This is a genomic window from Actinoallomurus vinaceus (genome assembly GCF_039542055.1).
Classification (GTDB): domain Bacteria; phylum Actinomycetota; class Actinomycetes; order Streptosporangiales; family Streptosporangiaceae; genus Actinoallomurus; species Actinoallomurus vinaceus.
Map to the genome: position 1 here is coordinate 57,672 of NZ_BAABHK010000018.1, position 57,671 is coordinate 115,342.

Below are 57,671 nucleotides of genomic sequence, written 5' to 3' on the forward strand. Positions count from 1 at the left end.
CTGGGCGCTGCGCATTCCCTTCCGGAATGCCGCCATCAGCCCGTGGTTGTGGCCGATCTCCGCGTCGTCGTCCCGGGGCGCGGGAGCGCTCTGGAGTTCGGGCACCAGGTTGGTCTGAGCGCGACGTCTCGGCAGTTCCGGGCGCGGGTCACCGCTCGCCGGGGAGGCGGGTACGGGTCCCCGCTCCGTACGCCCGGGTCCGCCATCCGTCCGCCCGGCGGACGCGCCCGCGCTCTGTGCCCTCCACGGCTCGGGCGGAACGCTCTGGGCGGCGTCGTGGGCGCTCAGGGCCGGGGCCGGTACGGCGACGGGGGGCGTCGACGAGGAAGAGGTGCCCGGTGTGGCGGACGAGAGGGCCGGAGCCGACTCGGGCGGCATCCCAGGATGCGCGCCGCTCTCCGGCGTCTCCGGGCCGATCAACGCGTTGGGGATCACGACGACGGCCTGCGTGCCGCCGTAGATGTTCGTCTGCAGCCTGACGGCGACCTTGTGCCGGCGGGAGAGGGCGGACACCACGAGCAGTCCGATGCGGCCCTCCGCCACCAGCTCGTCGGTGTCGACCCGTTCCAGGTCGGCGAGGAGGTCGTTCAGCCGCCGCTGGGTCTCCCGCGGTATGCCGAGTCCGCGGTCCTCGATCTCGATGGCCAGGCCGGCGGTCACGACCTCCACGCGGAGGAACACCTGCGTCTCCGGCGGCGCGAACTTGGTGGCGTTCTCGACGAGCTCGGCGAGCAGGTGGATGACGTCCGCGACCGCACCACCGTCGAGGGTCCCCTCGACCGGCGGCACCACTTTGACGCGGCGGTAGTGCTCGACCTCGGCGATGGCCGAGCGCAGCACCTCGTACACGGTGACCGGCCTGCTCCACTGACGGCGCGGAGCGGCCCCGCCGATCACGGCGAGGCTCTCGGCCTGGCGGCGGAGGCGGGTGGTGAGGTGATCGATCCGGAACAGGCCCTTGAGAAGATCCGGATCCTCGACCCGGTTCTCCAGCTCGTCGATGCTCTGGATCGCCCGATGGGACAGGGTCTGCATCCGCCGGGAGAGGTTGACGAAGATCTCGACTCGCCGCTCCGGCCCGTCACCGGGTTTCGGGCCGGCCGTGTTGATGAGAGCGTTCCACGCCTCGCTCTGCGCGTTCCGCACCTCATGGACCAGATGCAGGATGGGGTCGCCGGTCGCGGCGGGCCGAGGGTCGACGGCGCGCGGCGGAGCGACCTCGCCGGCCGCGATCCGCTGCGTCAGGACATTCAGCTCCTCGCGGCCCCGGGAGATCAAGTACGCGAGCTCGCCGAGTCGTCGCTGCAGGTCCTCGGGGCCAGGGGGCGAGGGCGCGGGGACGACCATCCGGCGCAGCCGCCGAGTCGCCACGCCGGCGGCGAAGATCGCGCCGCACAGGACGGCCACGGCTCCCGCTGCGGTGACGACGAGTGTCAGACGGGCCTTCGGCGACGAGGATCCCGCCATGATCAATACCGTCACCGCGGCCAGCCCCAGGCACGCCACAAGGGCCGCGGGAAGGACGGAAATGCACAGATGGACGGCGTGAACGTCGGCTCGGCGGTGTCGTTCACGGCGGCCGGGTGGCCTGTGGCGCCCAATGTCCTGGCGTTCGGGGGCAGCAGAAGACAGGAGCGACTCAGACATCGGTGTCCTTGATGCAGGGGGACCGGTCGACGGAGGACACCATACTGAGTTATCTGTACACATATCGATGCAATGCGTGCACTTCAGTCGGCGCGACGTCGTACGGGGCAGACAAACGACAGATTCCTCGATGTGCCGCATAAACGGCACAGCCCTGTCTTCTAGGCCGAAAACGCCGCCGACCGCCGTTCACGGCCGTGCGGCGTGGGCCGGCGGACTCCCCCGCGTGTACGGGCCGACCTCCTCGGTGAGGATGCGGGGGGCACCCCTTACCGAAGCCTCCACATGCGCACCGTGCCATCGGCGCTTCCCGCCACCGCGACCGTGACGCCGTCGACGGTGCCGGTCGTCACCCAGATCACCGGACCCGTCGGCCCGGTGAGCGGGGGGATGATCTCTCGCCGGGTCGCCAGGTCCCACACGTGGACGGCGCGGCCCTCGCCGGTGAGCACCACGGCACGTCCGTTCAGGTCGGCCGTGGCCACCGTGGTGACCGCGCTGGGCCGGTGCGGGAACGCGGGGCCCTCCGCATGCCAGGTGACAAGGTCCGAAACCCGCACGGTCCGGTCGGCGTCGGCCGAGACGACGACGAGCCTGCCGTTCAGCGTGGCGGCGGCCACCGAGGTCAGCGCCGCGGTGTGGCCCATGAAGCCCATGCCGATCTCCGCGCCCGAGGCGATGTCCCAGGCGCGGACCATCTTGCCCGCGCAGCCCGCCACGACGACGGGCTTACCGTTCAGTGTGGCGGTGGTGACCGACGTGACCGGGCTCTTGTGGCCGAGGATCGGCGGCCCGATCTGGTGGCCGGTGGCCATGTCCCAGCGGCGCACGGACCAGTCCGCGCTTCCGGAGACGACCACGGAGCGACCGTTCACGGTCGCGGTGGCCAGGGATGTGATCGTGTCGGTGTCGCCGGTGAAGGGGGCGCCGACCGCACGGCCCGCGGCGATGTCCCACACCCTGATCGTGTGGTCGGCGCCGCCCGAGACGACGACCGGCCCGGCGTTCAGCGTGCCGACGGCGAGCGCGGTGACCTTGCCCTGGTGACCGGTGAGCGGCGCGCCGATCTGCCGGCCGGTCGACCGGTCGAACACACGCAGGTCTCCGTCCTGTCCGCCGGCGACGAGAACCGGCTTGCCGGACATGGTCGCCTCCGCGACGGCGGAAACGGATCCGGCCGCGCCGAGGGTCAGCGGCCGTCCCAGCGAGGCGCCGACGGCGGGAACGTCCATCGGGTGCCTGGAACTCGGCGCGGTCCGCGTGTGCTGAGCCATGTCCGCTGCCCGCTCGGACGGCCACAGAACGAAGAGGAGCGCGGCCGCGATCGCCAGTGCGGCGCCGGACGCCGCGATGCCCAGCGGGAGTGCCCGCCGCCGCGGTCGCCGGATCCACGCCTCCTCGCCCGGTACGGGTTTGCCGAGGTCGGGCAGGGCGGCGTGCGCGGGACGATCCGCCGCGGACACGGGGCGCTCTGTCGCGGTCGGGGCAGTCGCGGTGCGATCCGTCACGGTCGCGGCAGGCGCGGCGCGATCTGTCGCGGTCGCGGCGGACGCGGGGCGATCCGTCGCGGTCGCGGCGGCCTCGCCGGCGGGTCCGGTGCGGGCGGGTGCCGCCGCCACGGGCCGCTGGGACCGTACGGCCCCGGTCGGCGGTGCGACGCCGTCACGTGCCGGTCGATCGTCGGCCGCCCCGACACGCGCGGGGGTGTCCAGCCGCATCAACGCGGACACCAGTTCGGCGGCGCTCGGCCGCCGGTCGGGATCCTTGTCCAGGCAGGCGGAGAGCAGCGGCACGAGCTGGTCGGGAACGCCGGACAGAACCGGCTCGGCGTTGGTGATGCGCCAGAGCACCGCGGGCACGTGGTCGTCCCCGAACGGTGGTCGCCCGGTGGCGGCGAACACCATGGTCCCCGCCCAGGCGAACACGTCGGAGGCGGGCAGGGCGTCCTGGCCGGCGACCTGCTCCGGTGCCACGTAGGCGGGCGTGCCGACGACGCCGGAGCCCGTTACCGAGGCTCCGAGGGCGCGGGCAAGGCCGAAATCGATCATGCGGGGACCATCGCTGCCGAGCAGCACATTGTGCGGCTTGAAAGCACGGTGCACGACGTCCGCCCGGTGGATCGCGGCCAGCCCGGCCGCGGTCCCGAACGCGAGACGGATGATCGCGCCGACGTCCCGGGGACCGTGCCGGGCGACCACCGCGTGCAACGACTCCCCGGGTACGTACTCGCTCACGACGTAGGGGACGTCGAGGTCGAGTCCCACGTCGAGGACGCGCGCGATGCCGAACTCGGCCACCCGGCGGGCGATGCTCATCTCCTCGACGAACCGCCGCCGCGCCGCGTTGTCCCCGACCAGCCAGCGATGCAGGACCTTCACCGCGACGGTCTGCCCGGACGGGCTCGTGCCGCGGTAGACGGCTCCCTGGCCACCCCCGCCGAGGTAGTCCGTGAGCCGGTACGAGCCCACCCGTTTAGGCTCGTCCTCCCGGAGTTGGCGCGGATCCGGCATGACGCTCCCTGACACGGTCGCGCACCACTCGCCACGGTGCGACGCCTATTGGACATTTGACCGTACGCAAGGAAGGTCGGAAAGGGTTCAGTCGTTCGTTGGCCGGATCCAGCCGAAGGTGCGCTCCACGGCGCGGCGCCGGTTGCGGTGCGGGCCCGACCTGGGCTGGTCCATCGCCGTCACGGGACGGTAACGATGATCTTTCCGCGTGCGTGCCCCTGCTCGACGTGGCGCAGCGCTTCGGCGGTGTCGACCAGCGGGTAGGTCCGGCCGAGGACCGGGGTGAGGCTCCCGTCCTCGATGAGCCGGGTCACGGCGAGCAGGTCCTCCCGGCTCTGGCGGGTGGGAAGCGGCCGGAGCCGCTGCCGGACGAACCCGTTGACCACCGCCGCCTGGAGCATGGCGCCCACCGCCCCGACCACGCGTCCGGGTGAGCCTCCGGCGTTGAGCACGAGGATGCCTTTCGGGGTGAGCGCCCGCCGCACCCGGCTCAGCGGCCGGTTGCCCACGTTGTCGAGGATCACGTCGTGGCGCAGGCGCCCGTCGGCGAAGTCCTCGGCCCGGTAGTCAATGACGTGCGCGGCGCCGATCGCGCGCACCAGCTCGACGTTGGACGTGCCGCACACCCCCGTGACCTCCGCGCCGAGCGCCGCCGCGATCTGGACGGCGTAGGTGCCGACGCCGCCCGCGGCGCCGTTGACGAGCACCCGCTGCCCGTCCCGTACCTCTCCCACGTCCCGCACGCCGCGCAGGGCGGTGGTGGCCGCCATCGGGACGGCCGCCGCCTGCTCGAACGTCAGGTCCGCCGGTTTGGGCACGACCTTGTCGGCCTGGGTCCGCGCGTACTCGGCGAACGCGCCGGGGCAGAAGCCGAGCACCTCGTCGCCGGGCCGCAGCCCGCGCACGTTCCCGCCGACCGCCTCGACCTCTCCCGCCGCGTCGATCCCGGCCACCGGCGCCTTCGGCCTGGTCAGCCCCACTCCCCCCATGAGCCGCGCGATGAGGGGGTCGCCGCGCAGCAGGTGCCAGTCGTACGGGTTGAGGGCGGCGGCGTGCACTCTGACCAGCACGTCATCGGCCCCGATCTCAGGAGGGTCGACGTCCGCCAGGCGTAGGACGTCCGGCGGGCCGAACCGTTCCTGGACGATCGCCTTCATCGTGTCTCCTCACTCTTCAGATGATGGGTGGGCGGCGGCCACGCGGGCCGGCGGGCGGTCGCGCCCGGCACCGCTCACGACGGCGGGTGCCGGGGAGGTACGGAGAGGCCCCCGCCTGCGGATGACCCATTCGGCGACGGCGAGATTGATCAGCCAGCCGGCGGCCATGAGCGCCGCCTTGCTGGGCTTGCCGGGCGTCCCGACGATCAGGACCCACGGCAGATGGGTCAGCACCTGGGTACCCGCGCCCATCCCGATCGCGTAGCCACGGATCATCCAGGCGCGATGCCGTGCGACGCGCCACCGCCGGATCGCCGCGAAGCCCAGGACGATGGACACGACCATGGCCGAGCCGAAGATGAGCCGGAGGCCGGTAAGGGCATCGCCGGTGTCGTCGGGACGGGGGTAGAACAGGGTCATCCACAGGCCCGAAAGCGCCGCGGCGAGTCCGGACGGCACCAGGACCCGCCCGGCGACGCGGTGGAGGCCCGGCTTCCGGCGGCGAAGGCCCGGGACGAACTGGAGGACGCCCAGAACGCTGAACAGAGTGACGCTGACGATGTGCACCACGACGGGTACGGGCGACGCGAAGAACCGGGCGTTCTCCGGCGTGATCTTCGCGCCGCCCGCCAGCTGGGTCAGGCGGGCCATCCCCGCGATCACCGGGACGGCGGTGAGCAGGAGCAGCCCCGCGGGCACGAGCCGGTTCGCCCTGGCCGACGCGGGCCGCCCTGCCTTGGCGGAGGAGGTCACGGCGACGTCCCTTCTGCGGTCGGGTCGACCGGCGGCCCGGCGTCATCTCGCCGCGCCGTCGCCGGTCATGACCCGATCGTCGCCGCTGAGGCGGTCCGGTTCATCGGGAGAAGGGCCGGACCTGAACCGGCCGATCCTCCGATGGAAGGGCCGTGCTTTCGGCCGATGGCCGTCCGGCGGACCGTCGGCGTGTCAGCGTTCGGGTGCGCCGGCGGGGCCGAATCGGTTACTGACGCGCTTGGTCTCGTACGCCCAGATGGCGATGTCGACGCGGTTCCGGACACCGAGCTTGGTCATCAGGCTGGTGATGTGCGTCTTCACCGTGCTCAGGGTGATGTGCAGCTCGCCGGCGATCTCGCTGTTCGTCCGTCCCCGCGCGACGGCGATGAGGACCTGCTCCTCCCGGTCCGTCAGCGCGTCGGTGGGCTGCGCGGTCGGTGTCGGCGCGGTGCCGACGAAGGCCTGCAGGAGGCGAGCGGTGACGGTCGGGGCGATCAGCGCGTCGCCGTTGGCGGCGGCGTGGACGGCCTGGCTGAGCAGGTCTGGACCGGCGTCCTTGAGCAGGAATCCCCGGGCCCCGGCCCTGAGCGCGGCGTAGACGTACTCGTCGAGGTCGAAGGTGGTGATGACGACCACGGCGAGAGGGTCCTCGACGGCCGGGCCGGCGAGGACGCGGGTGGCCTCGATGCCGTCCATGCCGGGCATCCGGATGTCGAACAGGCACACGTCCGGGCGTTCTCGCCGCGCGAGTTCGACGGCTCGCCGCCCGTCGCCGGCCTCGCCGATCACGTCGATGCCCGGCTGGGCGTTGAGGATCATCCTGAGCCCGGTGCGTACGATCTCCTGGTCGTCGGCGACGATCACCCGGATGCTCACCGCGCCCACCCGGCGCGAGGCAGCACGGCGGTGACGGTCCAGCCTCGATCGGGATCCGGACCGGCCTCGCAGGTGCCGCCGAGCAGGCCGGCGCGTTCGCTCATGCCGATCAGCCCGTATCCCGGCGACCCGTTCGGCCGTACGAGGCCGGTGTCGCCGTCATCGCTCACGCGCAGGCGCACCGAGGTGTCGTCGGCGGCGACGCGGACCTCGATGCGCGTCGCGTGACGAGCGTGTCGCCGGGCGTTCGTCACCGACTCCTGCGCGAGGCGGTAGATCGCGGCCGCGACCGGCGGCGGAAGGTCGTCGACGTCGCCGAGGATCTCCACGTGCACGGACGGGCCGGTGCGGGTCCGGCCGGCGAGCTGTTCGAGGTCGGCGATGCGCGGGCCCGGCGCCAGGTCCGCCGGCTGGTCGCGGCGAAGGGCGCGGACGATGGTGCGCATCTCGGCGAGGGTGCGCGACGCCTCGGTCTCGATCACGCGGAGCGCGTCGGCCGGGGCGTCCGGGTCCGACGGCGAGGTCGCCAGGCCCGCCTGGGCGCGGATCGCGATCGCCGAGACGTGGTGTGCGACGGTGTCGTGCAGGTCGCGGGCCAGGCGTTCCCGTTCGAGCAGTTTGACCTGGTCGAGCTCGCGCATCCGCGCGCCGGCCCGATACCGGAACGCCCCGCCCACCGCCATGGCCGCGCACAGGATGGCGATCCCGGCGACCGTGTCAGAGGGGCTGAGGCCATCGGTGACCATTGAGACGGTGACCTTGCCGAGCATGATCACGGCCCCGATCGCGGCCTCGCGCCCGGACCCCCATCGGAACAGCGCGTACGGCAGGAGCACCATGTACACCTGCGTGTTGAGGCTCGGCGGCGCCCCGGTCGTGAGCAGCCCCGCGAGGCCGCAGGCGCCGAAGGCGATCGCCACCATCAGCAGCGGTCTGGTCCGGCGCCACAGCAACGTCGGCACCAGCCCGGCCGTGAGGATCACCGAGAGCGCCCGCCAGGGAACGTCCGGCCGCAGAATCCCTTCGAGCACCGCGGCCGGCACCAGCAGCCCGACGAGCGCCCAGTCCCGCCACACCCACACCGGCGGGTCGGGGGGACGGCGCTCCTCCCAGACCGAGCGAAGGACGGCCCGCACCGGACCATCGTACGAGGGATCGTGCCGCTCGTTATCTGCCGAAAGTACGAGACGTTTGTGCCTCGGCGACGGCGGAGGCCCGGCGCTGCGAGCGGGCGCGGGCCGTGAACCCGTGCGCGTGCCGGTCATTTGAGCTTCCACAGCCGGGCGGTGTGGTCGTCGCCGCCGGCGGCGAGAGTCGTGCCGTCCGGGCTGAACGCCACCGAATGGACCCACCCGGTATGGCCGGTGAGGGCGGCGGTGGTGTGCCCGGCCGCCACATCCCACAACCGGACGGTGTGGTCGGTGCCGCCCGTGGCGAGCGTCTTGCCGTCCGGCCGGAACGCCACCGAAGAGATCACGTTGCGTTGGGGTGTGAGGCTGAACCTGGTGTGCCCGGTGAAGGTGGCGGTATTGCGGCCGGTCGCCACGTCCCACAACCGGACGGTGTTGTCCTCGCCGCTGGACGCGAGGGTCTTGCCGTCGGGGCTGAACGTCACGGCATAGACCGCGTTGGTGTGGCCGGTGAGGGTGGCGGTGATGCGGCGGGCCGCCACATCCCACAACCGGATGGTGCGGTTGACGCTGGCGGCGGCGATGGTCTTACCGTCGGGGCTGAACGCGACGTCACTGAACACGAATTCTTCGTTGCCGGTGAGCGTGGCGGTGCTGCGGCCGCCGGCCACATCCCACAACTGGACGCAATCGCCGCCGGTGGCGAGGGTCTTGCCGTCCGGGCTGAACGCCACCGCACCGACGCCGGTGATGTTGGCGGTGCTGAGGGTGGCGGTGGTACGGCCGCCGGCCACATCCCACAGCCGGGCGGTGCCGTCGCCGCTGCCGGTGGCAAGGGTCTTACCGTCCCGGCCGAACACCACCGCGGAAACCCGGGCAGTGTGGCCGACGAGGGTGGCGGTGGTACGGCCGGTCGCCACATCCCACAACCGGACGGTCTTGTCGTCGCTGCCGGTGGCGAGGGTCCTGCCGTCCGGGCCGAACGCCACCGAGGAAACGCCGGCAGTGTGGCCGGCGAGGGTGATGTACGAGCGGAATTCCGGGTCTCCGTCGTCTCGCAGCAGAAATGCCGCGGGGACGCCGGCGAGAGCGGCCGCTCCGAGACCGCCGAGGAGAACGGTGCGGCGCCGGATCCGGCCCGGGGCGGGCGGGGCGGTCATCGTCGGCGCCGGTCGCGTCGCGTCCGGCCGGTGCGGTGTCCGGTCTGCCGCAGGCGTGTCCGGGGCGTCGATCGTCTCTGCCGCAGGGGGCCGGTTCTCCGGCTGTGGCTCGTCGGCGAACCGGCGCAGGCGTTCGGCGACGGACGCGGCGTCCTGTGGCCGGTCGTCGGGTCGTTTGGCCAGCAGGTCCAGCACCAGCGTGTCGAGGTGTTCGGGGATCTCCGCCCGCAGGGACCGTGGTGGTGCCGGGGATTCGTTGAGGTGCTGGTAGAGCACCGCGCCGACATGAGAATCGGTGTCGACCCAGGTGGCGCCGGTGAGCAGTTCGTACAGGACGCAGCCGAAGGCGTACAGGTCGGTGCGCTGGTCCACCTGCCCGCCTTGGATCTGCTCGGGTGCCATGTACAGCGGGGTCCCCGCCGAAGAGCCGGTGGCGGTGATCTTCGTGGCGTCGGCGAGGCGGGCGATCCCGAAGTCGCAGATCTTCACCCGGCCCTCCTCCAGCAGGAACAGGTTGGCCGGTTTGATGTCACGGTGCACCACGCCACGGCGGTGGGCGGCGGCGAGCGCATCGGTGACCTGCACGGCCAGTTCCCTCGCCTGCTCGATCGGCAGGCCCTTGGGATTGGCGTCAAGGAGGTGGCGCAGGTCGCGGCCGACCATCAGCTCCATCACCAGGAACAGCCAGCGCTCATCCCCATGCGGGTGTTCGTCGATGTCGAACACCGTGGTGATACCCGGATGATTCAACGTCGCGGCGACCTCGGCCTCCCGCCGAAATCGGGCCACCCCGGCCGGTTCCGCCCCGATCGTCAACGGAAGGATCTTGACAGCGACCGGACGGCGCAGCCGCAGATCGACCCCCCGCCACACCTCGCCCATCCCGCCCCGGCCCAGCGGCTCCTCCAACCGGTACCGGCCGGCCAGCTTCACCTTCCGCTGCACCATCGCCTCCAACCCCGCCCGCGACCAAGGGAGAGATCACGGAACCGCTACATCCCATCAGGCACGCGCGGCCAGGGTCCAGGGCCCGCTAACGGCTTTCAACCCGGCTCCTCTCGATACGAACGAGACCGTAGGGGCGGGCTCCCCACTTCCCAAGACAGCCGCAGCCTGTCGTCCCACGGATCTCCGTGCGTCACGAGACCCGGAACGCCCGCCGGTAGGCGCCCGGGGTCGTGCCCACCTGGGTGCGGAAGTGGCGGCGCAGGTTGACCGCCGAGGTGAGACCGACGCGAGCCGCCTCCACCGGCAGGTCTGTCTCCTCCAGCTGGGTGCGTGCCTCAGTCACCCGGCGGGTCAGCAGCCAGGCGCCCGGGCTCGTGCCGAGCTGGTCGGCGAAGCGCCGGGCCAGCGTGCGGGACGAGACGCTGAGGTGCGCGGCCAGGTCGCCCACCGACAGCGGTGTCCCGAGACGCGCGCCGGCCCACACGGCGTCCGCTACCGCGTCGGATCCGGACCTCGTCGTGCCAGGTCCCGGGGACTGGTTCGGCGCGGACCGCGGTTGCCCGCGTGCTGTTCGGCGGTGTGTCACTGTTCCTCGTGTCCATGGCTGGTGCCGGTGTGGGGCGTAGCGGCGTATTCGTCCAGCGATGTGGTGGTCCAGGCGGGGCCCAAGCAGGCTGTGTCTGCAGGCAGGTGGTGCATGGCGAGCACGAGTGCCGCGTGCGGGAGCCACTGGCGGATGGCGGTGAGCACGTGGGCGGCGGTGCTGGTGTCGAGGCCGGTGGTCGGTTCGTCGATGAGCAGCACGTCCGGTTGGGTGGCCAGGGCACGGACGATGTGCAGCCGGCGTTGCTCACCGCCGGATAGCTCGCGTCCGCCGACGCCGACTGTCGTGCTCGGAGCGAGTCCACTGCGGTTCAGCAGCATGGCGGTGAGCAGCCGGTCGATGTGGTCCTCGCTTGCCGTGGGGTCGGCGAGACGTATGTTGGTGGCGACCGTTCCGGTGAACAGGTAGTCATCCGCAAGCACGGCGGTGGCCACACCAGGCGCCGGCTGGGCACGCAGAGCTGCCGCGATCGCGTTGAGCAACGTGGTCTTGCCGCTGCCGGACGCGCCGGTCACGGCCAGGGTCTCGCCGGCCGCGACCGCGAACCCGACCTCGCGTCCCGCCCGCGTTGCGGTGTCAGGCAGCCGGTAGCGCGAGACGGTCAGCACGCGGCGGTCGTAGTTTGCTTTGAGGGTCGAGGTAGGGCTGGGTCGGTTGTCGCTGGTGTGCGTGTCAAGGCGCTTGCCGGCCTGATGGGCACGGGTTCGTGCTTCGGCTGCGGCCACAAGGCGCTCGGCATGGGCCAGCACACCGACGGCGAGCAGAACCAGCAGCATCAGGGTTGAGGCGGTGGCGCGTTGACGCGCGGCGATGAGGACGGTGAGCGGCAGGGCGACGGCGGTGACGGCACGGGTGGCGCCCAGCGTCCGTGCGGTCCTGGTCGCCCGCTGGAGCCGGTCGCTCTCGAAGACGGCGAGGCGCCGCAGGGTACGGTGCGCGAGTTGGTCGGCGGCGCCGAGTGAGGCCATCTCGGGCCATGCCTCCACTGCGGTGACCAGCTCCGCCCGCAGCGCCGTACGCGCACGGCTCTCGTCGTCGGGCCGGCGCAGTCCGGTCATGGCGAGTGCGGCGCACACCACCGCGGCGACCGCCACGATCGTGGCCGCGAGCGGATAACCCTCGATCGCGATCACAAGGCAGCCACCCGCCGTCATGGCGGCGGCCACCACGACTGGCACTGTGGCTTGAATTATGGCCATGCCGGTGGTGTCGGCGTCGGCCATGACGCGATCCAGGGACTGGCCAGACCAGGCCCCGTCGCTCTTGGGTTCGGCGGCGGCGCGATCGTAGAACCTGAGCCTGGCGGCGGCGATCCGGCGCAGTGCCGCCGAGTGCAGGACGACGCGGCTGGCATAGTTCGCGGTGATTCTGCTCAGGGCAAAGGCGCGCACCCCGCTGCTGGGGCCCAGGTACGAGAATGCGCTGTACGCCGCGGCGCCCGCCACGGCACAGCTCGCGATGAACCATCCCGACAGCCCGATCAGCGCCACCGAGCAGCCTTCTGCGACGACACCGAGGATCAGTCCCGCGGCGGACACCAGGGCGATGCGCTGACCGCCATCGGATCGATTCATGCCGGGGTCGCTTCCCGTACGGTGTGGGTGGTTCCGTCGAGAATGCCGAGGACGGTGTCGGCGCAGCGGGCAACGGCCGCGGAGTGCGTGGCCACGATGACCGTCCGGCCCTTCGTGGCGGTACGCAGCGCGGCGATGATCTGCGCTTCGGCGTCCGGATCGAGGTGGGCGGTCGGCTCGTCGATGACCCACAGCTCGGCGTCGCTGAGGAATGCCCGTGCGATCGCGATCCGGCGAGCCTCGCCTGTCGACAGGCCCAGCCCCCGCTCGCCCAGTGGTGTGTCGAGTCCGCCCGGCAGCCGTGCGACGACCTCGGCCAACCCCGCCGCGGCAACCGCGCGCTCAACATCCACGGGGCCGGCGGCCGGTCGCCCGAGGCGGATGTTGTCTCTGATCGTCCCGGGGAGCAGGACTGTCTGCTGGCCGATCCAGGCACAGCCACCGAGGTGTGGCTGCGACACGTCGGCGGGGCTGACCCAGCGGATCGTGCCGGTACTCGGACTTCGCATACCGGCGATCAGCGAGAGCAACGTGGTCTTGCCGATGCCTGACGGCCCGACAACCGCCGTCCAGCAGCCGGCGTCGAACGTTACCCGCGCCCTGTGGAGGACGGGCCGTTCCGCGTGTGGGAAGCGGAAGGCGACGTCGTCGAGGACCACTGTGACGGGGCCGGCGGGTGACGGCGTCGTACGGCCGGTCGTCTCCGGCATCGTGTCCGTGTCGGCGAGCAACGCCATGATCGTGGGTACGGCCGAGGTCGCCCGTTCCCGGTTGTGGTACGCGGCGGCCATCGCGCGAAGCGGCTGAAAGTACATGGGGCACAACAAGAGTGCGAGCAGCGCGCCGGCCAGCGTCGTGGGCGGTGCGGCCGGCAGGCGCACGTACCCGAGAAGCGACAACCCGATGTAGGTGGCGTTGACCGCGATGGAGAACGTGATGACGACGTCCATCACCGCGCCGGACAAGAACGCCCGCCGTACGACCGCCATCGTGGCGGCGTTCAGCTCTGCGGCCGCGTCGGCCAGTTCGCCGCGCCGGCGTGCCAGAGCCCCGATGCCGCGCAGCGTACGCATGCCGCGAAAGCTGTCCAGCACGACAGCGGCGAGCCGGGCGCTGGCGGCCACCCGCTCATCGGCACCTTCGGTGGCGAACCGGCCCGCCAGCCGCATGTTTAGCGGAACGAGCAGACTTGCCAACAGCAGGATCGCCGCGGCCGGCCACTGGACCGCGGCGGTGACCAGGAAGATGACCGCCATCGACGCGGGCGCCGACAGGCGCTCCGGAAGGGCCTGGGCGTGATAGTCGGCGACGTCGTCCGCCGACTCCACGATCGCCAAAGCCGCGGTCGCGGGGTCTGGCTCACCGCGGCGCCGCCCCGTTGGCAGCATCGCGGCCACCAGACGCCGCCGAATGGCTCTGCCGATGCGTTGGCGGCCCACGGCCTTGCAGCGGGCCGCTGCCAACGCCGCGCCTGCGGCAAGCAGACCGGCGGCCGGCAGGACGGCCAGTACGGGCCACGTGGGTTGCGCTCGGTGGTCGAGCACACGGCCCGCGATCCAGGCGAGCGTGGCCCATCCGACGACGGAGAACACCGTCTCCAGCGCCTGGCATGTGGCCGCAAGCCGCAGCGTCGTGCGTCCCGGGACGGCAGCGTGCTCGAGCCAGTCGCGGGCCTGCGCCGGCAGGCTCGTGGCCGCGTCCTGCTCAGTCATCGTCGTCGATACGTCGCTGATCGATGATCCAGGCAACGCCTCCGGTGACGGCAATCAGGATCATGCCGATCGCGCTGAGCAGCTTGGTGTGGTACCGCGGATAACCCGCGAACATTCCCTGGCAGACGAAGTAGCAGAACAGCCCGCCAGTGATCGCCACGACGACGAACAACACGCGGCTGACAAAGCGGCGGGGCCGCCGCACGGGTTCGGTGGTCATCGACGTGCTCCTAGGCCATTGCACCGTCGCCGCCGTCCGGGGTGCTGTGCGGCTTTCCCCGGAAGGCGTGGTGGGCGTACCAGTTGTAAAACAGGACCAGCGGCATGTTCAGTCCGATCCCGACGGCGAGGAACACCATCGTGGTGCCCGGCGCCACGGCCTGACCGAGCGTGAGCGTGGGAGGAACCAGTACCGGGTAGCGGGCCACGACCACAGCGATGAGCACCGCGACGGCGGCGGTCACAAGCCCGGCGAGGGGCAGGGCGTCGTTCCGGGCGGTGGGCCGCAGGGTCACCACGGCCGTCAGTACGCCGGCCACGGCGAACAGCAGCAACCCGGCGAACGCGATCGCGCGCGCGGGGCTGTGCAGGTTCAGTGGCGCTGCCGTGGCGTTGACGGCGGTGAGGCAGGCGCCGCCCAGCAGCGACGCCACGACCGCGCTCACGGTGCCGCGGCGTCCGGCCTTCATCCGTGGTTCGCCGGTTGCCTTCGCTTTGGTGTACGCGAAGCCGAGCGCCACGTAGCCGCAGGTGATGGTGGCCGCGACCAGCGCCGAGAACCAGCTGATGGCGCCGAACGGCGATCCGGAGAAGGCGCCGTCCGTGACCGTGAGCTTGTCGGTGAGGGTGGCCAGCGCGACACCTTGCGCCAGCGAGGCGACGAGCGACGCGATGCCGAACGCCCGCTCCCATCGCGGCGCGGGAGGTGCCTGGGACGCCATCTCGACGCTGATCCCGCGTACGATCAGCGCGAATAGCATCACGATCAGCGGCAGGTACGCGTGCGGCAGGATCGTGCCGAACGCCACTGGAAAGCCGGCCCAGAGGCTTACTCCCAGCAACACCAGCCAGGTCTCGTTTCCGTCCCAGGCCTGGGCGACGTGCTCGAGCATCTCGTGGCGACGCGAGCTGTCACGCTCCACCAGGGTGGCGACGCCGATGCCCAGGTCGTAGCCGTCGAGCACGACGTACATCACCAGGCACAGCAGGACGAGCAGGAACCAGATGGTGGACATCAGCTCACCTCCCCGCTCGCCGGCACGGGCGTGACCACGCTGGATGCCGGGACGGGACGCGGCGCCGGCTGCCGCCGGCGAACCTGGTCGGGGTGATCACGCTCGGGACCGACCCGCATCGCGTGCACGATGTAGCCGATGTAGGCGACCAGCATCAGCAGGTACAGCGCCGAGAAACCGAGTGCTGAGAACAGGACCTCGCCGGGTGCCAGGCGCGAGACCGCTGCCGAGGTCCGCAGATAGCCGAACACCACCCATGGCTGTCGGCCCGCCTCCGCGACGACCCACCCGCCGAGAATGGCGATGATGCCGGCCGGGGCGGACCACACCAGGAAGCGGTGGAACCGCCTGGAGGTCCAGAGTTTGCGCCGGAACCGCTGGACCGTCGCATAGAAGACGGTGCCGAACATCAGCAGAGCGGCGTAGAACATGGCCCTGAATCCCCAGAACACCGGTGTCATGTCCGGCTGGTCCTGCCTGGGGGTCAGCGTCAGCCCAGGTACCGCCGTGGTGCAGCTCAGGTCCTTGGCGATCGCGCTGCCCAGGCACGGAATCGACAGCTCCGCGCTGTTGCGCCGGGCCTGCTGGTCGGGAAGCGCGAACATCACGTAACCGGTGTTTCCGTTGGCCCAGTTGCCCTCCAGCGCCTCCAACTTCGGCAGCTGATGCGGAAGTTCGTGCCCTGCGACCTGGTCACCGAGGAAGATCTGCACCGGTAGCAGAATCGCCGCGATGCCCAGCGCGATGGATACCGAGCGACGTGCGAACGGCAGTGCTCTGCGCTTGACCAGATACCAGGCGCCGATGCCGGCGACGAAGAAGCTCGCGGAGATCAGTACCGCGGCCAGCATGTGCGGCCAGCGCCACAGGAATGACGGGTTGAAGATGACGTGGATCCAGTTGACCGGCTCGAACCGGCCGTCGCGGACCACGAACCCGGACGGCGTCTGCATCCACGAGTTGGCCGCGATGATCCAGGTGGACGACAGGATCGTGCCGATCGAGACCATCACCGTGGCGGCGAACATCGTGACCGGCCTGACCCGGCCGTCACCGTACAGCAGGATGCCGATGAACCCGGCTTCCACGAAGAACGCGGTGACGACCTCCATTCCGATGATCGGGCCGAGGATCGGCCCCGTCTTGGCGGCGAACACACCCCAGTTCAGCCCCATCTGGAAGGTGACCACGATGCCCGCGACCACTCCGATCGCGAACCCGACGGCGAAGATCCGCCGCCAGAACCGGAACATCTGCAGATAGACCAGATCTTTTGTCCGCCAATGCATCCCATACAGGACGCACAGCAGGATCGACAATCCCACCGTGATCGCCGGGAATGACATGTGAAACATCACGGTGACGGCGAACTGCCATCGGGAAAGAGTCAGCAGACTCAACGCTGCCTCCTGGTCATTGTTCGACGGCCTTCTGCGCGAAGGCGGTGAACATGGCGTCGTCGGCGTAGGCGCCGTTCCATACGGCGGTGAATCGCTCGATCTTGCCCCAGGGGTCGAGTTCGAGGGCGGTGATGCCGCGGGGAACCGGGCTGTTGGTGGCGGTCCATTCGTAGCCCCCGCCGACGTCGTTGCCGAGCACGTGCCGCACGCCCGTGCCGGCACCGACGTAGGGCAGCACGGAGGCGGCCTTGGCCAGGTATGCCTGGATGCTGGACTGGCTGGTGATCTGGATGTGCGCCGGCACGTCTTCATAGACGGCGTCGGTGGAGAACAGTCGCATCGCGGCCGGGATGTCGCCCTTCCGCAGGGCGTGCGAGAGGTCGTCGACGACACGGCGCATCCGCGGTGAGGCGGCTTCTCCGACGGTGGACTCCCGGAAGTTCGTCGGCCACTGGCCGGGGGCTTCCTGTTCCTTTTCCCAGCCGGCCACCCCGAACTGCCGGGCGTCCCAGTAGTCGACCCAGCGTTCGATCTTGCCCTGGCGGTTGAAGTTGACCGCGCCGAAGTTGCGGACCTGGCCGGGGCCGAACATTCCGGGTGTGTCGGTGAAGATCAGGATCGCGCTGGTCGTGTCGCCGAGTATCCGCGTGGGATAGGACTTGCTGTTCTCCGGCCAGGTGGGATACCAGCCGGCGAGGGCGTCGTGCATGGCCTGCCAGGCGTACCAGTGCCAGCCGAGGATCGCGTCGATGTAGGTGAACTGCTCGCGGGAGAAGTAGGACATCTGCCAGTCGAGGTTCTTGTCGCTCTTGGCCTGGAAGTACCCGCGGATATGCGCGGCTAGGGCATTCGTGGCGTGCGAGGTGTCGGGCAGGACATTGACCCCCGTGACGTACTGCCTGGCGCCGGTCTGGGCGGTTCGCGCCCATGCGCTTCCTGCCGGAAGCAGAGACGCCGCGGCGACCGCCGTACCGCCGGCCGCGGCTCCGCGCAGGAGTTGGCGCCGCGTCGTGCCGCCGCCGGTTCCGATGCTGTGACTCATGGTGGATCTCGATTCTGTGGTGGTTCAGGCATCGATCACGGGGGTGTCGACGCCGGCCCGGTTGAAGCGGGGCAGGGCGGCGGCACCGACGGCGAGGAGCGCGACGATTCCGATGTGGACGTACTCGGCGGCGGCGAACGCGTGTGACACGCTGTGCGGGGCCAGGACCAGGTAGAGCGTGCCGAGCGTGGCGACGCCAAGGGCCAGCCCGCTCTGCTGCAGAGTGATGAGCACGCCGCTGCCGATCCCGCCCAGATGGGTGGGGACGTCGGCGAGCACGCTGCGGAACAGCCCGGCGAACAGCATCGATTGCCCGGCACCGGCCAGGGCCAGCGGCACGGCCATGGCCCACAGGCTGACGTGCGGCCAGTCCGTCACCAGGACCGCGACCAGCCAGGCCAGGCCGGTCAGCTGCACCAGCGCGCCGGCGGACAGCGCGGCCCGGCCGAAGCGGCTCATCAGGCGCGGCGCGACCAGCGACCCGAGGAAGAACAGCAGGGCCATCGGCACGATGTCAAGGCCGCCGTGCAGGGCGTCGGAGTGGAGTCCGTCCTGGACGGTCAGGGCGAAGACGAACATGAATGCGCCGAACCCGATGCTGAAGGCCAGCACCATGATCAGGCCTCGGGACATCGACGGCAGCCGCAGGAGTGACGGCGGCAGCAGCGGCACCTCGCCGCGGGTCTCGGCGCGCTTCTCCACGGTGTAGGTGGCGGCGCCGAGAACGACCGCCAGGGCGATCAGCAGCCAGGTCCACCACGGCCAGCCCAACGAGTGCCCTTCGGTCAGGGGGACCAGCAGGGCGACGAGGGTGGCGGCGAACAGCACGGTGCCGGGCAGGTCGACGCCGACCGGGTGCGCCGAGCGGGTGCCCGGCACGATGCGGGCCGCGACCAACAGCACGACCAGCCCGATGGGCACGTTGACCAGGAAGATGGGGCGCCACCCGGTGCCGGCGATGTCGGCGCTGACCAGCAGGCCGCCCACGAGTTGGCCGACGACTGCGGCGATGCCGGAGGTCGCGCCGTACAGGGCCAGCGCACGGGCCTTGCGTTCGCCTTCCAGGGTGTGGTGGAAGGTGGCCAGCACCTGCGGGATGAGCAGCGCGGCGCAGGCGCCCTGCACGATCCGCGCGGCGATCAGCACTCCGATGGTCGGCGCGGCTCCGCAGGCGAGCGAGGCCAGCACGAAGCCGACGAGTGCCCCGAGGAACAGACGGTGGCGGCCGTAGCGGTCACCCAGCCGGCCGCCCAGGACCAGCAGGGACGCGTACGCCACGCCGTAGCCGGCGATCACCAGTTCCAGTGCGGAGGGCGAGGCGTGCAGCGAGGCGGCGATGCTGGGCAGGGCGACGTTGGTGATGAAGAAGTCCATGATCGGCAGGAACGCGCCGGCCAGCAGGAAGAACACGCCGATCGGGTGCAGGCCGCCCGCGTGGGCGATGGCGCGGGGTGAGGCCGGCCGGGAGCCGGCCCGGGGAATCGTGGACGTCACGGCAACTCCTCCATCAGATGATGATGAGGTCATAACTATATACACATAACTATTATGAGTGCATAACTACCTCGGCGAAGGACCTACTCTGGTGGGGTGGCAGTGACTCAACCTGATCGCGGGTGCGACGCAGCACCCTCGACCAGCGATCTCCGCTGGGCCGAATTGGCCGACCTGGTGCTGATCATCGCCCGGGAGATCCAGTTCCGCGGCTACGCTGACGAACGGGCCGTCCCGCTGTCGCAGTCCGAAGGCATGGTGATGCGCTACCTGCTCGGCGTTCCGGCCGCGCCGTCCAGCCGGATCGCCGCCGCCACCGGGCTGCAGCGCACCAACCTGTCCGCCGTGCTGCGCGGACTGGAGGGCAAGGGCCTGGTCGAACGCCACGCCAACCCCGACGACGGTCGCGGCGTGACCGTACAGGCGACCGAGCATGGGAAGAACAACTACGCCCTCGTCCGCCGGGAGTGGGGCACAGCCGTGTCCACGGCCGCCGACGGTGAGAGTGCCGACCTCGACGCCGCATTGGGCTTGCTCCGTGCCGTGGAAGCCGGTCTGGCCAGCGCACGACCACAGCCATCAGGTCCCCGACCGGCGATGTGATCACGGCCGACCGGCGCCCCATGCCGCCGACAGGATGGCGCGCCCGGCGACCGGCCGGTCAGGCCTTCGCGGTGTGGGCCAGGGGTTCGCCTCGTAGGTATCGGCCGACGTCTTCGGCGAGGATGGGGGCGGCGTTGGCGGCGGTCTGCCGGCTGGCGCCGGCCAGGTGTGGCGTCAGCACGACGCCCGGCGTGGACAGCAGCCGCGACATCCGGATCCGTTCCCTCCGGCCGGCGTCCGCAGCACGGCGACCCGGTCCGGGTAAAGCTCATGCGGTGACCTCAGCCCGGTCGAACAGCACCACATTGTCCTGGCGGTCCGTGTCGCTGATGGTAAAGGTGACCTCGTGGTCGCCGTCGGCGAGGTTCGCCGACGTCCAGCGCAGGCCGTTGACGGCGGCGGGCGCGCGGAAGTCGACCGTTCCGGCCGGCCTTCCGTCCACCGTCACGCGGGCGATGCCGCCGGCGAGGTCGGTGGGCGCGTACACCTTGATCCGGCTGCCGCGGAACCGCACCGTGTAGCCCTGGCCGACTCGGTATCCGAAGTAGTAGGAGTGATCCGGCGTGGTCACGCATCCGCCGCCGTCGCCGCAGCGGGTCCAGGATCTCCCCGTGTACTGGACGGTGCCGACGCCGGTCCCGATCGCGGTGTCCTGAATGGTGGTCGTCGTCGTGCCGGCGGGCGACGAGCGCGCCGTGGCGGCGCCTACCGGCCTCGTCGGGGACGGCGCGGAGCTCGCGCCCGGACCGCCTGCCGCCCACCATGCCCCGAGGCCGCCGATGAGCAACACCACGACGCCGATCACCACGATCGGCCGACGCGACGCCGATCGGCCGGGCGGCGGCGGCGCGCCGGGGTCCGTGGCATACGCCGACGGTGGTTCCCCGCCGGCGCTCGACGCCTCGGCCACCGATGGCTCGCGCGCCGGGCCGGGCTCCGCGTCGCGGGCATTCCCGGGTGCCTCGGTGGCGCGAACCCACATATGCCGGAGCCTGGCCAGTTCCTGTCGATCGGCTCCGCATTCCCGGGCAATTCGTTCGACCACGGCGTACTCGGGCGGCACCTGATGCCCGGAGCAGTAACGGTGAAGCGTCGAGGAACTGATGCCCAGCCGCGCGGCGAGGGCGTCGTAGCTACGGCCGGTCCGGTTCTTCAGCAGGCGCAGGTAGTCGGCGAACTCCTCCTGCTCCGTCGTGCCGGGCATCTCACACGTGATTCCTCTCGCCTCTGGCGGCGCATCCCATGGGGGATGGTATTTCAGCAGGTGGAAGATGACCACCGCGTCCCGTTATCCCATTCTTCCGCCGCTCATTGACCCACATGACGCCGGACCGCAACGCTTTTATCGATGCCGCCGGGCGCAGCGGGCTGCCGCTGGGACAGGCGCGAGGGAGGTCGATTCGCTACGTGACCAGGTACGATTCTTCCCGCCGCGGGCTCGTGTACGGTCCCGGAGAAATACGGCTTCGGGCTCTGGTGGCGGGCGTCTTCCTGATTCCGCTCATCGTGATCATCTACGCCGTGCTGATCCGTCCGCTGCAGCCGCACCGGAGCATCTCGCCTCTCACCACGGCCGGCGGCAGTCTCGAGGACCTTTGCAGCAGGAAGAGATATCACCCTGAGAGCGCACACTTCACCGGCCCGCCACCTCACCCGATCGCCCTGTACGCGCAGGAGGATCAGCGGATGCTGGGAATGAACGAGGTACGGCTCGGCGTCTTCGGCAAGGATGTGGCGCCCGGCGGAAGCGGGCCGAACGCACTCCGAGTCCAGTTGGTGGCCTGCGCCGAACGACATGATGAGGTCGCCACCAGCGCCGATTGCGACTACAACAGAGGCATCATGCGGCTGTACACCGCAACCTACAAGATTAAGATCTTTGAAGCGCGCACCAGGCACCAGGTGGGGTCGGCCAGGATAGTCCCCGCCAGCCCGATCTGCCCAAACTCCGCCTTCGTCAGCGGTGATTACTCCAGGGCGAAGGTCTATGCGACTCCGTCGGCCGACGAATACCGCGCGTCCCTGTCGAGATTCGTTTTCGGACGGTCGAACTGAATGCGGGCCGTGTGCGATGGCATCCGCACCTACCGAGAGCCCCGGCGATCGGCGGGAACCCACCGCATCGGTGAGAGGCCGACGCGGCCGGGTCCTCTCCCAAGCGCGCGCCGCTGCCGACTGGCGATCGCTCTTTCGCGGCGTGAGCCAGCGGCTCACCCCGTAGGTACCGGCCGACGTCCTCGGCGAGGATTCGGGTGGCGTTGGCGCCGGTCTGCCGACTGGCGCCGGCCAGGTGAGGCGTCAGCACGATGCCCGGCGTGGACAGCAGCCGCAGCCCGGCCGGGATCGGCTCCTCGGGGAAGAGGCCGAACGCGGCACGACCAGAATCACCGCTTCGCCGCTCGCGAACGCTTCTCTGAAACACGAGTTGCCAGAACGGGTATCGCTGGTTGCTCCCGGCGGGGCGTCTCACCTCCGCCACAATCGCAAGGGCCGCCCACAGACGATGTGAACGGCCCGAGGGGAGACCGCGATAATCAAGCGCGGCTTTCGATCGCTTCGAAGATATCGATGTCGGTCTGTTGCTGCCATTCCGGAAGCGCGCCCCAATCCGCGACGTAGGACGGTTTCGGTTCGGGGATGTGCTTGTGAATCTGGGCTATCCAGCACAGCGCGACAAAGCGGCCCTTCTGCTCTCGGGTGAGTTTGGCGGTTGCTCCGCCGGACACTGCGACGAAATCAGCCACTTGTCGGTAGACTGCGCTTGCGGCTTGGCGTTCCCACTCGGGGGTATCGTCCCATGGGGCGACGTATCCAGGCTTGGGGTCGCCCGGGTAGTGCTTGCGCACTCCGGCGATCCATGCTTCTCGGAAGATGCGGCCGTGTTCGCTCTGCTGAGTGTCCGACTGTGGCTGCATATCGTGTCCTTAGAGTTGAGCGATTCGATCGCTGAGTTGAGCCGCCCGATTGTCGGACGACAGTGGGGCGAGTTGGGTCCGCAATCCTTGGAGCTTGCGCCCGATGTACCCCGACGATCGGGTCTGTTCGGCCAGTTCGATGGCTTGCCCTCCGTAATTAAGGACCCGATCGAGGTCTCTGGTCTGTACGCCCAGGGCGGCAAGGTCGGCCAGGATGCTTCCGCGTCGGCGTGGCGATGTGGCCGTGTCGAGAGCCTTGGCCAGCGCTTCCGAAGCCAAGTCAGCCCGCCCCAGGGCGGCGTAACAGGTACCGCGTTCTTCAGCCAGCCGCGAGCCGTCAAAGCGGAGCCAACCGCCCGGCATAACAGGCTTGGTCAGCGCCTTCACTTGCTCGGCTTCGTCTAGGGCGCGTTGGCACGCGTCAAGGTCACCCAGCCCGGCGTACGCCTCCGCCTGCACCGCAGCGACCCAATGCCGGGTAGACAGTTGCCCGTCACCTCGTCGGGCGACCCGGGCGGCCCCCTCCAAGATTGGCGTCACGTCCTCAAATCGGCGTTCGTACAAGCCGAGGTAGGCGTGTCGGGCCAAGGCGCATGCCCACAGGTCGAACGCGTCGCCCTCTTTGCTGGCGTCGGCCGCGAGCTTGTAACAGTGCGCGGCGTCGGTATATCGGTTGGAGTCGAAGAAGATCTCTCCGGCGAGTTGGAGGAGATCGCCAGTTGCGACACAGAGTCGTTTGTGTGCGGCGGACGAGTGCGCACGGTGGAGACTTCCGGTCAGCAAGTCGAGCTGCTGCCGTACGACCGGGTACACGGTCCGCTTGGACTCCGACAGGGCATACACCTGCCACAGGTGAGAGTTCAGTTGCTCGTACTGGCTGATGTGTTCGGAGTCGTCGGCATGCTCATCGGTGACGGGGTTAGGCATCGCGACCAGCGTTCCCGCGATGCTCAGCAGACGAAGCAACTCCCGACGGTTCATGTCCTCCAGTTCATCAGAGCCGACATCGGGTGTGACCACCGTGGCGGCGATAACGCGGCCCTGGAGCACCCGTCTTTGAGCGGGCGACGCATGGACCTGCATCCCTGCCGCGTCGATGGTCAGTAGTTCGTCCAGTTCGTCCGGGCTGATCTGGAGGAGTTCACAGAGCTTAGATCGGTGGTAGGGCTGAGGGTCACATTGCCCGCGTTCCCATCGGGCAACGGTGGACCGGTCCGCCCCGAGCGCGGCGGCAAGCGACTCCTGAGTGAACCCGCGCATTCTCCGGCGCTTGGCCAGCCGGGGCCGTCGTGCTGCCGTCATCGAAGGTCCTCCGCGCGATGAAGCCGACTCGCCGTCGTCGGGTTTGCCAAGGTCAGCGTAAGACGTGAATCGGCGATGCAGCGCGAATGCACCAGAGATGCCCCACGACTGCACCAGCACCGCGCCACGGATGCTCTGGGGCGAAGGCGTCCGCCCGGCTTCCCTGGAAGAGAGCCGAGAGACCCAACCAGAAGCCCCCCGGATGCCCCGCCTCCACCACCGAACCCAATGCCTACCCGCGTCCGCGAAGTGCCGTTCGACCAGCCCACCGAACCGTCACAGAGCCCGACGCGGTTGTGAGCCCTACGGCATCAGTGCGCCCGACACGGGCGCGTTCGTCAGGAATTCCCGGAAGGACACCCCCGTCATGCACGCTGCCCGTGTCACCCCTGCGCCCAGCACGCCCCGACCGGCCGACCCGCGCCGTAGCCGTTTGGAACGCCTCGGCGAGGCCGTCGAGGCCAAGACGGACCTCCGTGCACAGGTGAGGCAGGCGACGCATTCCGGCCCGGCCGTCCTGCGCATCGTCAATCCCACCGCCCCGGACCTTAAGGAAGACCTCACGTGCGACCTCCTCGACGAGCGATGGTCGCTGGTTTGGTCGTGGGGCGACGTGCTCGGCCCTGCCGACGACATCGAGGACGCCGTGTCCGCGATCGAACGCGTCCTCACGGTGCGGTCGTGATCGGGCTCGCCGTCGAGGAAGTCATCCCGGACCCGCCGACTGGCTCGCCCGGCTTCGGCGCGACTTCCCGAACTGGGGCTTTCTGTACGACCCTCGCGCCTCGCTCTGGGTTGGGGTGCGCGGACGCGACCGAATCGAGGTGGCGCGGACACCCGACTCCCTGCGCCAACTTATGGAAGCCAAAGGAGCGCGCTCATGACCAGCGCAGTCCCGACCATGACCCGCCCCCGCGACCGGCTGCTGTTCGCGGCCGAGCACGCGACAGGCACGACGGCCGATCTCGGCGCCGTACGCCTGACCGACCCCGGCTCGCTGTCCGAGGCTCTACAGCAGAGGCTCGGCGTTCGCGCGGTCGTCACTGGAACCTTGGACCGCCGGCTTGTGTTCATCGAGAACGCCGGACACCCCGGGTGGACGGCGGCTGACCTGTCCGGGGCGCCCCACGAAACCCGGCAGTGGCCGACATGGGCGGAGGCCACCTTGACGCTGGATCGGCCAGCCTCGTGGATTTCAAGTGTGCACATCACCCCGGCCGGGCTGCAGCGGCTCACGCGCCCCCGGCTGCTGCTGGCCGCGCTGTACCACCCCGAGTACTTCCCCCTGCCCCGCTTCCCGCTGGGCATCTCCGATCTCGCCCGCGCGGCGCGGGCGACGTTGCTCGGGCGCGTCGAGTTGATGGACATGCAACTCGGCGTCGGCCTCGGCGACATCATCGAGCGGATCACGACCGACAGGCCCGACATCGTGGGGATCTCGGCGACCTTCGGACAACACGACCTGATGCTGTCCCTCCTCGACGAGATCACCTCGGACGAGGGCAATCGGCTGGTCGTGGTCGGGGGAAGCCTGACCGCACGGAACGAACGGCTGCTCCTGGACCGCCACCCTGACCTACTCGTGGCACGCGGAGCGGGCGAGACGACCATCGCCGACGTGCTCGCCCACTGGCACGGCGACCTCGACCGCGACCAGATTCGCGGCATCGGCTACCGAAGCGCGGCACGCGGCGAGGGAACACTGACCATCGGGCGCGCACGCCACACAGCCACGGTCGCCAACCGGACACGTCCCGACATCTGGCCCGAGTTAGATCTTCTCCCACGTACGTTCGAGTACCGGGGCGTCGCCCAGCTTGAGACCTCCCGAGGCTGCACGAACTTCTGCTCCTTCTGCCCACGCGGACATAAGGGCACGTGGGCGGGCGCCGCTCCCGATGCGCTCGGCTGGGTCCTCGACGCGTTCGCCGAGGTCTTCGACGAGCGCCCCGACATCTCCCGCACGCTGTACCTGGTCGATGAGGAATTCATCGGCCGCGACGAGGACGCCGTCCCGCGTGCCCTAGCCGTCGCCGACATGCTTCACACGCGCGGCTTCGGCTGGGAAACCTCGTGTCGTGTGGATCAGGTCGTACGGCTCGACCGTAACCGGGAGTGGCACGTCGAGCGCGGGCAAATGTGGCGAGGGTTGGTCGAGCACGGGCTACGTCGCTGCCTGTTCGGCGTCGAGTCCGGCGTGACCTCCATCCTCGACCGCTTCAACAAGGAGACCACCGGAGAACAAAACGCCCTCGCCGTGCGCACCCTGTCGGCCCTGGGCGTACCGACCCGCTTCACCTACATCACATTCGACCACCTGATGAACGCCGAGGAACTACGCGCAACCTATGCGTTCCAGGGCCGTACGGACTTAATCCTCCGCCCCCTGCCACACCTGAGCGTCGCCGAGATCATCGAGGGGGTTCACGACGAAGGATTCGTGGCCGAGCACGCCACCGGACAGCCGTTCCACGAGGCGATCAGCTACATGCTGGTCTCGATGGAATGCCTCATCGGTGCCGCCTACACACACGCCGCCGAGGCAGCCGGGTTGACCGGCGCCGTACGCCCGTCCATGGGACGCGTCGATGCCCGATTCGCCGACTGGCGAATCGGCGTCCTCTCACACCGGGCGCAACTGTGGGTCGATCGCAATTTCGCCCTCGACTACACCCTCAAGTCGCTAGAGAAACTGGCCGATGGCGACAGGCACCGCGCGATCCGGGACACGCGCGTGATCCTCAAGCGCGCAGGCTACGACCTGCTCGGCGGAATGCTCGCCCTTCTGGACCGCACCGACCCCGACACCGCCCACCGTGAGGAGTTGGACGAGGCATGCGCGGAACTCGCCGACACCCTCATCACCCGGCTACGCGCCCCCGTGGACGACGCCGTGACCGACCTCGCCCGCGACCTCCCACCGACCGAGGCCGGCGTCCTGCTGGCCGAACACGCCCACTGGGGCAACACCGACACATGGCGTCTGATCAACGCCGCCGACCCCTGCGGAACCTGACCGATAAGGCACCCATGAGCACTCCCCTGGAAACCCGCCACCTGCGCGGCCTCGGCCGCCCCGTCTCCGCCATCGGCGCAGGCTGCTGGACGATCGGAGGCCCGGCCACCAACCAAGGCGTACCAATCGGCTGGGACCGTGCAGACAGCGGTCGCGCCCTCGCTGGGCTGCTGCACGCCCACGAGTTGGGCGTGACCCTGTATGACACCGCCGACGTGTACGGCCTCGGCCACTCCGAGCGGCTTCTTGGCCGCCTGCTCTCTCGCGTCCCCCGGCATGAGGTCGTGATCTCAAGCAAGGTCGGTTACTTCGCCTCGGCCGCCCACCCCTACGCGGCCGAACAGATGGGGCGCCAGCTTGAACGCGCCCTCGCCAACCTCGGGACCGACTACCTCGACCTGTACTTCTTTCACTCCACCGACTTCGGCGAGGGCGACCAGTACCTTCCGGGCGCCGTCAAGCAGATGCGCGCGTTCGTCGAACACGGCCTCGTCCGCGCGGTCGGGATGCGCGCCCCCCACACGTTCGCGCTCGAATGGGCAACCGGCCCGAGCCATGACCGCCGCGCACACGAGGCCGCCCGGTTTCTGCGCTTGTATGAGGAGATCCGGCCTGACGTCCTGATCGTCCGATACAACCTGCTGTCGCCCCTGTACGGTCCCGACGAGACCGACGTGTTCGACTTCGCCGACTCGCAAGGCGTGGGCGTCATCATCAAGCAGGCACTCGGACAAGGCGTCCTGCTCGGCACCCACCACCCTGACCGCATCCGTGCGTTCGGCCACGGCGACCACCGTCGCCAAGACCCGATGTTCACCCCCAAGGCACTCCGCGAGGTGTACGACGGCCTCGCCTCCGTCCGGGAACGCTACGGCGCAACCGTGCCGGACCTGGCGCGCGTCGCACTGCGTTACGCCCTCGCCCGTGACCCGGAAGCCCCCGTCCTGGTCGGCTTCCGAGACGCCGAGCAGATCAACACCACGATCACGAGTCTCGGCGAACCGCTGACCGCCGACGAAATCACCGGGTTGCACCAATCGCTCGCACCACTCCGCGACGCGTTCGCGGCCCGGATGGCGAAACGCCACGCACCATGACCCGCCGTCCCTAGGCTGCCCGCTGGGACGGGCTCACCCACCATCGAGGAGAGAGCGACAGTGAAGTACATCGAGGTCGAGCAGAAGTTCGCGCTTACCGAGCCGGACAAGCTCAAGCAGGAGCTAGAGGAACGCGGCGGCAAGCGCGGCCCGGCGGTACGGCAGGTGGACACCTACTACAACACTCCACACCGCGATTTCCTCGCCCCCGCCGTGATCTCCGAGTGGCTGCGTCTCCGCGAGACCGACACCGGAGCCTCGGTCAACTACAAGCGGTGGCTTCCCGAGGACGCCGAAATCAAGACGCATTGCGACGAGTACGAGACGCCCGTCGAGGACGTCGAGGCACTGCGCCGGACGCTGCTCGCCCTCGACTTCACGAAGCTGGTCACCGTGGACAAGACTCGCGAGGAATGGACCGTCCCGGGTGAGGTCGTCGTCGCGTTCGACACCGTGGCCGAGGCCGGGCGCTTTGTCGAGTTCGAGTTCAAGGGCGAAGCCGAGAGCGCCGAGGAGGCCATCACACGTCTCCAAGAGTTCATCAACGGACTCGACGTGCGCCTCGGCGACCGGATCAACCGAGGCTACCCTCACATGCTCCTCGGTCGGGAACGCTGAGTCACAGCACCGCCCTGCCACCGCCACACAGCCCCGGCAACACACCACGTGCCCGGGGCATGCCCGGGGCCACCACAAACCCACCAGCCGGCGTTCCTGTGCAAATTCTGGATTCGACCAAGCACGATGCCGATTTCCTCGCCAGGCAAGTCGTTACGTCCATCCAGACGCTAAGGTCGCCCACGCATCGGTGACCATAGGGGGACGTATGCCAGAGCGGTACCGGTCGATCATCGACGTCCACGTCATCCTCGAACGCGGCAACGAGATCCTGCTCCTGGAACGCCAGGGCACCGGCTACTGCGACGGCATGCTCCACCTGCCCAGCGGCCACCTCGACGAAGGCGAGCCCGTCACCGAAGGCGCCGCCCGCGAAGCCTATGAAGAGGTCGGCGTCCGGATCGATCCCACAGACCTGCGACTGGCCACCGTCGTCCATCACCGGCAGCGAACCGACCTCGCCCGGGTCGGCATGTTCTTCGCGACCGCCCACTGGGACGGCGAGCCGTACAACGCCGAACCCCATAAATGCGGCAAGCTCCTGTGGTGCGACCCGACCGTACTGCCCTCCAACACGATCGACTACCCGGCAGCCGGCATCAACGCCTACCTGACCGGCACGCCTCTCGCACTCCACGATTGGTAGTCAGTCGGCCGCCGCCAGTCATCGAACCGAGTCGGCGGCCAGAAGCCTCGACCAGGTGATTGAGTCGAGCGCACTGGCGGCAAATGGCGATGTACACGACGGCGAGCGATGTAGTGCCGGGCATCACTTGGCTGCTTCGGCTGACGATCGAGTCCGGTCAACCCGCAGGCCGGCCAGCCGCATGTCCAGCCCCACGTTCAGCCAAGCGGTCATGCCAGTCCGTCCGCCATGCCTGACGTGTCCAGGAGCAGTGATCTTCCGATCCACCTGCCATCGCGCGTACCGCCCAGTGTGCATGCATATGGTGGATCGCGTTGCTGGTCAGCGCACGTACTGCAAGCTCGCAGTGAAAAGACAGCACGATGCGCGAGACACTGTCGTGATGCCAAGCCGACGGGGGGCACTCGCGAAGTGAACGACATCGAGGCTAGTGGGGATTTGTTCGTGTCGTGGCTGGCTGGCGAAGTCGAAGGACCGGCACCCGAAGTCGACGCTGTCCGCCATGGGGCAGTCATAGCTGAGGCGTTGCGCGCCCGACTCGAATGTTCGAGCGATGCCGTGGTCGCAATACTCCACAGACTGGCAGGAGACGAGGTTTCGGAATCGCTGCTGGAGTACGTGCTTGCCGAGTGTTGGGTCTCAATCCGGGACGCGCTTCCGGAACTGCCGAGTCTCCCCTGGTACGAGCCCGGAGGCTACGCTGACCGACTCGTCTATATGGTCCTGAGCCTTGCTCCGAACGCCGTGCGGAGTTTCAGTGCAGGGGAGCTGGACTACCTCGCCGCAGCCTGCATTTACGATCCGCGACTCATGCGGCATCTGCTGAGCTGGGCATCGTCATATCCATCGACCACCAAGGACGGTGAGCAGCTGGGCAGTACCTCGGTTTCGCGCTGGACACAACTGGCGCGGTGGTACCGCAATTTCTTCCCGGAGGAGGAGCAGTCGCTTGCGTGGTTTGATTGGTCCTCACAGGTGGGCGAAGACCTCGCCCGCCGCCTGATAGGCGATGTGGATCTGGACGACCTCATCGAGGTTCACTGGCCATGCAAAGTGTGGACGCGGTTTGGTCTCCTTGCCCCACTCGTTGAGTTGAACCCGGCCTTGGCCCGGACTGCAGCCAAGAACACCTTGGTAATCGAGGACTTCTTCAAGGAAGCCTCAGAAATCGAGATCGACCTTCCGGCCTCACTGCACGACAGAGAGCTGTGGAGGACTTCATTTGTCCAGGCCCTCAGCTCGCTGCCTATGTCCGATCTCGATCATGAAGCACTGAAAGTTGGCTGGGTTGCGGGATATGAGCTGCATCTGTCGGGACTGCCGCGGACCGCGCACGCCGTCGCTCAGGTTCTGCGCAAGGACCCGGATGCCGTCAAAGGCACCAGAACGTGCGAGACGGCGCTACTGTGGGCCGATCTCCAGCAGCTCGTCGAATACCAGCAAGAGGCCTGGAAGAATCGGGACGAAATCCGCGGGGTGCTCGCTCGGTTGTCCTCGCGCGTGAAGTCTTCTCCAGAAGCCTGGACGGTGTCAGCCCGTGAGATCCTCACGCACGCGAAAACTCTCGGCAGCCAGGTCGTCGACCTCCTCTGCCTCTGCGCGGCGCAACACGCTCCGCTGCGGGACACTCTTGAGAAGATTGCCCGCAGTGATCAGAATCGCGCAGTGCGCGATCGCACCCAGGGTTTGCTCGCTCGGACAGCGGGAGTAGCAACCCCGAGCGAGGATGTGCGCCGTTGGCTCGCGGACCTTGCTGCACAGGCGTTCGACGACACGCCGTTGTTTCCCAACCCGCTGACGTCGCTCGCCCAAACATGGCTTGGGTCGATAGATCTCGACGCGACGTTGCCCAACGCTATTCGGCAAGCCATGTCACGCTTCAGCGAATTCGCGAAGGACCAAGGCGCCGTGGCGGTTGAGGAGCACGTCACCGGTGTGTTGCTCACCGAGTTGGAAGCAGCATTCCGCGGTGTCTCGCTACGCCTGATTGCAGGTGGGCAGTCTCGTCTGGCGCGGACGATCTCGGTCAGTCATCGACCGACCCACAAGACGACCGAGGAGCCTCAGTGGGGTTGTGACATCGCGCTTCTACTGAACGCGGACATCCGGCCAGATATCCGTATCGAGCTGGCTGAGCTTGTTCAAATCAAGAAGTCTCAGGCGTTCGCGGCAGGAAAATCTGCGGCGCTACATGAGAAGTGGCGGATCGACGTGCCTCAGTTGGTGGCGCTCCTGAAGAGGTCACAGTCGGCTGGCTACTGGCTAGTTCTGTCGACCGGAGAGGTCGTGTGCTTGACCGCACGCTGGATCCATGCCTTGGTCAGTGGCCGGGACGCGTTGGGGCAGCACAGTCTCACCATCGGCTACAACGACATCCGTCATGCAGCGGTGCCGGTGGAGCAGTACCTGCCGGAGCTGTTCCTCGGCACGTGGATAGGTTCTGCGGACGAGTCCACAGTTACGTTTGCACGCGGCGAGAATGCAAATGCGAAACCACGCCACATCTTCGAAGTATCGGTGATCGCCAATCAAGGATGACCACGACCGACCTAACCATGTCCCCGGCGCGCCCAACAGGGACGGAGCCCTCACATCGTGGATCCGGGGAGGCCGTCCCCCCCGGGCCAGCAGCAGTGAACCTGAGGGGATTTGAACACCTGTTTCCCTCGATGCGAACAGATCGTCGAGGCGGGTGCACCTACGAGACGGTCCACCCGATCCCTCGAGACGAGTGACGCGCCCGGGGCCGACGGCTGGTCAGGCCTTCGCGGCGTGGGCCAGCGGCTCGCCCCGCAGGTACCGACCGACGTCGTCGGCGAGGATGCGGGCGGCGTTCGCGGCGGTCTAGCGGCTCGCGCCAGCCAGGTGCAGTGGCAGCACGACACCTGGCGGGCGCCGGTAGCGGCGTGTTGACCGGTCGCGGGAGGGTGCGGTCCCGTCTGCACACAAACTGGTCGCGGATCTTGCGTTTCCCCAGGGACCACTGATCGACACCGCGACTTTGTGTGCGGGCGGGGCCGACCGCTAGACCGAGCCCTCTCGGCTTCGACGTGGGTGCGCCGAATACTCGGTGAAAGCGGCCCGCCAGCTGCGCCATGTCGCGATTCGCGGCATATCGCCTTGCTTTGCGAGCATTTAGCCCACCCGCACGCGCCGCCGATCAAGGCAGCGCGCAGGTCCATGTTCCACGGTCTGGTCCTCGGTGCCGGACGCCTCGTCGACCTCGGCGACGCGGCCGAACGGCACCAGCGGCCAGTCCTCAGGCCTCCGCGGCGTACGCTAGCGGCTCGCCTCGCAGGTACCGGCCGACGTCTTCGGCGAGTATGCGTGCGGCGTTCGCGGCGGTCTGCCGGCTGGCGCCGGCCAGGTGTGGCGTCAGCACGATGCCCGGCGTGGACAGCAGCCGCGACCCGGCCGGGATCGGCTCCTCGGGGAAGACGTCGAACGCCGCGCCGAACAGATGCGCCTTGTCGATCGAGTCGCAGACGGCCTCGTAGTCGAGCAGGGCGCCGCGTGCGCAGTTGACGATGATCGCGCCGGGGCGCATGGCGGCGATCTGTGGCGCGCCGATCATCCCGGTGGTCTCCGGTGTGACCCGGGCGTGCAGCGTGACGACCTGCGCGCGGGACAGCAGCTCTTTCAGGGAGACCAGTTCGCCGACCGTGGTCTCGGTCAGGTACGGGTCGTGGATGAGCACCCGCGCGCCGAGGGCGTCGAGCATCTGGGCGACCAGGTTGCCGACCGCTCCGCCGCCGACGAGGCCGACCGTACTGCCGCGCAGTTCGATGCCGACCTCGTCGTACCGGTAGTAGTCGCTGCGCCACTTGCCGGCGGTCAGGTCGGCGTGGGTCTGCGGGATGCGGCGCGCGGCGGCCAGGATCATGCCAAGGGTGTGTTCGGCGGTGGCGCCGGCGTTGCGGCCGGGCGCGTAGCAGACGGTGACTCCGTGCTCGGCCGCCGCCTTGAGGTTCGCGTTGACCGGTCCGCCGCGGCCGATCCCGATCAGTTTGAGCCGCGGGCACGCCTCGATGACCCGGCGGGTCAGCGGCGCCATCTGGGTGAGGCAGATCTCGGCGTCGCCCAGTGCCTCGATCAGCTGGTCCTCGGTGCCGGACGCCTCGTCGACCTCGGCGACCCGGCCGAACGGCACCAGCGGCCAGTCGAGGGTGATCTCGGCGAACTCCAGTTCGCCTGGGGCCTGCGCCCGTACGGCGTCGATGAGGAGCCGATTGAGGACGAAGTGGTCTCCGGCCGCGAGCAGGCGGGTGGTCATGTGGTGAGCTCCTGGATGCTCTCGATGGGCGTGTTGAACTCCAGCAGGGCGGCCTCCTCGCGGCTCAGGCGGATCTCGGTCAGCGCGCAGTTGCGCACCGACGGGAAGATCCGCCGGTAGTCGCGAAGCGGGACCCCGATCAGCTCGCACAGCGCGAGCCGTATCGCGGTGGTGTGCGCGACCACCAGGACCCGGTCGCCGGGATACCGGTCCACGAGGTCGTACAGGCAGCCGGTGAACCGGCGTACGGCCTCGGTGGGGTCCTCGCCACCGGGAAGGTGGTCGGCGACCGGGTCGGCGCGGAACGCCCGCAGCGCCTCGGGGAACCGTTCGTGCATCTCGGCACGGGTGAGCCCCTCGGCCTGCCCGAAGTCCAGTTCGCGCAACCGCTCGTCGACGTTCAGGGGTACGCCGATGGCGTCGGCGCAGGGGGCCGCGGTGAGCTGCGCCCGGGTCAGGGTGGAGGTCCACACCGCGGCGAACCCCGCCTTCCCGGCCCAGGCGGCGAGCTGCCGTGCCTGTTCCAGGCCGCGCGCGGTCAGGGAGACGTCACTGATGCCCGCGTAGCGGTTCTCCGCGTGCCACTCGGTCTCTCCATGGCGGACGAGGGCGAGCTGGGTCATCGTGGCATTCCTTCCTGAGTCGGCGCCGCCCGTCCAGGCGCCGCCTGTTCGGACCCCGCCTGTTCGGACGCCGTGCGTGCGCGTGCGTGCGCGGCCGTGGGCGCGGGCAGCCAGCCGCGCCGTTCCAGCTCGCCCACCAGGCGCAGATACCCGTCGTCGAACCGGCCGGAGCGCGGGCCCGGGTCGATCGTTTCGCGGACCGCGACCATCTCGGCCGCGACCTCGGCGACGCGGCGGCCGGGTGAGGCGGCCAGGACGGCGGCGCCGAGCGCGGGTTCGGGGTTGGCCGGCACGATCACCGGCCGCCCGAGGACGTCGGCGCGCAGCCGGCACCAGTACGCGCTGCGCGCCCCGCCGCCGGTGAGCGTGATGTCGCCGCCGGTGGGCGCGCCCAGCAGGTCGAGGTGGTCGAAGCACAGGCGCTCGATGTAGGCGACGCCCTGCAGGACGGCGGCGTAGTCGTCGGCCTCGTCGCCGGTGCCGCCGAGCCGGAAGCCGCGGGCCTCCGGCGCCGCGAACGGGAACCGCTCCCCCTCGGAGACCAGCGGGTACGCCAGGGCGCGCGCCGGCTCGTGCCCCGCCGCGAGACGGTCCAGCGCGCGCAGGTCGCGGTCGGCGAAGTCGCGGGCGAGCACGCCGGCGCCGGTGCTCGACGCACCGCCGGGCAGCCATTCGCCGTCCGGCGCGCGGTGCGAGTACACCGCGCCGTACGGGTCGCGCACGAGCTCGGTGGAGACGCCCTTCAGCACGAGCGTGGTCCCGAGCACGGAGTTCCACGAGCCGACGGTCAACCGCCCGGCGCCGAGCTGCGCGGCACAGCCGTCGGTCGTCCCGGCGATGATCGGGGTGCCCTCGGGGATGCCGGTGGCCTCGGTCGCGGCCGCGCACACCGCGCCGATCGGGGTGCCCGGACGGACGAGCTCCGGCAGCGTGCCGGCGGGCACCCCCAGCGCGTCCAGGACGTCCGTCGGCCAGGCCTCCTCGATCAGGTGCGCGCCGGTCTTCAGCGCGTTGCTCAGGTCGGTGGGGACGGCGTGGCCGGCCAGCCGCCGGTTGACGAAGTCGACCTGGTGGGCGAGGCGGGCGGGTCCTGCATGCCGGTCCAGCAGCCACAGCAGCTTCGGGAGGGCCCACGCCGGCTGCATCCGCCGGTATCCCAGCTCCTCCCACACCGCCGCGCCGGCCTCGTCGGCCCGGCGGGCCTCCTCGGTGGCGCGCGTGTCGTCGTACATCAGGCCGGGGGTCAGCGGCGTGCCGTCGTCGTCGGTCAGCAGGATCGTCCCGGACGTGCCGTCGACGGCGACGGCGCGCACCGCGCCGGGCGGTACGCCCTGGAGGGCCTGACCGCAGGCCGCCGCGGTGGCGCGCCACCACTCCTCCGGGTCCTGCTCGTGGCGGCCCGCCTCACGCCGGTCGGTCAGCCGCTCCGCGCCCTCGCCGGCGATCCGGCCGGACGCCGTCGCGGCGACGACCCGTACGCTCTGGGTGCCCAGGTCGATGCCGAGCCAGACCTCGTCGTGGCCGTTCACGCCGGTCCGCCGCGCAGGGTCGCGAGCGTCGGCCAGGCCGCCGCGGTGGCGCCGCGCACCTCGAGGAACGCCTCGTACAGGCGGGCGTACCGCTCGACGTTGCCGGGGTCCGGTGGGAAGGCGTCGCCGGGCCGGATGAACGCGTCGGCGGCCTCGCGCTCGCCGGCGGCCCGGCCGGTGGCCACGGCTCCGACGATGAACGCGCCGCGCGCGCCCGCCTCGGCGTCCGCGGTGCGCACCACGGGGACGCCGGTCACGTCGGCGAGCATCCGCAGCCAGGCGGCGCTGGCGGATCCGCCGCCGCTGACCCGCAGTTCCACGGGCCGTGCCCCGGAGGCGGCCAGGCAGTCGCGGATCACCAGGCAGAGCCCTTCCAGGACGGCGCGGGCCAGGTGCTCGCGGTCGTGGTCGACGGACAGCCCATGGAACGATCCACGCGCGCGGGGATCCAGGAACGGCGCCCGCTCCCCCGCCGGTGACAGGTAGGGCAGGAAGAGCAGGCCGTCGGCGCCCGGCGAACACCGCTCGGCGAGCCGCGACAGCGCGGCCGGGTCGCCGCCGAGGTCCAGCATGCGGCAGGCCCAGTCGATCACCTGGCCGCCGGCGAGCGTCGGGAAGGCCCGCAGGTAACGCCGGTCGAGCGCCACGGTGAGGCCGGACGGGTCGCCGTCGAGCCCGGGTTCGTCCAGCACGATCTCGGTGCAGAGCGTGGTGCCGAGGATGGTGCACGCCTGACCGGCGTCGACCGCGCCGACGCCGATCGCGGTGGTCGCGATGTCGTACGGAGCGAGGACCACGGGCGTGCCCTCGGGCAGGCCGAGTTCCGCCGCGGCGGACGCGGTCAGCTCGCCGACGCGCCGGCCGTCGCCGCGCAGCTCGGGCAGCAACGGCCGGGCCCACTCCATCCCGTACAGGGCGAGGAGCTCGTCGGAGTAGCGGCGTTCGCGGATGTCCATGAACGGCGCCGAGCCGTCCGACAGGTCCGCGACCGGTTCCCCGGTGAGCCGCAGGAAGACCCAGCCTCCGCAGGTCAGGGAGGCGGCCGAGCGCGCGAGCCGGTCCGGATCGTGCTCGCGGAGCCAGCTGAGGATGGCGTTGGGCAGGCCGGCGAAGGTCAGCGACCCGTTGCGGCGGAACGCGCGCTCGAGGACGCCGTCGCGCGCCCAGCGCTCGACGATCGCGCCGGCCCGCCCGTCGTTCCACAGGATCGCCGGCCCGGTCGGCGTTCCCGCCGCGTCGACCAGCCAGGACCCGTCGCCCTGCGCGGTCAGGGCCAGGTGGCTCACGGGTGTGTCCAGCCGTTCGAGGACCCGCCGGATGCCGCGGACGACCGCCTGCCAGACCTCGGCCGGGTCCTGCTCGGCGTGTCCGGGCGCCGGGTGCCGCACGGTGGTGTTCTGGCGTTCCACCGCCAGTTCGGCGCCGTCGTCGCCGTAGCCGACCGCTTTGATCATCGTGGTGCCCGCGTCGACGCAGACCACCGCCATGGCTACTTCCTTCCCGATCTCGTCATGTCGTCAGGCGCGGCCGTGGGAGGCGCGCGAGCGCCGGGCCACCGCGTCCAGCGCCACCGCGAGCAGCAGCACCGCTCCGGTGACCATGTAGCGGAAGGAGGAGTCGAGGTTGAGCAGGGTGAGCCCGCTGGAGATCGACTGGATGACCACGATGCCCAGCAGCGCAGCGAACGCGTTGCCGCGCCCGCCGAACAGGCTCGTGCCGCCGATCACCGCGGCGGCGATGGCGTTGAGGTTGACGTCGCCGCCGCCCGTGCTCTGGTTCGCCGCGGCGAGGCGGGCCGCGGCCAGCACGCCGCCGATCGCTGCGAGCGTCGTGCACAGCACGAACATCGAGGTGTACACCGCCTTGACGTTGATGCCGGCCCGGCGGGCCGCCTCGACGTTGCCGCCCACCGCGTAGATCGACTTGCCGAACTTGGTGCGCGTCAGCACGTAGTGCGTCGCCAGCACCAGCGCGAGGAAGAGCACGAACATCCAGCCCACGCCACGGGTCTGGCCGAGGTACCCCACCGCCACTCCGAGGCCGACGAGCAGCACGAGGCTGCGCAGCACCAGACCGCGCAGCGACGCCGCGCGGAGCCCGGCGGTTCGCCGCGCCCTGGCCCGCAGGTATCCGGCGGCGAACAGCCAGCCCGCCGCGACGACCACCAGCGCGTACGACAGCCACTGGGGCAGGAAGTCGAGCTGGGCGAAGGTGACCAGCCCGGAGTCGTACGGCAGGTTGATCGCCCCCTTGCTGCCGAGCACCCACAGCTGCACGCCGAGGAAGCCGAGCAGGCCGGCGAGGGTGATGACGAAGCTGGGCACGCCGAGCCGGTTGAACACCTGCGCGTAGAGCCAGCCGATGACCGCGGCGCTCGCCACCGCGGCGGGCACGGCCAGCCAGGGCGACAGGCCCTGATCGACGAAGAGGATGGCGGTGAGGGCCGCCGCCATTCCGCTCAGCGAGCCGATCGAGAGGTCGATCTGCCCGACCAGCAGCATCAGTCCGACGCCGAGCGCGATGACGCCGACCGGCGCGCACTCGAGGGTCAGGTTGACCAGGTTGGTGCTCGACAGGAAGACGCTGTTGAGGGACTGCATCACCGTCCAGATCACCACCAGGCCCGCCACGACCGGGAGGACGCCGAGGTCGCCGCCGCGGAAGCGCGAGGTCAGCGCGCGCAGGCCGCCGGGTTCCTCCGGCTCGTACGGCTCCGGCTGCTCGGGCTCGGCGAGCGCCGGCGCGGTGCCCAGGTCACTCATGGTCGGCCCCTTCCTTGACGCCCGACACGGCGTTTTCCCCGGCGGGTGCCGACACGGCGCGGCGCGCGCGCCTCCTGCGCCGGGTGACCGCGTTGTCGGCGGCCCCGGTGATCGCGGTGACGATCTGCTCGGTCGAGGCCTCGATCGCGTCGAAGACCCCGTTGTTGCGGCCGAGGCGCAGCACGGCCACCGTGTCCGCGACCGAGAGCACGTCGTCCATGTTGTGGCTGATCATGATCACTCCGTGGCCGCCTTCGCGCAGCCGGTCGATCAGGTTGAGGACCTCGGCGGTCTGGGCGACGCCGAGCGCCGCGGTGGGCTCGTCGAGGATGACGATCTTGGGGTCGCCGAGCAGGGAACGAGCGATCGCGACGGTCTGCCGCTGGCCGCCCGACAGCGCCGCGACCGGGACGGACAGCTTCGGGATCTTCGCCGACAGCCGGCGGAGCAGCTCGCGGGAGCGGACCTCCATGGCGACGTCGTCCAGGCGCAGCGCCCGCAGCTCCCTGCCGAGGAAGAGGTTCTCGATCACGTTGAGGTTCTCGCAGAGCGCCAGGTCCTGGAAGACGGTGGCGATGCCGAGCTGCTGCGCCGCGGCCGGGCTGGGGACCGTGACCGTACGCGACTCGAACGTGATGGATCCCGCGTCGGGCTGGTGGACCCCCGACAGCACCTTGACGAGGGTGGACTTTCCGGCGCCGTTGTCGCCGACGACGGCGACGACCTCACCCGCCGAGACGTCGAGGTCGACGTCCGTCAGGGCGGCGACGGCACCGAAGGTCTTGCTGATGCCCCGCAGCGACAGCAGCGGGCTCGCTTGGGAAGGCGATGAGGACATGCTGATCCTTCGTCGATACGGCCGAAGCCGCCGGCTCCGGTCCGGTGGGCCGGGGCCGGCGGACCGTCACTTGATGCCGAGCTTCGCGCAGGCAGCCGCGTACGTCGGGGTGCAGACGTCGGAGACCTTCAGGGCGCCGCCGGGGCCGAGCAGCACCTGACCGATGTTCTGCTGCGTGACCACGGTCGGGGTGAACAGCTGGGACGGCGTGTTGAACAGCGTGGCCTGTCCCGCGGGCGGCTTGCCCTGCAGGAACTGGTTCGCCACGTTGGCCGCGGCCTCCGCCACGATCTTGATCGGCTTGGAGATGGTGTTGTACTGGTCGCCGGCGATGATCCGCTGCGCGGCGGCGAGCTCGGCGTCGTTCCCGGTCACCGGGGGAACGGGCGCGGCGGCCGCCTTGAACGCGGCGATGGCGCCGCCGCCGGTACCGTCGTTGGCCGCGACGACGCCGGCGATCTGCCCCTTGCCGAACTTGCTGATCTGCCCGCTCACCCAGTCCTGCGCCTTGGCCGGCTCCCAGTTGGGCGTGTCGTACTCGGCGAGCAGCTTGAGTCCGCTGGGGTCGACGGCGCTGTGGATGCCCTTCTTGATCAGACCGGCCGCGGCGTCCGTCGGCGATCCGTTGACCTCGAGGATCCCGCCCGTGGCCTTGGTCTGCTTGAGGTGGTCGACGAGGGACTGGGCGATCGACGCGCCGATCTTCTGGTTGTCGAACGACACGTAGTAGTCGGCCTTGATGGCCGGAATCGGCCGGTCGTAGGCGATCACCGCGACCTTCTGCGCCTGCGCGGTCCGCACGATCGAGGCGGCCGCCGCGGAGTCCACCGGGTCGATGACGATGGCCTTGACCCCCTGGGCCAGCACCGAGCTGGCCTGCTGTTGCTGCTTGGAAGCGTCGGCGCCGGCGTTCTGGTACAGCACCGTGCACCCCGGGCACAACTGCTTCATCTTGGCCTTGAACAGCGGCGCGTCGTACAGCTCGTACCGGGTCGAGGCGATGTCCGGCATGAGGAAGGCGACCTTGGCGTTCTTGGCGTCGCCGGATCCGCCGGCCCCACCGGAGCCCTTGGACGCGCAGGCCGTGGCGGCGGTGAGCAGGGTGAGGGCGGCCGTGACCGCGGCGACCGTTCTGGGGCGGAACATTGTCACGTTCTCCTCCGAAGGTTCGGGAGCGAGGAGGCACGGCGGCCCGCGCGAACCGCCTGTCGAGGTGACGAACGAAACACCCGACGCCCGAACTGTGTCAAGTATCTGAGAGATTTTAACGTCCAGGAGCGTTAAGCAACGTGACGAAGGAGGCGCGCCAGCGCCGGTAGCGCCGTTTTTGTCGTGTTTTACACGCTCGCACGGACGGTCATGCGTGTGTTACGTTCACATCGACATCACATCGGGGTCGAGGAGCGCACGTGGCAGAGGACGCGACGGCACCGGCCGCGAGCGATGCCGAGGTCGCGCGGGACCGGCGGGAGAAGATCCGCAGGCGCGTCGCGGACGAAGGGTTCGTGCACGTCAAGAGCCTCGCGGAGACGTACGACGTGAGCGTCATGACCATCCACCGCGACCTGGACGCCCTGCAGAGTGAGGGCTGGCTGCGCAAGATCCGCGGAGGCGCCACCGCGCAGCCGTCCGCGATCTACCACGGCGACGTGCGGCATCGCCTGCAGGCGATGGCCGAGGCCAAACGGCAGCTCGCCCACGCGACGGTCGACCTCGTCTCCCCCGGCGCGTCGGTCATGATCGACGAGAGCACCACCGGCCTGGCCGTCGCCGAGCTGCTGCCGGCGCGGGGACCGCTCACCGTGATCACGAACTTCCTGGCCGCGGTGAACCTGCTGGCCGACAAGCCCGGCATCGACCTCATCGCCCTCGGCGGCGCGTACTACCCCGCCTACGACGCCTTCCTCGGCCTGCGCACCAGCGAGGCCATCCGATCACTGCACGCCGACGTCCTGTTCATGTCGACGACGGCGATCACCAACGGCCACTGCTACCACCAGTCGCAGGAGACGGTGGCGGTGAAGCGGGCGCTGATGGACTCCGCCGACCGTCGCGTCCTGCTGGTCGACCACAGCAAGTTCGCCAAGAACGGCCTGCACCAGCTCGCCCCGCTGACCGCCTTCGACCTGGTCGTCGTCGACTCCGAAACCCCCCAGGACGAGCTGGCCGCACTGCGCGCGCGCAGCGTCCCCCTGCACATCGCCGGATCCGGCACGCCCCCGCCCTGGTAGCGCCCGGGGGCGGGAGGGCCGGGGCCCTCCCGCCTGCCGCACGTCAGTTCTGCCAGGCGGCGGCGTAGCCCGCGTAGGTGCCGTCGTGGGTCGTGAGGTGAACCCACTGGTCGACGTACTGCTTGAACTCCTCGTCGCCTCGCGGCAGCAGATAGGCCTTCTCGCCGAAGGTGAACGGCTTGTCGGGATTGAGCGCGCACAGCTCAGGGTGGAGCTTCGCCTCGTACTTCGTCTCGCTCGCGTCCGTGATCATGACGTCGGCCCGCCCGGCCACGATCTCGTCGAAGATGGTGTTGTTGTCGGCGTGGGTGATGACCGTGGCCTTCTTGATGTTCGCGGTGACGAACTTCTCATTGGTGCCGCCGGGGTTGACGATCACCCGGACCCCGGGCTGGTCGATGGCGTCGAGGGTCTGGTACTTGTCCTTGTCGGCGCAACGGGCGATCGCGGCCTTGCCGTCGGTGAGGTACGGCGTGCTGAAGTACGCCTTCTGGGCCCTCGCCAGGGTCACCGAAACGCCGCCCATGCTCATGTCGCACTTGCGCGCGGTGAGGTCGTCGACGAGCTTCGCCCACGTGGTGGGCACAAAGCTGATCTTCACCCCCAGGCTGCTCGCCAGGTTCTTCGCCATGTCGATGTCGATGCCGGTGTAGGTGCTCGTCTTTGGATCCAAGTAGCTGAACGGCCGGTAGTCACCGGTGGTGCACACCCGCAGCACACCGCGCCGGGGCACCGCGTCCAGCAGGGTGCGGGCGCCGTTCGGCGCGGCGGAGCCGGCCTGCGCGGTGGTGAAGACGGCACCGCCGACGGCGGTGACGAGAGCGAGGGCCAGGGCGGAGAGCGTGGTGGTACGCCGCACGGATCGTTCCTGCTTCCGGAGTGGGGACGGAGGGCCGAGCCGCGCGTCCGCACCGCGTCGTGCCGGGCACGCGTCCGGGCAGATCATCATCACACGGAAGCACCGATGATCCGCCTCGGCGCCTTTGTCTCATGCTGAGACGTCCCACGGCGGCGAGGCGAGGTGTTCTGGAGTCGTGGCCGACCGGCCGCCCCGAACGCATCTAGGAGATCACGATGCTGAAGAAGACGATCGCAGCGCTGAGCCTGGCGGCAGCCGCCGCCATCGTCGCCCAGCCCGCGTACGCAGCCGCCAGTCTCCCGACGACTGGCACCCACACCCAGGTCGTATCGCTCGGCGCGTTCCCGACCCCGCTGATGGCGCCGATGGACGACGGCAGCCCGACCGGTGGCGTGGGACGGCGCTGAGCCTCCGGCCCGGAAAACGGGCCGAGGCCGGCACCCCGAATTCACGGCGGCCCGAGACGCTCCGCGTCCGGGCCGCCACACGTGTGGGCGCGTCCGCGACGCGGCCCGCTTCCAGGATCCGAACCGCCACATCAGCCCTGCCCGGGAGCGCGCTACGGCGTCGCGGCGGGCTTCCGCCACCGGGACGCTGAAGACATAGTCTGGAGGAAACGGACACTACCAGCGCCGGGGGACCGGTAGTGATCGACTTCAGCGATGACCTGTGCCGCATGGTGGCGCAGGCCAGAGAGTCCTTCCTGGCGGCGGAGGACGTACCGCAGTTGCCCGTACGGACCGGGATCGTCGAGTCGTGGCGGCGTTCACGGCTGTCCGGGGTCGCAAGCGACCGCCTCGATCCGCCGTACTCCGACGACCTCGACACCGACGGCCGCCTGATCCACGCCGCGAAGCCCGTGCTGGACCGGCTCGAGGAACGGCTGTCCGGCACCGCGATCAGTCTCCTGCTCACCGACCCCCACGGCCGGATCCTCGATCGGCGGGTCGAACGCGGCTCCCTGGCCGCGCGCCTCGACAACCTCCGGCTCGCCCCTGGCTTCGGCTACGGAGAGGAGTACGTCGGGACCAACGGCATCGGGACCGCGATCGAGGCGCGCCAGGTCTACTCCGTCGTCGGCACCGAGCACTTCTCCGAACGACTGCACACGATGGCGTGCGCCGGAGCGCCCATTCGCGACCGTCTGACCGGACGCCTGGTCGGCCTGGTCGACCTCACCTGCTGGGTCAAGGACTCCAATCCCCTGATGGCCGCTCTGGCCGGCGGTGCCGCCGACGACATCGAACAGCGGCTGCTGGAGCTCGGCTCGGAGCGCGAACGGGCCATGCTCACCGAGTTCCTCGTCCTCAGCAGACGCGGCGGCGCCGTCCTCACCGTCGGCGACGATCTGATCATCGCCAACCGGAACGCCGCCACATTGCTCGAGCCCTCCGACCAGACGATCGTGCGGGACAAGGTCGAACAGGTGTCGCAGGCCGGTCGGGAACTGGTCGGCCGCGTCACGCTGGCCCATGGGGAGGCGGCGACCCTGCGCGTACACCCGGTCGACGCGCGGACCGGAGCAGCCGGCGCCCTCGTCGAGATCAAGCTGGTACCGGACGCCGAGCCGGCTCCGCACCCGGTCCGGCCTCCCCGGCTCACGGTGGCCGGCACGTCCCCGGTGTTCCGTCAGGTGTGCACCGAGCTGGAGGCCCATTGCGGGAACCGTTCCTGGGTGCTCCTGGAAGGCGAGCCGGGGGTGGGCAAACTGGCGGTCACCGAAGCCGTCCATCGCGACTGCAGGCCCGCGAGCCCGTTCATGGTGGTCGAACCGACCGACCTCGCCGAGGATCGGACGGCCTGCCTGCGCCGGATGACCGCGACCATCGACTCGCCGGGGGCGACCGTGGTGCTGCGCTACCCGGAGCGGTACCCACGCGACGCGCTGCCGGCGCTCCTCGAATGGATGGACACCGCCGCCGGGCACCAGAGCCGGCCCTGGGTGGTCGCCACCACGTACCTGGAGGCCCAGCCGCCGGCCGACCTGCTGGGCAGACTGGCGGTGACGCTGACCGTGCCGGCGCTGCGCCACCGGATCGAGGACGTGCGGGCCCTCGTACCGGTCCTGTTGCGCCGGTTCTCCCGCAGCGGGTCGGTGTCGTGCGGGCCGGCGGCCATGCGGGTGCTGCTGCGCTACAGCTGGCCGGGCAATGTCGCCGAGCTCCAGCAGGCGCTCCGATTCGCGCTGACCCGCAGGCGGATCGGGGAGATCCAGCCCGGCGACCTGCCCGAGGCGTGCCAGGTGACCAGCCGGCGCGTGCTCACCCCCTGGGAGTCCCTCGAGCGCGACGCGATCATCCGGACACTGCACGACGCCCACGGTGACAAGGCCGCGGCGGCCGAGCTGCTGGGCATCTCGCGGGCGACCATCTACCGGAAGATCAGCACCTACGGCATCCTCGTCGACGCGCGGTGAGCGCCGGACGGCCCCGAGTCTCCGGAGCCCGCCGTCGGCTCAGTTGAGCGTGCAGTTCACCTGCGGTGGCGCGTTGGCGGCGTTGTTCCAGGTGGCGATGAAGCCGAATGCGGTCGACGCGCCGGCCGGCAGGTCGCCGTTGTAGCCCGCGTTGTGCGCCGTGACGCCGGCCCCGTTCTGGGTGAGCACGGTGTTCCACGACTGGCTGATCTGCTGCCCGTCGGCGAAGGTGAAGGTGGCCGTCCACCCGGAGGAGGCGGCCGAGGAGTCGTTCCGCACCGTGACCTCGCCCTGGAAGGCACCGCTCCACTGGGAGATCACCCGGTAGGTGGCGGTGCACCCGCCCTCGGTGGGCGGAGTCGGCGAGGTCGGCGGGGTCACGCCGCCCAGTGCCTGGGCGAGCGGCGGGTACCAGCGGTCGGCCATCTTCTGGAAGCCGGTGTCGTTCGGGTGTACCCCGTCGCCGGTGTCCGTGGCCGGGTCGAATCCGGTCCACTGGTCCACGACGACGATGGGCGACTGGGCGGTCGTGAGACCGGACGCCCATCCCGGGATCGCCTTGTCGAGCGCCACCACGCCGGCCGCGCAGGTGGGGCAACTCGACGGGTTCATGGGGATGATCTGGGCCACGATGATCTTCATGTTCGGGTTGTTCGCCCGCATCTGGCCGACCAGCTTCGTGTACGCGGCGAGGATGCTGTCGGTGGGGATGGAGCCGCCCCACATGTCGTTGGTGCCCAGGTGCATCAGCACGATGTCGGGCTTGGCCGCGTCCAGCCACGGCGGCAGCTGGTTCTGGTCGGCGATGCCGGTGGCGGCGTACCCACCGTGGCCCTCGTTGTCGCCGTCGTAGGAGTACCCGTAGTTACAGCCGCCGTCGGGAACGCTGCCGACGAAGTCGAGGTTCGTGTATCCGGCGGTCTGCAGGTGGTGCCAGAGCATCGCGCGCCAGCAGCCGGGCCCGGCGGTGATCGAGTCGCCGAGCGGCATGATCCGGACGGGTGCGGTCGCCGACCGCGCGGGCAGGGCGACGCCGAGGGCCACCGCCGCGATGAGGACGGCGAGCAGGGCGTACAGGTCGAGTCTGCGAAGCATGGGTGGCTCCTGGGCGTGTCCCTCGCGGACCGGGCCGGACCCGTCAGGACCCGGCCGCGTGGTCCTACGAGAGGGGGTTCTGGGTGAGCAGGTGGGCCTTGAAGCCCTCGCCGTAGGTGCTGGTCGCGGTGCCGCTGAAGTCGGTGATGAGCACGTTGCCCTGGCTGCAGCCCCACGGGTTCCAGGTCCAGGCGGTGTACCCGACGCCGTGCGCGTCGGCCCACGCCATCACCTGGTCGATGTAGTCGTGGGCGCAGGAGTTCTGGCCGATCTCACCGGCCTGCACCGGCACCTGCTTGGCGACGGCGCCGACCTGGCTGTCCCAGCAGGAGGTGTTGGAGCAGGTGTTGAAGTTGTAGGTGTGCCACGCCGCCATCAGGTTGCCGGTCGAGTCCGTCGGCTTGTAGGTCAGCCACTGGCTCAGGTCGTTGGACCAGGCGACGCCTCCGAGCATGATCACGTTGGTCGCGCCGGTGGCGCGCACCGTGTTGACCAGTGACTGCATACCGGCCACCTGGTAGCCGATGCCGGTGCAGGTGCCGCCGTCGCGCCAGCAGGTCCAGGCGGCGGTCGCGTCCCAGTTCGCGGCGGCGTCCGGGTAGGGCTCGTTGAACAGGTCGAAGACGACGGCGTCGTCGCCCTTGAAGGCGTTGGCCACGCCGGTCCAGAACGTCGGCGCGTACTGCGCGTCGGGCATCGGCTTCTGGCAGGTCGCCGCCGTGTCCGAGCAGCCGGCGCCCTGGCCGGTGTACTGACCGTGGTTCCAGTGCATCTCCACGATCGGCGTGATGCCGTTCGCGACCAGCAGTTTCACGTAGTCCTTGACGTTCTGCTGGTACGTGGCGCCGCTTGGTGTGCCGTCCGTGCCGTTCCAGCACTCCTCGTTCAGCGGGATCCGGACCGCGTGGATGTTCCAGGCCTTCATCGCGTCGACCGACGCCTGGTCCACCGGGCCGCTGTCCCACATCCCCTTGCCCTGCACACAGGCGAACTCTCCGCTGGATCGGTTGACGCCCAGCATCCGGTACGTGGCGCCGCTCGCGGTGAGGAGGCGGTTCCCGGAGACGTGCAGCGCGGGTGCCGCTCCCCCGGTACTCCCGCCGTCGTTGTCGGCCTCGGTCGCGTTGACCGTGACGGACGTCAGACCGCTGGACGCCACGGTGATCGGCCTGGTGCCGTTGGTGCTGTCGGGGTCCTCGGCGGCACCGAGCCTCACGGTCTGCGAGGTGCTCCAGTTGGACGTGGTGAAGGTCAGGGTCGCGCCGCTCACCACGGTGATGTCGCCGTCACCGGTACCCGCGGTGCTGGTGACCGTCACGTTGCCGGACGGCTGGGCGTTCAGGCGGACGGTGTAGCCGGCGGTCCCGCCCTCGGGCACGCTCACGCTCGTGGGAGAGACCACCAGAGCCTGCTGCGTTCCTCCAGAACCGGGGCCGGCGCACGAGACGCTCGGAGCGTTGTTGGCGCCGGTGTAGGTGCCGTTGAAACCGACGGTCCAGGTCGCCCCGGTGCCCTGGGAGGCGTTGTACGAGGCCGGGGTGACGGTGATGGCCGCACCGGCAGGGGTGGGCACCGCCGGAGCCGGCACGCCGCCCCACATCTGAGTGATCACCTGGTTGTCGGGGAAGTCGAAGCTCAGCGTCCAGCCGGTCAGCGGGTCACCGGTGTTGGTCACCGTGATATCGGCGCCGAACGCGCTCCCGTTGTCCCAGCTCTTGGCATACGTCGCCGAGCACGACACGGCGGCACGGGCGGCGGTCTGGATCGCGGCGAGCCCCAATCCGGCGAGCAGTACCGCGACCGCGGCCATCACGGCTCTGCACCACGAGCTCCGGTGGATCGGCATGAGCGTTCTCCCTGGCGAAAGGCGGCGAAGCGGCACCCGGCCCTGCTCCGGCGTTTGCGGGCGCTGGCAACGATCACCCGCCCCTGACCGCATCGCAAGAGCGCTCCGGCACCTGGACGCGCGCATGTACGCCGACCTGGGAAAGGACCGGGAACGCGGCTGAAACTTTCAGCCGCCACTGAGACAGGACACGCGCGCGGCGCTGTACGTCGTCGGCCGTACGACGTCGCAGGCCTAGAGGGTCCGCCCGAGGTCGGCGACGAGCCGGGCGATCCGCTCCTCGTCGCGCTTGTAGTGGGTCCACTTGCCCACGCGCGTCGACCGCACCAGGCCGGCCCGCTCGAGTTCGGCCATGTACGCCGACACCGTCGACTGGGCCAGCCCCGCCTTGGCCTGGATGTGGCTGACGCACACCCCCACTTCGGCCGGGTCGGCGATGGCTCCCTCCGGCGAGAAGTGGCGTTCGGGCTCGCGCAGCCACGACAGCAGTTGCAGTCGCATCGGGTTCGACAGCGCCCGCAACGCGCGGATCAGGTCGGGATCCGGTGAGACCGCAGCATCCGCCATAGACGCGGAGTATAGGGCGCTATCGACGTTTCGCAGGAAGTCGATATGGCCATCGGGCGGCCCGCGGCGCACCGGGATCCGGGCGATCACGAGATCATGGCTGCCCGAAGTGAACGACGTGAGGTGAGGGAGGCACAGTGACGTTCGGGTTGCGGGACCGCGCGGTCGTGGTGACCGGCGGCAGCAAGGGGTTCGGCCGGATCGTGGCGCGCCGGCTCGCGGCGGAGGGCTGTGCGGTGGCGCTGTGCGCCAGGAGCGCAGAGACGCTGGCCGCGACGGCGCGTGAGATCGAGGCCGAGTACGGGACCCGGGTGTTCGCCCGCTCGTGCGACGTCACCGTGCCGGACGAACTCGGGGCCTTCGTCGACGCGGCCGCGGAGGCGCTGGGCGGTCTCGACGGGCTCGTGACCAACGCGGGGGACGCGTTCGGCGGCGGGCTGATGGACTCGACGCCGGAGGAGTGGACGAGGACCTTCGAGCTGAACGTCGGGCACTCGGCGCACGCGATCCGGACCTGCGTGCCGCACATGCGGGCGCGCGGGCGGGGAGACGTGGTCATCGTGTCGTCGATCTCCGGGTGGAAGCCGGGCCGCAACACCCAGTACGGGGCGGCCAAGGCGGCGGAGATCTACATGGCGAGCACGCTGGCCCGGGAGTTGGCTGCGGACCGGATCCGGGTGAACACGGTCAGCCCGGGTTCGATGCTGATCCCCGGCGGCGGGTGGGACGAGTTCCGGCAGCGTGAACCCGAGCGCTATGAGCGTTTCCTGGGTGAGTTCCCCGGCGGAGCGCTGCCGAGCGGCGAGGACGTGGCGGAGGTGGTGGCGTTCCTGCTCTCGGACCACGCCAGGGCCGTCAACGGCGCGAACATCCCGGTGGACGCCGCCCAGAACGCCCCGGCGGCGAGCGGCTACTGACGCCCCCGGAGTGATCGGCCGCGCCGATGACCAGGTGGTCGGACGGTCGTCGGGGCGGCACAGCGGGTACGCCCATTTCATGGCGATTGTGCCGTCCTACGTGGAGGCGGCCGTCGACGGGAAGGTGATGCGGGGCCGCGAACACGTGTGGAACGCCGTCACGAACCTTCTCGGCGCCGGACGGGCCGGCCGGTCCGGCGTTCTCCTCGTCGACGGCGAGGCGGGGGCGGGGAAGAGCCTCCTGCTCGCGGTGGCGGCGCGGGCGGCGGCGGAGCGCGGGTTCTCGACGGTGGCCGGGGAGGGGCGGGAGTTCGGGCCGCCGACGTCCTTCGAGCCGTTGCTCTCCGCGCTCGGGGGCCGCGACGTCGTCGACGGCGAAGGGCCGGTCCGGTGGGCGTACGAGCAGTCGTGGATCGTCGAGAGACTCGGCTCGGAGTTGGAGGAACGGGCCGGAGCCGGTCCGGTCATGGTGAGCCTCGACGACCTGCAGTGGGCGGATCCGGTGGCGTTGACGGCGATCCGGACCCTCTCGCGGCGGCTCGCCGCCGCCCCGGTGGTGTGGCTGCTGGCCCGCCGCACGACCGACCGCGCGACGGACGCCGGCCGCCTGTTCGACCTGCTCGAGCGGGACGGCGCCGTCCGGTTCACGATCGGCCCGCTCGACCACGCCGCCGTACGGCAGGTCGCGGCGGACGTGCTGGGCGGCGTCCCCGGCGCGGACGTTCTGCGCCTCGCCGGCGAGGCGGGGGGCGACCCCGCGCTGCTCACCGAACTGCTGTCCGGGTTGCTGGACGAGGGGGCCGTCCGGATCGTCGACGGGCACGCCCGGCTCGTGGCCGTACGGCTCCCCGGCCGGGTCGAGGACGACGTCAGGCGCCGTCTCGACGCCGTCGGCCCGGCGACACGTCATCTGCTGAGCGTCGCCGCGATCATCGGACGGTCGTTCGCTCCGGAGGACGCGGCCGAGCTGCTCGGGACCACACCGGCCGCCCTCCTGCCCTGGATCGACGAGGCGTTCTCCCGAGGGCTCCTGGTCGCCGGACCGGACGAGCTCGCCTTCCGGAACGACCTGGTCTGGCGGATCACCGCCGCGACCGTGCCCGCGCCGGTCCGGCGGGCGCTGCACCGGCAGATCGGGGACCTCCTGCTCGGGCGGGGCAGGACGGCCGTGCTCCCCGCCGCCTCCCACCTCATCCGGGGCATCCGGGCGGGCGACGCCCGGGCGCTGGCCGTACTCGACCGGGCGATCGCCGAGGTGATCCCCGCCTCTCCGCGAGCGGCCGCGGACCTGGCCACGCATGCCCTCCGGCTGACCGGCCCCCGGGAGCCGGCCTGGCCCGCCCGGACGCTGACGGCGATTCACGTCCTCACGGCGGTGGGCCGCCTCGAAGAGGCCGCCGAACTCGCGGATTCGCTGCTCACCCGGCCGTTGTCGCACGCCTCGTACCTCCGGCTGCACTGTCTGCGCGCCGGGCTCCTGCAGCTCCGGGGGCGGGCGGCCGAGGCCGCGGCCGAGGCGACCGCCGTCCTCGCCCATCAGGGCGTGCCCCGCGACCTCCGGGACGAAGCCGAACTGGCCCTGCTCGACGCGCTGGCCGGGGTGGGCGACGACGCGGGTGTGCGCGCCCACGCGGATCGGATCGTGTCCGCCACGGCCGGGCACGGCGACCTGCTGATCACCGGGGCTCTGATCCGGCTGGCCCTGTCCGACTGGGAGGCGGGGCGGCTGACCGACGGACTGCGCCTCGCCCGGGAGGCCGTACGGCGGGCGAGGTCCGCGGAGGCGCGCGGCCGTCACCCCCGGATGATCCTGGCGATGCTGCTGACCGACGTCCGCCGGCTGGACGAGGCCCGCGCGGTGATGGGGAGCGCCGCGGAGGACGCCGAAACGACCGGGAACCTGGCCTGGGCGGCGGCGCCCGGCGTCATCCGCGCCCGTCTCGACCTGGCCGGGGGCCGGTTCCACGAGGCCGTCGCCGAGGCCGAGGCCGCCCTGGCGAGCACGCGCGACCTGGGACCGCACCTGCTGACGTCGTCCGCGCTGGCGGTGCTGGTCGCGGCGACGCTACGGGCCGGCGATCTGACCGCGGCGTGGCGGTACGCCGAGGCGGAGCGGCCCGCGCTGTCCCAGTACGGATCGCCGCACGCGGAGGCCGGGTTCCATCTCGTGCGGGCACAGCTTGCCGTCGCCCGCGACGGGCCGGCAGCGGCGGAGGAGGCCGTCGTACGGCTCTGTGACGAGGCCGCGGCGAACTGCTGGACCCTGGTCGGCGAGCCGACCGCGGCGCCGTGGCTCGTACGGACGGCGCTCGCCCTCGGCGACCGGGCCCACGCTGAGCGGGTGGTCGCGGCGATGGACCGGCTGGCCGCGGACCACCCTGTCTTCGCCGACGTCGGTGTCACCGCGACGCACGCGCGCGGCCTGCTCGACCGTGATCGGGCCGCCCTGCGGCGCGCCGCCGAACGATACGCCGACCCGTGGGCGCGCGCCTCGGCGGCGGAGGATCTGGGAGGCCTGCTCGCGGCGGACGGCCCCGGGACACGCCGGGAGGCCATCGGCGGCCTGGACGCCGCGCTGGCGGGCTATTCGGCCCTCGGAGCGGTGCGCGACGCCGCTCGGGTCCGCCGCCGGCTCAGGCGGCTGGGCATCCGGCGCCGGCACTGGAGCCGGGCCGACCGGCCCGTCTCCGGCTGGGCCAGCCTCACCGACACCGAACGCCGTGTCGCCGAGCTCGTCGCCCAGGGCCTCACCAACCGCGAGGTCGCCGATCAGCTGTTCATGAGCGCGCACACCGTCGCCTTCCACCTGCGCCACATCTTCCGCAAGCTCGAGGTGGCCTCCCGCGTCCAGCTGACCCGGCTCGCGGTGGAGGTCGGCGACTGATCGCGGGAGAACACTGGCCTCTCCCGTCACATCAGCATCATTCAGCGACAAATGGCCTTTCTAATCTCATTAGGCGAAATAGTCGCAAGATGCACACCAGTTGTGTTCTGCGAGGCTTCGTAGCGCCAGTCTCGGCGATTAAGTGACCCAGATCACATAATTGCCTAGTGTTATGCGCGTGTTTTGTCCTGCTATGTTCCTATAACTCTCGCGGCGCCTCGTATGCGTCGCCCGCATATCCGCCGGCGATGGCCAATCCGTCGTCCCAGGCGATAGCGCGTTTGCGAAGACGCGTGCCCGGGGCGCGCTCGACCGAGCCGGTTCATCTCCAAACCGCGCGCCGCCATCACAATGGCGGCCATTCCCCCATCCTCTTTTGACGCCGTCCGTCGTACGGGCGGCCCGCTGAATCCGCGCCCCCCGCGGAACCGGGGACCCACAGAAGTCCCGGGGTGAATCGGCACGTCCCCTCGTGCCGTAGGGCAGCTTCCCGCCCGAACCCGTCAGCTAACCCGGTAAGCGGAATGGAAGCCAAGGAGTTCCCCCGGTGCCCTGTGTCCCCCGACCCGAGAAGACGCCGTCCGCGGTCCGTCTCATTCCTGCCTTCGCCGGCATCGCAACAGGCGGTGCGGCCGCGATCATTTTGACCGCGGCCGGGCCGGCCGAGGCGTCACCCACCGTTGCTCTTCCCCACCATGCCGTGGGCGCCTCGGCCGCGATCCCGTTCCCCCCGGCGAGCCAGGCCAAGCAGTGGCCCATTCCCGGCCGGGGACTGGACGCCAGGCCCATTAAGAAACCGAAGGAGAATCGTCCGCAGAAGGTGCCGACCGCCGCCGACGCGCTGAAGCTGGCCCTCTCCCAGGTCGGCACGACGGAGACCGCCGCCGGCGGCACCAAGTTCAACCAGTGGTTCATGTCCTCGCCGTTCGCCAAGAGGGGCGTCCAGCGGGACGGCGGGTCGATCGGCGACTACGCCAACGCGAGTTGGTGCGACATGTTCGTCACCTGGGTGGGCGCGCAGGTGGGCGTCAAGGGAATCGGCGGCGACGCCTTCACCCCGGAGCACGCCCGGTGGTTCCAGCAGCAGCATCGCTGGGGAAGCGCTCCCAAACCCGGCGCGGTCGTGTTCTTCGCCTGGAACGGCGGCCACGGCATCGACGACATCGACCACGTCGGCCTGGTCGTCAAGGACAACCACAACGGCACCATCCAGACCGTCGAGGGCAACACCGACGACGCCGTGCGGATCCGTACCCGCAGCACCGACCAGGTCGTCGGCTACGGCTATCCCCAGTACGGCTGACGACCGCGGCCTCCCCGCGCCGACGCCGGACCCTCTGACGTCCGGCGTCGGCGCGATCGGCCCGGCCGAGCGTCCCTTCGGGGACGCGATCCATGCGGGTCGGCCTCGTCCACGGGGTGTTCGGCCGCGTCACGGCGAGCGATGCCGGTGATCACCGGACTCGGTGATCACGACCTGGAGGTGTCCGGGCGCCAAACGTCGGCCGAGTCGGCTTCCAACAGGGAGTCAGGTGGAGGTTCCCAGACCGGTCCGGCGTAGTGGGCGATCGCCTTCTCAACGATTTTCGGGGGGGTGCCGAACTCGTCAATGCGGCCCACAGGGACCCAGCCATTTCCTGGACCTTCTTCGGCGTTCTTAGGCGGGCTCCAATGCGGGTTCGGGTAGACGTAGATATAGGCTTCGCCATCCTCGTGTCTCATGATGGTCACCTTGGCCACGTCGTCCCACTCGTAGGCGTGGCGTTCTTCGCCGACGGTGACGTCCAAGCCGGACGCGGTGATCACCAGTCTGCGTGCGCTCCCCCGCAATGCCTCATACATGAGGAAGACCCCCAACAGCCCAAAAATTGCGCCGACTACTATCAGAAACCAGACTGGGCGGGGAGAACGAATGACACCCCCATACCATCCGAAGCAGCACAGGACTACGCCGCCGAGCCCCGAAAAGAAGCTGCCAGCGTCGTTCCGCAGAGTCGTCTGGTAGACGACGCCGGGCGTCACGACCCGTGCGGGCTTGGCCGCGCCCGCCACGTCAACTGTGCCCCACGCCTGGCACGCCCCGCAGCGCCCGACCCACTTGGACGTCTGCCAGCCGCACTCGGCGCAGCGGTACGCCTGCTTCACGCTCTTCGCGCCGCCGTCGAACGGGGTGTGAGATGGGGTGCGCGGGCCGCCGGTGGGTGGTTCGCTCGCGGGTGCCAGACGTGTGGCGACCATGGTCTGGAGGTCGCCGGGAAGCCACGGGCCAGGTTCGCCCCCATCCGACAACAGGCCGATGAGGGCGGCGGGTGTCGGACGGCCGGCCGGGTCTTTGGCCAGGCATGCGTGCACCACGTCGGCCAGGCCGCCGTCGAGGCCGGTCAGATCGGGGTCCTGGTGGACGATCCGGTAGTTGAGCGCCTCGACCGGCCCCTCGCCGAACGGCCGCACCCCGGCCGCGTGGGCCAGCACCAGGCCGAGAGCGAACACGTCGCAGGCCGGCGTGAGCGGCTGACCGGTCAGCAGTTCCGGGGACATGAACCCGGGCGTGCCGACGCGGGCGGTGGCTCCGGAGGCGTCGACGGCGCGGGCGATCCCGAAGTCGATGACCCGGGGCCCGTCGGCGGCGAGCAGGATATTGGACGGTTTCAGGTCCCGGTGGATCAGTCCCTCCTTGTGGATGGCCTTCAACGCGTCCGCCAGCCCCGCGCCCAGGGTGCGGAGCGTCACCGCCGGGAGCGGGCCGTGTTCGGCGAGCGCCTCGGCGAGGGAGGGGCCTGCCACATACGCGGTGACCATCCACGGCCGGTCCGCGTCCGGGTCGGCGTCCACCACCGGCGCGGTGTGGAAACCGCCGACGGTGCGGGCCGCCTCCACCTCCCGCTTGAAGCGGCGCCGGAACTCGCCGTCGGCGGCGTACACCGGATGGACCAGCTTGACCGCGACCGGCCGGCCACCGGGAGAGCGACCGAAGAACACCTCTCCCATTCCACCCGCACCCAGCCGCGCCGACAGCACATGGTCACCGACCCTGGCCGGGTCACCCGGCCGCAACGGATCCATCGGCATTACCGCGACCTCGCAGCGGACACCGGCAGAGCGTGGAGGCACGGAACGGGCATGCCCCGAATTTAGCAAACAAAGATGTCTCTTTGAAGATTCAGTCGCGAGCCGACAGAGCCACCCGGCGCCGACCATCGTGACCAGGTTCCAACCGACGCGATCGACCTTGTGTCAGGTCTATTGAGACAACGGCCGAACACGCCAGACCAACGGAGACCGCGTCAGCTCAACCGAGCCGGGACAGCGCGTCACGGATCTCACACTCGGTGGGCGGTGGAGTGCGATTTGCGCCTCATATCGTAATTCTGCGATAGTTCGATGCGTTCTGATCGGTGGCGTGAACGAAGGAGAGTGCGATGGGCGGCGTCGACGGCCTGGATCTCGGGAGGTTCGGGGTCTACACCTTCGACTTCGAGCACCGGTCGGCCGCGCGGATGCGCGAGTCGATCCAGGAGCTCGAGGAGCAGGGATGGCAGGCGTTCTGGTTCCCCGAACTCCTCGGGCGGGATGCGCTCACCCACGCGGCCTACCTGCTCTCCTGCACCGAGCGGATCCGCGTCGTCAACAGCATCGCCCAGATCTGGTCGCGCGGGGCCCGGTGGGCGTACGGCGCCGCTCTCCTCCTCGCCGACGCGTACCCCGACCGGCACGTGCTCGGACTGGGATTCGGCGGCGAGCCGCGGCCGGGGGTCAAGCCCCTCGCGGCCATGGTCGAGTACCTCGACGAGATGGACGCCGTCGAGACGCCCAACCCCGTCCCGCAGGCCCCGATCCGCCGCATCCTGGCCGCGTACGGGCCCAAGATGCTCGAACTGGCCCGCGACCGCGCCGCCGGCGCCCAGACCTACCACGTCAACGTGGCGCACACCGCGCAGGCCCGGGAGATCCTCGGACCGGACGCGTTCCTGGCGGTCGAGCACGCGGTGCTGTTCGAGTCCGACCCCGGCAAGGCCCGCGCGATCGCCCGTGAGCACCTGCACCCCTACCTGACCACCCCGTACAACGTCGCGAAGTTCCGCCGGCTGGGCTACTCGGAGGAGGAGATCGCCGGCGGCGGCAGCGACCGCATCGTCGACGACCTCGTCTTCTGGGGCGACCTGGACGCCATCGCCGAGAAGCTCCACGCCCACATCGACGCCGGCGCCGACCATGTCGCCGTGCAGGTGATCGGGGTCGAGCCGGGCCGGTCCGCGATGCCGCAGTGGCGGATGCTCGGCGACGCGCTCCTGCCCCGCTGACGGCGGCAGCCTGACCCACAGGGGGCTCACCACAGGGGGCTCACCTCCGGGGGCGAATGCACTGGCGCGACAGTCACTCTCAGGTATCTGACGGACACTATCCGTCAACCGTCGATACTGTTACGTTTCGCATTGCCTCGGCTACAAGACGTGGCCGTCGGCCGGTGTGTCACGGCACCGGCCGGCGTTCCCCCCGGCGTCGTGGAGGTCCTGCCATGGAGCGAATGATTCTCGTCGCCGTCGACGAGCGACCCGACGCGGACTCGGCGATCGCCGAGCAGCTGCGCCGCCTACGTACGGCGATGGACGAGCATGACCTGCAGGTCCGCTGGACGCACCGGAGCGCCGACGCGCTGGCGGTGATCCGCTCGGACGCGACGCTGACGGCGGTGCTGGCGACGTGGGACGCCCCCGGCGCGGAGGAGATCATGGAGGCGGTGACCAGCCGGTTCCACCGGCTGCCGGTCTTCCTGCTGACCGCCGAGCACGAGCCGCGCGACGTCCCGCTGTGGGTGTACGAGGTGATCCAGGGCTACGTCTTCCCGCTGGAGGACACCCCCGACTTCATCGCCGGGCGCATCGCGCACGCGGCCGAGGAGTACTCCCAGCGGATCCTGCCGCCGTTCTTCGAGGCGCTGCGGCACCTGGAGGACCGCCACCGCTACTCCTGGCACACCCCCGCCCACGCCGGCGGCGTGGCGTTCCTGAAGTCGCCGGTGGGCCGGGCGTTCTTCGACTACTACGGCGAGCGGCTGCTGCGCACCGACCTGTCCATCTCCGTCCCGGAGCTGGGTTCGCCGCTGGAGCACACCGGGCCGATCGGCGACGCCGAGCGCAACGCCGCCCGGATCTTCGGCGCCGAGCGGACGTTCTTCGTGGTCAACGGCAACTCGACCGCCAACCGCATCGTCGGCCACCACGCGGTGGCCCGCGACGAGCTGGCGCTGGTCGACCGCAACTGCCACAAGTCGATCCAGCACGCCCTCGCCATCAGCGGCGCCCGGCCGGTCTACCTCGTCCCCGAGCGCAACGGGCTCGGCCTCGCCGGGCCGATCCCGGCCGAGGCGCTGTCCGGACCGGCCGTACGCGAC

The 57,671-nt window shown here is 70.2% G+C and carries 47 protein-coding genes and 1 riboswitch (2 of these 48 cut by a window edge); of the genes, 16 read left to right on the forward strand and 31 right to left on the reverse strand.

Annotated features, from left to right (window positions below; translation table 11 throughout):
* From ABEA24_RS43340 to ABEA24_RS43410, 15 genes are all read right to left on the reverse strand, one after another.
* Positions 1 to 1,467: the 5' portion of a sensor histidine kinase gene (locus ABEA24_RS43340; RefSeq protein WP_345439729.1), read on the reverse strand. It extends 42 nt beyond the left edge of the window; 1,467 of the gene's 1,509 nt are visible here — the first part of the coding sequence; its start codon is at positions 1,465 to 1,467; its stop codon lies off the left edge, out of view.
* Between the two features lie 449 nt (positions 1,468 to 1,916).
* The gene (locus tag ABEA24_RS43345; RefSeq protein ID WP_345439731.1) at positions 1,917 to 4,157 is read right to left on the reverse strand and encodes a serine/threonine-protein kinase; all 2,241 of its coding nucleotides are present in this window, start codon (positions 4,155 to 4,157) and stop codon (positions 1,917 to 1,919) included.
* A 179-nt stretch (positions 4,158 to 4,336) separates the two neighbouring features.
* The gene (locus ABEA24_RS43350) at positions 4,337 to 5,314 is read right to left on the reverse strand and encodes an NAD(P)-dependent alcohol dehydrogenase (RefSeq protein WP_345439733.1); all 978 of its coding nucleotides are present in this window, start codon (positions 5,312 to 5,314) and stop codon (positions 4,337 to 4,339) included.
* A 9-nt stretch (positions 5,315 to 5,323) separates the two neighbouring features.
* Complete coding sequence (locus ABEA24_RS43355) at positions 5,324 to 6,067, reverse strand: DUF2306 domain-containing protein (protein WP_345439735.1); 744 nt, start codon at positions 6,065 to 6,067, stop codon at positions 5,324 to 5,326.
* 192 nt (positions 6,068 to 6,259) lie between these two features.
* A complete protein-coding gene (locus tag ABEA24_RS43360) occupies positions 6,260 to 6,943 on the reverse strand; it encodes a response regulator (protein ID WP_345439737.1) in 684 nt (227 codons plus the stop codon).
* A complete protein-coding gene (locus ABEA24_RS43365) occupies positions 6,940 to 8,079 on the reverse strand; it encodes a sensor histidine kinase (RefSeq protein ID WP_345439739.1) in 1,140 nt (379 codons plus the stop codon). Before ABEA24_RS43365 ends, ABEA24_RS43360 begins: the two co-directional genes overlap by 4 nt.
* Before the next feature lie 125 nt (positions 8,080 to 8,204).
* Entirely contained in the window at positions 8,205 to 10,181 is a 1,977-nt protein-coding gene (locus ABEA24_RS43370; protein ID WP_345439741.1) for a WD40 repeat domain-containing serine/threonine protein kinase, read from the reverse strand.
* A 190-nt stretch (positions 10,182 to 10,371) separates the two neighbouring features.
* Positions 10,372 to 10,767: a helix-turn-helix domain-containing protein gene (locus tag ABEA24_RS43375; protein ID WP_345439742.1), complete on the reverse strand. Its 396-nt coding sequence runs from the start codon at positions 10,765 to 10,767 to the stop codon at positions 10,372 to 10,374.
* On the reverse strand, positions 10,764 to 12,359 hold the full coding sequence (locus ABEA24_RS43380; RefSeq protein ID WP_345439743.1) for an ATP-binding cassette domain-containing protein: 1,596 nt from the start codon (positions 12,357 to 12,359) through the stop codon (positions 10,764 to 10,766). The genes ABEA24_RS43375 and ABEA24_RS43380 overlap by 4 nt, the downstream gene beginning before the upstream one ends.
* The gene (locus ABEA24_RS43385) at positions 12,356 to 14,071 is read right to left on the reverse strand and encodes an ABC transporter ATP-binding protein/permease (protein WP_345439745.1); all 1,716 of its coding nucleotides are present in this window, start codon (positions 14,069 to 14,071) and stop codon (positions 12,356 to 12,358) included. Before ABEA24_RS43385 ends, ABEA24_RS43380 begins: the two co-directional genes overlap by 4 nt.
* Positions 14,064 to 14,291, reverse strand: a complete 228-nt coding sequence (locus ABEA24_RS43390) for a hypothetical protein (RefSeq protein ID WP_345439747.1) — start codon at positions 14,289 to 14,291, stop codon at positions 14,064 to 14,066. The genes ABEA24_RS43385 and ABEA24_RS43390 overlap by 8 nt, the downstream gene beginning before the upstream one ends.
* 10 nt (positions 14,292 to 14,301) lie before the next feature.
* Complete coding sequence (locus tag ABEA24_RS43395; RefSeq protein ID WP_345439749.1) at positions 14,302 to 15,306, reverse strand: cytochrome d ubiquinol oxidase subunit II; 1,005 nt, start codon at positions 15,304 to 15,306, stop codon at positions 14,302 to 14,304.
* Positions 15,306 to 16,706 (reverse strand): cytochrome ubiquinol oxidase subunit I, encoded by a 1,401-nt coding sequence (locus tag ABEA24_RS43400; protein WP_345439751.1) that lies wholly within the window; start codon positions 16,704 to 16,706, stop codon positions 15,306 to 15,308. The genes ABEA24_RS43395 and ABEA24_RS43400 overlap by 1 nt, the downstream gene beginning before the upstream one ends.
* A 13-nt stretch (positions 16,707 to 16,719) precedes the next feature.
* Entirely contained in the window at positions 16,720 to 17,748 is a 1,029-nt protein-coding gene (locus tag ABEA24_RS43405) for a nuclear transport factor 2-like protein (RefSeq protein ID WP_345439753.1), read from the reverse strand.
* A gap of 24 nt (positions 17,749 to 17,772) precedes the next feature.
* Positions 17,773 to 19,242 (reverse strand): MFS transporter, encoded by a 1,470-nt coding sequence (locus tag ABEA24_RS43410; RefSeq protein WP_345439755.1) that lies wholly within the window; start codon positions 19,240 to 19,242, stop codon positions 17,773 to 17,775.
* A 96-nt stretch (positions 19,243 to 19,338) separates the two neighbouring features.
* Between ABEA24_RS43410 and ABEA24_RS43415 the strand changes: the two genes are divergently transcribed.
* Positions 19,339 to 19,845 carry a MarR family winged helix-turn-helix transcriptional regulator gene (locus ABEA24_RS43415; protein WP_345439757.1) on the forward strand — a complete coding sequence of 169 codons (507 nt, stop codon included), beginning with the start codon at positions 19,339 to 19,341 and terminating at the stop codon, positions 19,843 to 19,845.
* A 58-nt stretch (positions 19,846 to 19,903) separates the two neighbouring features.
* Here the strand turns inward: ABEA24_RS43415 and ABEA24_RS43420 are convergent, their stop codons facing one another.
* A complete protein-coding gene (locus tag ABEA24_RS43420; RefSeq protein WP_345439759.1) occupies positions 19,904 to 20,056 on the reverse strand; it encodes a hypothetical protein in 153 nt (50 codons plus the stop codon).
* Between the two features lie 57 nt (positions 20,057 to 20,113).
* Positions 20,114 to 21,049, reverse strand: a complete 936-nt coding sequence (locus tag ABEA24_RS43425) for a helix-turn-helix domain-containing protein (RefSeq protein ID WP_345439761.1) — start codon at positions 21,047 to 21,049, stop codon at positions 20,114 to 20,116.
* 116 nt (positions 21,050 to 21,165) lie between these two features.
* Between ABEA24_RS43425 and ABEA24_RS43430 the strand changes: the two genes are divergently transcribed.
* The gene (locus ABEA24_RS43430) at positions 21,166 to 21,900 is read left to right on the forward strand and encodes a hypothetical protein (RefSeq protein ID WP_345439763.1); all 735 of its coding nucleotides are present in this window, start codon (positions 21,166 to 21,168) and stop codon (positions 21,898 to 21,900) included.
* Between the two features lie 479 nt (positions 21,901 to 22,379).
* Here ABEA24_RS43430 and ABEA24_RS43435 read toward each other — a convergent pair whose 3' ends face one another.
* Both ABEA24_RS43435 and ABEA24_RS43440 read right to left on the reverse strand, forming a co-directional pair.
* Positions 22,380 to 22,760 carry a hypothetical protein gene (locus tag ABEA24_RS43435; protein WP_345439765.1) on the reverse strand — a complete coding sequence of 127 codons (381 nt, stop codon included), beginning with the start codon at positions 22,758 to 22,760 and terminating at the stop codon, positions 22,380 to 22,382.
* 9 nt (positions 22,761 to 22,769) lie between these two features.
* Positions 22,770 to 24,062 carry an NsdA family TPR-like regulatory protein gene (locus ABEA24_RS43440; RefSeq protein ID WP_345439767.1) on the reverse strand — a complete coding sequence of 431 codons (1,293 nt, stop codon included), beginning with the start codon at positions 24,060 to 24,062 and terminating at the stop codon, positions 22,770 to 22,772.
* A gap of 367 nt (positions 24,063 to 24,429) precedes the next feature.
* Between ABEA24_RS43440 and ABEA24_RS43445 the strand changes: the two genes are divergently transcribed.
* From ABEA24_RS43445 to ABEA24_RS43470, 6 genes are all read left to right on the forward strand, one after another.
* Positions 24,430 to 24,747: a hypothetical protein gene (locus ABEA24_RS43445; protein ID WP_345439769.1), complete on the forward strand. Its 318-nt coding sequence runs from the start codon at positions 24,430 to 24,432 to the stop codon at positions 24,745 to 24,747.
* A 195-nt stretch (positions 24,748 to 24,942) separates the two neighbouring features.
* Entirely contained in the window at positions 24,943 to 27,078 is a 2,136-nt protein-coding gene (locus ABEA24_RS43450; protein WP_345439771.1) for a B12-binding domain-containing radical SAM protein, read from the forward strand.
* A 14-nt stretch (positions 27,079 to 27,092) separates the two neighbouring features.
* Entirely contained in the window at positions 27,093 to 28,175 is a 1,083-nt protein-coding gene (locus tag ABEA24_RS43455; RefSeq protein WP_345439773.1) for an aldo/keto reductase, read from the forward strand.
* Positions 28,176 to 28,235: 60 nt separating this feature from the next.
* A complete protein-coding gene (gene cyaB, locus ABEA24_RS43460; RefSeq protein ID WP_345439775.1) occupies positions 28,236 to 28,793 on the forward strand; it encodes a class IV adenylate cyclase in 558 nt (185 codons plus the stop codon).
* A gap of 208 nt (positions 28,794 to 29,001) precedes the next feature.
* Complete coding sequence (locus tag ABEA24_RS43465; protein WP_345439777.1) at positions 29,002 to 29,439, forward strand: NUDIX hydrolase; 438 nt, start codon at positions 29,002 to 29,004, stop codon at positions 29,437 to 29,439.
* A 411-nt stretch (positions 29,440 to 29,850) separates the two neighbouring features.
* Positions 29,851 to 31,977: a hypothetical protein gene (locus ABEA24_RS43470; protein WP_345439779.1), complete on the forward strand. Its 2,127-nt coding sequence runs from the start codon at positions 29,851 to 29,853 to the stop codon at positions 31,975 to 31,977.
* Between the two features lie 721 nt (positions 31,978 to 32,698).
* Here the strand turns inward: ABEA24_RS43470 and ABEA24_RS43475 are convergent.
* From ABEA24_RS43475 to ABEA24_RS43505, 7 genes are all read right to left on the reverse strand, one after another.
* On the reverse strand, positions 32,699 to 33,712 hold the full coding sequence (locus ABEA24_RS43475) for a 2-hydroxyacid dehydrogenase (protein WP_345439781.1): 1,014 nt from the start codon (positions 33,710 to 33,712) through the stop codon (positions 32,699 to 32,701).
* Positions 33,709 to 34,335 carry a histidine phosphatase family protein gene (locus tag ABEA24_RS43480; protein ID WP_345439783.1) on the reverse strand — a complete coding sequence of 209 codons (627 nt, stop codon included), beginning with the start codon at positions 34,333 to 34,335 and terminating at the stop codon, positions 33,709 to 33,711. The genes ABEA24_RS43475 and ABEA24_RS43480 overlap by 4 nt, the downstream gene beginning before the upstream one ends.
* Complete coding sequence (locus tag ABEA24_RS43485) at positions 34,332 to 35,864, reverse strand: FGGY-family carbohydrate kinase (protein WP_345439785.1); 1,533 nt, start codon at positions 35,862 to 35,864, stop codon at positions 34,332 to 34,334. Before ABEA24_RS43485 ends, ABEA24_RS43480 begins: the two co-directional genes overlap by 4 nt.
* The gene (locus ABEA24_RS43490) at positions 35,861 to 37,351 is read right to left on the reverse strand and encodes an FGGY family carbohydrate kinase (protein WP_345439787.1); all 1,491 of its coding nucleotides are present in this window, start codon (positions 37,349 to 37,351) and stop codon (positions 35,861 to 35,863) included. Before ABEA24_RS43490 ends, ABEA24_RS43485 begins: the two co-directional genes overlap by 4 nt.
* A gap of 30 nt (positions 37,352 to 37,381) precedes the next feature.
* A complete protein-coding gene (locus ABEA24_RS43495) occupies positions 37,382 to 38,626 on the reverse strand; it encodes a sugar ABC transporter permease (RefSeq protein ID WP_345439789.1) in 1,245 nt (414 codons plus the stop codon).
* Positions 38,619 to 39,464, reverse strand: coding sequence for an ATP-binding cassette domain-containing protein (locus tag ABEA24_RS43500; RefSeq protein WP_345439791.1), 846 nt, complete (start codon positions 39,462 to 39,464; stop codon positions 38,619 to 38,621). Before ABEA24_RS43500 ends, ABEA24_RS43495 begins: the two co-directional genes overlap by 8 nt.
* A gap of 66 nt (positions 39,465 to 39,530) precedes the next feature.
* The gene (locus ABEA24_RS43505; RefSeq protein ID WP_345439793.1) at positions 39,531 to 40,610 is read right to left on the reverse strand and encodes a substrate-binding domain-containing protein; all 1,080 of its coding nucleotides are present in this window, start codon (positions 40,608 to 40,610) and stop codon (positions 39,531 to 39,533) included.
* Between the two features lie 263 nt (positions 40,611 to 40,873).
* On the opposite strand from ABEA24_RS43505, the gene ABEA24_RS43510 reads away from it, so the two are divergent.
* On the forward strand, positions 40,874 to 41,695 hold the full coding sequence (locus ABEA24_RS43510; RefSeq protein WP_345439795.1) for a DeoR/GlpR family DNA-binding transcription regulator: 822 nt from the start codon (positions 40,874 to 40,876) through the stop codon (positions 41,693 to 41,695).
* 43 nt (positions 41,696 to 41,738) lie between these two features.
* On the opposite strand, the gene ABEA24_RS43515 is transcribed toward ABEA24_RS43510, so the two are convergent.
* Positions 41,739 to 42,554 carry a transporter substrate-binding domain-containing protein gene (locus tag ABEA24_RS43515; RefSeq protein ID WP_345439797.1) on the reverse strand — a complete coding sequence of 272 codons (816 nt, stop codon included), beginning with the start codon at positions 42,552 to 42,554 and terminating at the stop codon, positions 41,739 to 41,741.
* Positions 42,555 to 42,769: 215 nt separating this feature from the next.
* On the opposite strand from ABEA24_RS43515, the gene ABEA24_RS43520 reads away from it, so the two are divergent.
* Positions 42,770 to 42,961 carry a hypothetical protein gene (locus ABEA24_RS43520; protein ID WP_345439799.1) on the forward strand — a complete coding sequence of 64 codons (192 nt, stop codon included), beginning with the start codon at positions 42,770 to 42,772 and terminating at the stop codon, positions 42,959 to 42,961.
* Between the two features lie 239 nt (positions 42,962 to 43,200).
* On the forward strand, positions 43,201 to 44,970 hold the full coding sequence (locus tag ABEA24_RS43525; RefSeq protein ID WP_345439801.1) for a sigma-54-dependent Fis family transcriptional regulator: 1,770 nt from the start codon (positions 43,201 to 43,203) through the stop codon (positions 44,968 to 44,970).
* 39 nt (positions 44,971 to 45,009) lie between these two features.
* Here the strand turns inward: ABEA24_RS43525 and ABEA24_RS43530 are convergent, their stop codons facing one another.
* The 3 genes from ABEA24_RS43530 to ABEA24_RS43540 all read right to left on the reverse strand — a co-directional run bounded on the left by ABEA24_RS43530 (position 45,010) and on the right by ABEA24_RS43540 (position 48,478).
* Entirely contained in the window at positions 45,010 to 46,065 is a 1,056-nt protein-coding gene (locus ABEA24_RS43530) for a cellulose binding domain-containing protein (protein WP_345439803.1), read from the reverse strand.
* Positions 46,066 to 46,129: 64 nt separating this feature from the next.
* Complete coding sequence (locus ABEA24_RS43535) at positions 46,130 to 47,911, reverse strand: cellulase family glycosylhydrolase (RefSeq protein WP_345439805.1); 1,782 nt, start codon at positions 47,909 to 47,911, stop codon at positions 46,130 to 46,132.
* A gap of 234 nt (positions 47,912 to 48,145) precedes the next feature.
* The gene (locus tag ABEA24_RS43540) at positions 48,146 to 48,478 is read right to left on the reverse strand and encodes an ArsR/SmtB family transcription factor (protein ID WP_345439807.1); all 333 of its coding nucleotides are present in this window, start codon (positions 48,476 to 48,478) and stop codon (positions 48,146 to 48,148) included.
* A 137-nt stretch (positions 48,479 to 48,615) separates the two neighbouring features.
* Here ABEA24_RS43540 and ABEA24_RS43545 point away from each other — a divergent pair, with 137 nt between their 5' ends.
* The 3 genes from ABEA24_RS43545 to ABEA24_RS43555 all read left to right on the forward strand — a co-directional run bounded on the left by ABEA24_RS43545 (position 48,616) and on the right by ABEA24_RS43555 (position 53,582).
* Positions 48,616 to 49,395 (forward strand): SDR family NAD(P)-dependent oxidoreductase, encoded by a 780-nt coding sequence (locus ABEA24_RS43545; protein WP_345439809.1) that lies wholly within the window; start codon positions 48,616 to 48,618, stop codon positions 49,393 to 49,395.
* A gap of 79 nt (positions 49,396 to 49,474) precedes the next feature.
* The gene (locus tag ABEA24_RS43550; RefSeq protein WP_345439811.1) at positions 49,475 to 52,279 is read left to right on the forward strand and encodes a LuxR C-terminal-related transcriptional regulator; all 2,805 of its coding nucleotides are present in this window, start codon (positions 49,475 to 49,477) and stop codon (positions 52,277 to 52,279) included.
* A gap of 393 nt (positions 52,280 to 52,672) precedes the next feature.
* Positions 52,673 to 52,815: riboswitch (cyclic di-AMP (ydaO/yuaA leader) on the forward strand.
* 11 nt (positions 52,816 to 52,826) lie between these two features.
* Positions 52,827 to 53,582, forward strand: coding sequence for a CHAP domain-containing protein (locus tag ABEA24_RS43555; RefSeq protein ID WP_345439813.1), 756 nt, complete (start codon positions 52,827 to 52,829; stop codon positions 53,580 to 53,582).
* Positions 53,583 to 53,749: 167 nt separating this feature from the next.
* On the opposite strand, the gene ABEA24_RS43560 is transcribed toward ABEA24_RS43555, so the two are convergent.
* Entirely contained in the window at positions 53,750 to 55,477 is a 1,728-nt protein-coding gene (locus ABEA24_RS43560) for a serine/threonine-protein kinase (protein ID WP_345439815.1), read from the reverse strand.
* A gap of 221 nt (positions 55,478 to 55,698) precedes the next feature.
* On the opposite strand from ABEA24_RS43560, the gene ABEA24_RS43565 reads away from it, so the two are divergent.
* Together ABEA24_RS43565 and ABEA24_RS43570 are read left to right on the forward strand one after the other, a co-directional pair.
* Positions 55,699 to 56,580, forward strand: coding sequence for a TIGR03620 family F420-dependent LLM class oxidoreductase (locus ABEA24_RS43565; protein WP_345439817.1), 882 nt, complete (start codon positions 55,699 to 55,701; stop codon positions 56,578 to 56,580).
* 215 nt (positions 56,581 to 56,795) lie between these two features.
* Positions 56,796 to 57,671 carry the 5' end (the start) of an Orn/Lys/Arg family decarboxylase gene (locus ABEA24_RS43570; RefSeq protein ID WP_345439819.1) on the forward strand. It continues 1,383 nt past the right edge of the window, so the window shows 876 of its 2,259 coding nt (coding positions 1-876); its start codon is at positions 56,796 to 56,798; the stop codon falls past the right edge of the window.

Coding starts and splice junctions, on each gene's coding strand:
- ABEA24_RS43345 (WP_345439731.1), bottom strand. CDS start 4,157: ATGCCGGATCCGCGCCAACTCCGGGAGGACGAGCCTAAACGGGTGGGC.
- ABEA24_RS43350 (WP_345439733.1), bottom strand. CDS start 5,314: ATGAAGGCGATCGTCCAGGAACGGTTCGGCCCGCCGGACGTCCTACGC.
- ABEA24_RS43370 (WP_345439741.1), bottom strand. CDS start 10,181: ATGGTGCAGCGGAAGGTGAAGCTGGCCGGCCGGTACCGGTTGGAGGAG.
- ABEA24_RS43380 (WP_345439743.1), bottom strand. CDS start 12,359: ATGAATCGATCCGATGGCGGTCAGCGCATCGCCCTGGTGTCCGCCGCG.
- ABEA24_RS43385 (WP_345439745.1), bottom strand. CDS start 14,071: ATGACTGAGCAGGACGCGGCCACGAGCCTGCCGGCGCAGGCCCGCGAC.
- ABEA24_RS43390 (WP_345439747.1), bottom strand. CDS start 14,291: ATGACCACCGAACCCGTGCGGCGGCCCCGCCGCTTTGTCAGCCGCGTG.
- ABEA24_RS43395 (WP_345439749.1), bottom strand. CDS start 15,306: ATGTCCACCATCTGGTTCCTGCTCGTCCTGCTGTGCCTGGTGATGTAC.
- ABEA24_RS43405 (WP_345439753.1), bottom strand. CDS start 17,748: ATGAGTCACAGCATCGGAACCGGCGGCGGCACGACGCGGCGCCAACTC.
- ABEA24_RS43420 (WP_345439759.1), bottom strand. CDS start 20,056: ATGTCGCGGCTGCTGTCCACGCCGGGCGTCGTGCTGACGCCACACCTG.
- ABEA24_RS43425 (WP_345439761.1), bottom strand. CDS start 21,049: ATGCCCGGCACGACGGAGCAGGAGGAGTTCGCCGACTACCTGCGCCTG.
- ABEA24_RS43430 (WP_345439763.1), top strand. CDS start 21,166: ATGACGCCGGACCGCAACGCTTTTATCGATGCCGCCGGGCGCAGCGGG.
- ABEA24_RS43435 (WP_345439765.1), bottom strand. CDS start 22,760: ATGCAGCCACAGTCGGACACTCAGCAGAGCGAACACGGCCGCATCTTC.
- ABEA24_RS43440 (WP_345439767.1), bottom strand. CDS start 24,062: ATGACGGCAGCACGACGGCCCCGGCTGGCCAAGCGCCGGAGAATGCGC.
- ABEA24_RS43445 (WP_345439769.1), top strand. CDS start 24,430: ATGCACGCTGCCCGTGTCACCCCTGCGCCCAGCACGCCCCGACCGGCC.
- ABEA24_RS43450 (WP_345439771.1), top strand. CDS start 24,943: ATGACCAGCGCAGTCCCGACCATGACCCGCCCCCGCGACCGGCTGCTG.
- ABEA24_RS43455 (WP_345439773.1), top strand. CDS start 27,093: ATGAGCACTCCCCTGGAAACCCGCCACCTGCGCGGCCTCGGCCGCCCC.
- ABEA24_RS43465 (WP_345439777.1), top strand. CDS start 29,002: ATGCCAGAGCGGTACCGGTCGATCATCGACGTCCACGTCATCCTCGAA.
- ABEA24_RS43475 (WP_345439781.1), bottom strand. CDS start 33,712: ATGACCACCCGCCTGCTCGCGGCCGGAGACCACTTCGTCCTCAATCGG.
- ABEA24_RS43480 (WP_345439783.1), bottom strand. CDS start 34,335: ATGACCCAGCTCGCCCTCGTCCGCCATGGAGAGACCGAGTGGCACGCG.
- ABEA24_RS43490 (WP_345439787.1), bottom strand. CDS start 37,351: ATGGCGGTGGTCTGCGTCGACGCGGGCACCACGATGATCAAAGCGGTC.
- ABEA24_RS43495 (WP_345439789.1), bottom strand. CDS start 38,626: ATGAGTGACCTGGGCACCGCGCCGGCGCTCGCCGAGCCCGAGCAGCCG.
- ABEA24_RS43500 (WP_345439791.1), bottom strand. CDS start 39,464: ATGTCCTCATCGCCTTCCCAAGCGAGCCCGCTGCTGTCGCTGCGGGGC.
- ABEA24_RS43505 (WP_345439793.1), bottom strand. CDS start 40,610: ATGTTCCGCCCCAGAACGGTCGCCGCGGTCACGGCCGCCCTCACCCTG.
- ABEA24_RS43520 (WP_345439799.1), top strand. CDS start 42,770: ATGCTGAAGAAGACGATCGCAGCGCTGAGCCTGGCGGCAGCCGCCGCC.
- ABEA24_RS43530 (WP_345439803.1), bottom strand. CDS start 46,065: ATGCTTCGCAGACTCGACCTGTACGCCCTGCTCGCCGTCCTCATCGCG.
- ABEA24_RS43535 (WP_345439805.1), bottom strand. CDS start 47,911: ATGCCGATCCACCGGAGCTCGTGGTGCAGAGCCGTGATGGCCGCGGTC.
- ABEA24_RS43540 (WP_345439807.1), bottom strand. CDS start 48,478: ATGGCGGATGCTGCGGTCTCACCGGATCCCGACCTGATCCGCGCGTTG.
- ABEA24_RS43550 (WP_345439811.1), top strand. CDS start 49,475: ATGGCGATTGTGCCGTCCTACGTGGAGGCGGCCGTCGACGGGAAGGTG.
- ABEA24_RS43560 (WP_345439815.1), bottom strand. CDS start 55,477: ATGGTCGGCGCCGGGTGGCTCTGTCGGCTCGCGACTGAATCTTCAAAG.
- ABEA24_RS43565 (WP_345439817.1), top strand. CDS start 55,699: ATGGGCGGCGTCGACGGCCTGGATCTCGGGAGGTTCGGGGTCTACACC.